This window comes from Kitasatospora sp. NPDC059817, assembly GCF_042731835.1.
In the GTDB taxonomy this organism is placed as follows: domain Bacteria; phylum Actinomycetota; class Actinomycetes; order Streptomycetales; family Streptomycetaceae; genus Kitasatospora.
In genome coordinates, this window is sequence record NZ_JBHWIR010000049.1 from 1 (window position 1) to 46037 (window position 46037).

Sequence of the window (46037 nt, forward strand, 5' to 3'; positions counted from 1 at the left end):
CTTGGGGTCTGGGGGGCTCGTTTTTGTTTATACCCCACCGCTTGGGGTGTGTCTGAGTTCTTTAGACGTCGTCGCCGACGGCGCGGGCCCCTCCCCCCGCGACCTGGTACGCGGAGACGCGGCGCTCGAAGAAGTTGGTCAGCTCCTGGACGTTCTGGAGCTCCATGAAGCCGAACGGGTTGGTGGACCCGTAGCGGATCGGCAGGCCCAGGCGGGCGAGGCGCTGGTCGGCCACAGCCTCCAGGTACTGGCGCATGGAGTCGGTGTTCATGCCGGCGAGGCCGTCGCCGCACAGGTCCTGGGCGAACTGGAGCTCGGCCTCGACGGCCTCTTCCAGCATCTCCGTGACCTGCTTGGCCATCTCGTCGTCGAAGAGGTCGGGCTCCTCCTCGCGGACCGTGTCGACGACCGACATCGCGAAGTCCATGTGCATGGACTCGTCGCGGAACACCCAGTTGGTGCCGGTGGCCAGGCCGTGCAGCAGGCCGCGCGAGCGGAACCAGTACACGTACGCGAACGCGCCGTAGAAGAACAGGCCCTCGACGCACGCCGCGAAGCAGATCAGGTTCAGGAGGAACGCGCGGCGGTCCTCCTTGGTCTGCAGCGAGTCGAGGTGGTCGACGGCGTTCATGTACTTGAAGCAGAACTGCGCCTTCTGGCGGATGGAGGGGATGTTCTCCACCGCGGCGAAGGCCGCGTTGCGGTCCTCGGGGTCGGGCAGGTAGGTGTCGAGCAGCGTCAGGTAGAACTGGACGTGCACGGCCTCCTCGAACAGCTGGCGCGACAGGTACAGCCGCGCCTCCGGGGAGTTGATGTGCTTGTAGAGGCTCAGCACCACGTTGTTGGAGACGATCGAGTCCCCGGTGGCGAAGAAGGCGACCAGGCGGCCGATGAGGTGGCGCTCGCCCTCGCTGAGCTTGGCCAGGTCGGCGACGTCGGAGTGCAGGTCCACCTCCTCGACGGTCCAGGTGTTCTTGATCGCGTCCCGGTACCGGTCGTAGAACGACGGGTAGCGCATCGGGCGCAGGGTCAGCTCGAAGCCGGGGTCGAGCAGCATCTTCTCGCGGTCGGGGGTGCTCACTGGCAGGCCTCGCAGGACTCGGGGTTCTCCAGGGAGCAGGCCAGCGCGGCCTCCTCCTCCGGGGTGAGGGTCGGGGTGTTCACCGGCACGGGCGCGGACGCGGACGCGGGCGCGGCGGCGCGGGCGGCACCGGAGGCGGCCTGGGCGATCCGGGTCGCCGGGCGCGAGCGCAGGTAGTAGGTGGTCTTGAGACCGACCTTCCACGCGTAGGCGTACATCGAGCTGAGCTTGCCGATGGTCGGCGCCGCCATGAACAGGTTCAGCGACTGGCTCTGGTCGAGGTACGGCATGCGGGCCGCGGCCAGGTCGATCAGCGCGCGCTGGGGCAGCTCCCAGGCGGTGCGGTAGAGCGAGCGGACCTCGGCGGGCAGCCAGCCCAGCTCCTGGACGGAGCCGTTGGCCTCGCGCAGGGCGTCGCGGGTCTGCTGGTCCCAGACGCCGAGCTCCTTGAGCTCGCGCACCAGGTACGGGTTGACCTGGAGGAACTCGCCGGACAGCGTCTCGCGCTTGAACAGGTTGGAGACCTGCGGCTCGATGCACTCGTAGACGCCGGCGATGGACGCGATGGTCGCGGTCGGCGCGATGGCCAGCAGCAGCGAGTTGCGCAGGCCGGTCTCGGCGATGCGGGCGCGCAGTGCGGTCCAGCGGTCGGCCCACTGCGGGGCGGCCGTCGGGAAGTGGTCGATGTGCAGTTCGCCGCGGGCGGCGCGGGTCTCGCCGTAGGCCTCGTGGCGGCCCAGCTGCTCGGCCAGGTCGGCGGAGCGCTCGTACGCGGTGAGCATGATGCGCTCGGCGATGAGGGTGGACAGCCGCGCGGCCTCGGCGGAGTCGAAGTCGATCCGCAGCTTGAAGAAGACGTCCTGGAGGCCCATCACGCCGAGGCCGACCGGGCGCCAGCGGGAGTTGGAGGTGCCGGCCTCGGTGGTCGGGTAGAAGTTGATGTCCACCACGCGGTCGAGGAACGTCACGGCGGTGCGGACGGTGGCGTCGAGGCGCTCCCAGTCCATGGCGCCGAGCAGGTCGTCGACGGAGGCCCCGGGGGCGACGTGGGCGCCGAGGTTGACCGAGCCGAGGTTGCAGACGGCGGTCTCGGAGTCGTCCGTGACCTCCAGGATCTCGGTGCACAGGTTCGAGGAGTGCACCGTGCGGCCGGGCAGCGCGGTCTGGTTGGCGGCGCGGTTGGAGGCGTCCTTGAAGGTCATCCAGCCGTTGCCGGTCTGCGCCAGGGTGCGCATCATCCGGGCGTACAGGGTCTGCGCGGGGATGGTGCGCACGGCCTTGCCGGCCAGCTCGGCCTTGCGGTAGGCCTCGTCGAAGTCGGAGCCCCACAGGTCGACGAGCTCGGGCACGTCGGCGGGGGAGAACAACGACCAGTCCTCGTTGGCGTTGACCCGGCGCATGAACTCGTCCGGGATCCAGTGCGCCAGGTTGAGGTTGTGGGTGCGCCGCGCCTCCTCGCCGGTGTTGTCGCGGAGCTCCAGGAACTCCTCGATGTCGGCGTGCCAGGTCTCCAGGTAGACGCAGGCCGCGCCCTTGCGGCGGCCGCCCTGGTTGACGGCGGCGACCGAGGAGTCGAGGGTGCGCAGGAACGGGACGATGCCGTTGGACTTGCCGTTGGTGCCGCGGATCAGGCTGCCGCGCGAGCGGATGCGCGAGTAGGACAGGCCGATGCCGCCGGCGTGCTTGGACAGCCGGGCGATCTGCGCGTAGCGGTTGTAGATCGAGTCCAGGTTGTCCAGCGGGGAGTCGAGCAGGTAGCAGCTCGACATCTGCGGGTGCCGGGTGCCGGAGTTGAACAGGGTCGGCGAGGAGGTCAGGTACTCCAGCCGGCTCATCAGGCCGTACAGCTCGGCGACCTCGCGCACGGACTGCTCGCTGTCGCCGACCGCCAGGCCGCAGGCGACGCGGAGCAGGAAGTGCTGCGGGGTCTCGATGACCTTGCGGGTGATCGGGTGGCGCAGCAGGTAGCGGGACTGCACGGTGCGCAGGCCGAAGTACTCGAAGCGGTCGTCGCCGTGCGCGTCGATCAAGGCGTCCAGGGCGGCGGCGTGCTTGGCGACGAAGGCGGCGGTGGTGTCACCGATCAGGCCCTCGTCGTGGCCGACGGCGATCGAGGCGGCGAAGGAGCGCGAGCCCTGGCTGTTCGCCTCGTCGACGATCTCCAGGGCGAGCAGCCGGGCGGCCAGCTTCGAGTACTGGGGGTCCTCGGCGATCATCGACGCGGCGGCGTCCACGGCCAGCCCGCGCAGCTCGGCGAAGTCCGAGCCGGCGTGGCGGCCGCGCAGCGCGGCGGCGGCGACATGGCCGGGGTCCACCTGGGGGAGATCGACGCTGCGGTCGGTGAGCAGCCGAAGGAGCGCGCCGCCGGGGTCGGAGACCGTCGGGTCGGTGGGGGCGGGGCCGGTGCCCGGGGCGGGCAGGGTGGCTGAGGCAGCGGTGGTCAAGGCGCTCTCTCCTGGCGGCGATCGGCGGCGGTGATCGGGGGGTACCGGGCCGTTCGGGGCAGGGGAGCACGGCACGTACGCAGAAAGCGTCGCGCGACAGTGGCGTCCCCGGCCCGCCCGCGAGGCCCGGAAGGTAGTTCTCGTGCTGGCGCGGCCTCTGCGGGAGGGCCCGTGCGCACACCGTCGGCAGGTACTCGGACTCGCGGTGCGGCTGCTGGAGCCGCCCGCTCACCGCTGCGGGGCAGTCCCGGATTCGCACCGGGTTCCCCTGCATCGACAGCAGGATTGAGCATACATCTTGTGGTGTCTCTCTGATGCGACCCCACATGTAGTATGGCGCGGTGTGTCGGCGCGATAACCGGGGGTGCTGGGAGGGGGCGGGTCGTGGCCTTGGGGCGCCTCGGATCCGGGCTCCCGGGGCCCTGGTTCCGGGCTCCGGCGTCCTGGTTTCGATACGGAACGGTCACCGGGCGGACCGGCTGGCGGGGGCATGCCCTACGATCTGGGCGCATGAGCGAGCGAAGCGCCGAGGGGCGCGTTTCGCGAAGCGATCATCGAGCGAAGCGAGGGGGCGCGTGAGCGACGGAACTGGCGCACCCGGGCAGGGTCAGCAGGGAACGCCTCCCACCGGGCCGGGGGACGCGCACGGTCAGCAGCCGCCGGTGGTGCCCGGTCCGGTGTTGCCGCCGAGCGGGGGCTTCGGGCCGCCGCCGGCCTCGTACGGACCTCCGGTGCCGCCCGCGCAGCCGGTGGCGCAGCCCGGTCCGCCGGGGCAGCCTCCGCTGCCGCAGCCGGGCCAACCGGGGCAGCAGCTGCCGCCGCAGTGGCAGCCGAACCCCCAGCCGAACCCCCAGCCGAACCCCCAGCCGCATCCCCAAGCGCACCCGCAGGCGCACCCGCAGGCGCACCCGCAGCCGTACCCGCAGCCCCAGGCGCCGCAGCGCGCCGAGCCGAACTGGCAGGCGCTGGCGGACCGCAACGCGGCGGACGACAAGCGCCGCCGCCGGTTGCGGGCCCTCGGCGTGGCGGTCGCGGTCGTCCTGGTCGGCGGCCTGGTCGCGGGCGGGACGGTGCTGCTGACGAAGGGCGACGGCGACAAGCCGACCGCCGGGCCGACCGCCTCGGCCTCCAACCGGCCGTCCTCCGCCGCGCCGAGTGCCGCACCGAGTGCCGCCCAGAGTGCCGCGCCAAGTGCCGCCGGCACCCCGGGCGGCGCGCCGGACGACCCGTCGAAGCCGATCTGGGAGGCCGCCACCGACCCGGCACCACAGGACGCGGGGGCGCTGTTCTCCGCACTCCAGGTGACGGTCAACGGCGCCACCTGGAACCGGACCTTCGTCTCGCTGGACTCGCCCTGCTGGGACGGGAACTCGACGACCGGCGGGCTCGGCAAGGTCCTCGGTGACCAGGGCTGCCAGAAGGTGCTCCGGGCGACCTACGTCTCCGGCGACAGCGCGGTGACCGTCGGCGTCGCGGTCTTCGACCACAAGATCCAGGCCGAGACCTCGATGAAGAGTTACACCGGCCACCTCAAGGGCGCCGTCGCGCCGGGCGCGCCGCCCTTCTGCGCCACGCCGGGCTGCACCAACACGCACAACACCCTGGGCCGGTACGCCTACTTCACGGTCGAGGGCTCGGCGAAGGGCGGCGACACCGCTGACGCCGCCGCCACCGCGGCGGCCGCCGGCTTCGGCGAGCACGTGAAGGGCCAGCTGCTCCAGCGCGCCAAGGCCGCGTCCGCGGCCGCGCCGGGTGCGCCGGGAGCCGCCGCGGCCGGCTGATCCGCCGTGACACCCCGGCCCCGGCGGGTTCGCTCGCCGGGGCCGGGGGAGTGTGGCAGGCTCTCGGGGCAGTCATTCGCACGAGTGTTCCGGTTGTGTCCGCCTGGGCCGGTGCCGGCGAGCAACCGGAGGAGCGGTCCGTGGCCCTGCCCAGAGCCCTGCGCGGCAAGCCCGCCGTCCTGGCCGCGGCCGGGGTCGTGGTGGCCGCGGGCGCCGTGGCGCTGTTGCAGCGCGACGGCCGGGCCGACGGCGAACAGCCCGCCCGCGTCCCGGTGGCGGTCGGTTTCTCCGGCCGTACCCTGCCGCCGGAGGTCGGCCGGGACCTGCTCGCCCGGGACCCGCAGGCCTCGCCGAACGCCCGGGCCGTCCAGCAGCTGCTCGCCGACCTGGAGGGGCAGGCCCGCACCGGGCAGAGCGGCGGGACGGTGATCGGCCAGCACGTCGAGGCGCACAACGAGCGCAACAACCCCGAGTACGGCGACTACCGCGGCACCAAGCAGGTCGGCTACTACTACAAGAAGGCCGCCGACCTCACCGGCAAGCTGCCCGGCTTCGTCGAGACCGACCTCGGCCCCGGCTACGGCCAGACCGGTTGGGGTGTCGGCGACCCGCGCTCCTACTCGGCCGGCCGGTGGCCCACCTGCCGGGCCGGCTGGCAGTACACCGACGACGCCGTCGACCTGCTCTCCGCCGTCTGGTCCGGCCACCCGCGCGCCGACGACGGCAGCTACGGCACGGCCGGTGTCCAGCACAACTGCGACGGCACCACCACCGAACTGCCCGACAACGGCGGGGGGCCGGCCGGGATCGTCGGCATGTCCTTCCACCAGCCCTACCCCGGTTCGGACGTCAAGTCCTTCGAGCAGGTGCTCTGTTCGAACTCCCCGGCCGCGAAGGACAAGGGCTGGTTCGGCCGCGTCGTCGACAGCGCGCACGACACCCCCGAGTACCGCGCGCTGATGACCGACCTGTCCTACCTGGCCGACCACCTGGAGTACCTGGCCGCCCACGACGTGCCGGTGCTGCTGCGCCCGTACCACGAGATGAACGTGCAGGACTGCGCCCGCAGGTTCTGGTGGTCGGGCCAGAAGCCGGCCGACTACCAGGCGCTGTGGCGGATCACCTACCGCTACCTGGTGGAGACCAGGGGCCTGCACAACCTGCTGTTCGTCTGGACGCCGGTGTCCTGGGACGGAGCCCCCGGCGCGGACCCGTGGGACTACTACCCGGGCTCCCAGTACGTCGACGTGGTCGGGGTGGACGACTACAGCGGCAGCCCCGCGCACCCGATCGGCACCGGCGAGGTGTGGACCAAGCGGTACTACGACGGGCTCGCGGCCTACGGCAAGCCGCGGATCCTGGCCGAGTCCTTCGCCGTCCCGGTCAACTCCCGCCAGCCGGACACGCTGCGGCGCACGCCCTGGACGATCTGGACGGTCTGGGGGCAGTCGCTCACCTCGGACAACCTGACGCCGGACCAGCCGCGCAACTCCGGCGCGGACGTCAACGCCACCTACCACAGCCCGCTGGCGCTCACCGGCGGCGCCGGCCCGTTCGGCGCGAACGTCGACTGGGGCGGCCTGCACGTCCGTTGAGCCGCCCCGCGCGTTCGTCGAGCCGCCCCGTGCGTCCGCCGAGCCGGTCGCCGCGAGGTGTGCTACACCACTGAATTCCGTTGAACGGCCGGAATACCGTGTCCGTTGTGCCGTGTGGCATCCTGTGGCGGCGAAGCCGAGGGGCTGACGCCGGGACGGGCCCGGCGGGGCGGGGGTGCGGGATGGGACAGGCGCGTGCGATGCGCGCGGCCGGCGGCATCGCCGTCGGCTGGGGCGTGGTGCTGCTCGGCTGGGCGGCGTACAACTGCTTCGGCCAGGTCGGGTTCGCGACCTACGTCAAAGGCATCTTCTACTACGGCGGCACCTCGGTGGACGCCGAGACCGGCAGCCTCAACTACGGCCTGATCTACCTGGTTTCGGGAATCCTGCTGCTCCGCGGGCGCACCTGGGCGCTCGGGGTGGCGGCCGGCGTCGCACTGGTCGAGGGGTACAACCGGGTGCGCAGCCTGACCGGCGCACTCCTGGACAAGCCGCAGCGGGAGTGGTTCACCAGCACCACCGAGGGCGGCCTCAAGCTCGCGACCTTCGCGCTCGGCGTGGTCGTCACCGCGGCGCTGATCCTGCTGCTGGCCCGGCTGAAGTGGCGGGAGCGGGGGGCGCCGGAAGCCGCCGCGGCGTCAGGCGGACAGCTGCACTGGTCGCTGCTGCAGACGATCCCGGCCGAGCCGGCCCCGGGCCCGCAGCCGTTCCAGCAGCAGCCGTTCCAGCACCAGCCCGCCTGGCCGCAGCAACAGCCGCCGCAGCCGCAGCCGCAGCCGCAGGCCGCCTGGCCACCGCAGCCGCCGTTCCAGCAGCAGCCGCAGCCCGCGTGGCCGCAGCAGCCCCCGGCGCCGCAGTCGCAGCCCGCCGCCTGGCCGCAGCCGGCGCCGGCCCAGCCGTCGCAGCCGGTGCCGTACGCGCAGCAGCCCACCCAGCCGGCCCCGCACCCGTCGACGCTCGCCCAGCAGCCGTGGCCCGCCGCGCCGCCGGTGACGCCCGGTCCGGTCGCCCCCGGCCCGGTCGCGCCCCCCGCCGACCGCCCGCCGACGGACCGCCCGCCGACGGACCGCCCGCCGCAGGCCTGAACCTCCGCCGCAGCCCCGAACCTCCGCAGCCCCGAACCTCCGCGGGACTGGACCGCCGCAACCCCGGACCGCCCACGAACGACCCGGCTCCCGCAGGGGATCGGCCCGACAGCAGACGAGGAGCGACTTTCGCCATGCCATCGACAGCCCCCGCACGGACGGTGCTCACCACGTCCCGCGAGGCCGCCCGGCTCGCCGAGCGACAGATGTCGTGGAAGCCCCGGGTCCTCCCGTTCTACTTCTCCTTCACGGTCATCTTCGCCTTCTCGGTCTGGGCCTACGTGCCCAACCCCACCCCGCTCGGCTGGACGATCACCATCCTGTGGGGGATGCCGGTGTTCGGCGTCCTGATCGGCTTCCAGGGTGTGCTGATGGTTCGCCGCCGGTTGCGCCAGGTGAGCCGGATGACGCCGGCCGTGCCGGTCGAGGACGACTTCCTGATCGTGCTGGTGCCGACCATCGGCCGCCACGACACCTATCCGGCGCTGGAGCGCTCGGTGCTCTCGTACGTCGAGCACCTGCCGGCCTACTTCCCGTGGATGCGGGTGGACGTCCTCACCGAGGAGGGCTGCGCGGCCGCCGAGAAGATCGACGGGCTGGCCGCCCGCAATCCGCTGATCCGGGTGGTGACCGTGCCGAAGGCCTACGAGACGGCCAACGGCACCAAGTTCAAGGCCCGTGCCAACCACTACTCGCACGAGCTGCGGATCGAGGAGGGCGAGGCCGAGGACGACGTCTGGGTGCTGCACATGGACGACGACACCGGCGTCGGCCCGGACACCGCCGCCGCCGTCGCGCAGTTCGTCAACCGGCAGCGCCGGGCCGGGGACGACGCCAAGCACATGGCGCAGGGCATCCTGACGTACCCGCGGGAGAACGCCGTCTCCACCTTCACCTGGCTCGCCGACGCGATCCGCCCGGCCGACGACATCGCCCGCTTCCGCGCGATGACCGGCACCGGCACCCCGATCGCCGGCGTGCACGGCGAACTGCTCCTGATGCGCTCCTCGGTGGAGGCCACCATCGGCTGGGACTTCGGCCCGAAGACCATCGTCGAGGACGCCCAGATGGCGCTGAACTTCTGCCAGCGCTACCCGGGCCGCAGCGACTGGTTCAACGGGCGCTGCTACGGCGCCTCGCCGGCCGGGGTCAAGGACTTCCTCAAGCAGCGCGAGCGCTGGGCTTGGGGCCTGGTCGCGCTCTGCTTCAACAGGACGATCCCGTTGCGGTACCGGCTGTTCATCGGGATGGGCATGGTCAGCTGGGTGCTCGGCCCGCTCCAGCACGTCGGCCTGGTGCTGCTGGTCGCCTGGTTCACCGGCACCTGGAACACCTCCCCGGTCACCCAGTCCGTGGTGCTGGTCTGGTCGATCAACTTCGCTTACGTCATCTGGACGTACTGGGAGGGCCTGCGCCTGAACGTCGTCGCCTCGGCGAACCACCGGCGCAAGTGGTGGGAGCCGATCGTCGTGGTGGCGGCCATCCCGCTGTTCTCGTTCCTGGAGGGCTGGGGCGGCCTGCGCGGGCTGATCAAGTTCCTCAAGGGCGAGGAGAACAAGTTCGTCGTCATCGCCAAGCCGGCCTGATCGGAGGTCACCGCTGTGAAGCGCCCCGTCATCTTCATCCTGCCGACCGTGGTGGTCGCCATCACCGTCGGCGTCCCGGTGGTCTGGGGGGACCACCCGCTCAAGTTCGTCCAGCAGCGCCCGACCGCCGTGCACTGGGCCGGCTCCGCGACCGAGCAGGGCCGGGTCTGGGGCTTCGGCAAGGACGCGCCGCCGGCCGAGGACACCGGCCCCAAGGTGGCCCGCCCGTGGGCCGAGGGCAGCCCCGAGTGGGGCGTGCAGGTGTACTGGCTGGACGATCCGGCGGACCCGGACAACTTCGTCCAGGGCAAGGCCGACCGCATCGTCAAGTACGTGGTCGGGCTGAACGCCAACTCCCTGTCGGTGACCTTCCCGTACTACACGACGGGCACCAGGTCGAACGCCGTCGCCGCCCGGCCGACCACCCCCACCCCGGAGCGGCTGGCCCTGCTGCTGGACGCCGCCCACCGGGCGGGCCTGCGCACCACCATCCGTCCGATCATGGACGAGGACGTCTTCGACTACCTCAACACCCTCAAGTGGCGCGGCAACATCGCGCCGACCGACCGGGACGCCTGGTTCGCCAGCTACGCCGCCTTCCTGACGCCCTACCTGAAGACCGCCCAGGAGCACTCCGCGGCCGAGGTCACCATCGGCACCGAGTTCAACTCGCTGGAGGGCGACCCGCGGTGGCCCGGTCTCATCGACCAGGCGCGGAAGACCTTCCACGGCGAGCTGGTGTACGACGCGAACTTCGACAACTGGTCCAAGGGCCCGATAGCGGTCCCGGCGGACGGCACGGGCGTGGACGCCTACCCGCCGGCCAAGTCGTCCGGTGACGACGCCCCGGTCGCCGACCTGAAGGCCAGCTGGAACGCCTGGCTCGACAAGCGCGGCAGCGGGCCGCAGCCGACCACCAAGCTCACCGAGGTGGGTATCCCGGCGCAGAAGGGTGCCTACAAGACGCCCGGCGAGTACTACAAGAAGACCGAGCTGAACGAGGCCGTCCAGGCGACCTGGTTCACCGCGGTCTGCCAGGTGGCGCAGGAGCGCAAGCTGCGCGGGCTGTACTTCTGGTCGCTGTACTTCGGCATCGACCCCAACCTGCCGACCAACAAGGACACCCCGCGGATGGACTACGCCGGGCGCCCGGCCTCCGAGCAGGCGATCCGCGACTGCTTCGCGCAGACCTACGAACTGCCGCCGTCCTAGGCTCCGGCTAGGGCGTGGCCCGGCCGGGCTGGGGCGAACTCGGCCGGCCCGTGGGCTTGGTGGTCGTCGGCGCAGGGGTCGGCGCGGCCGTCGGGGTCGGGGTCGAGGTCGGCGTCGGGGCGGCCGGGGGCGGCCCCGACGGCGGTCCGGTCAGTCCGTCCGCGATCTGCTGCTCCAGCCACGGCGTCACGAACCGCATGCCGGCCGGAGTGAGGTGCACCCCGTCGTTGGCGGGGGTGACCCAGTGGCCGTCGCGGTCCTTCCACGCGCAGGTCTCGTACGGGCAGAAGAAGGTGTTGAGGTCGACCAGCCGGACGGCGCCGGCGGTGGCCTTCACGTAGGCGGCGACCTGCTGGTCGTAGCAGGTGCCCCAGCCCTTGTTGATGGCGCCGTTCTCGACCCGTTCGTTCATCAGCAGCACCCGGGCGCCGGGCGCGCGGCGACGGACCTGGTCCACGGCCTGGGTGAGCTGGGCGGTGTAGCGGCTCCTGTAGTCCTCCTCGCAGGGGCTGAGCCAGCTGCCGTCGAGGTACTGCTCGGCGGCGTCCCAGCCGAGGTGGATCACGACGGCCTGCGGGGCGGCGCCGGCGAGCTGCCGGTCCCACGCGGCGGCCCGGTCGCGGCACTCCCGGCTGGTGTCGAACTCCTCGCCGGAGGTGGTGCGGACCTTGTCCGGGTCGAACACGCCGCAGCCGCTGATCCCGCCGTCGACCACCCGGTAGCGGTCGCCGTGCCGGTAGAGGCCGGTGGCGAGGTCCTGGGCGAAGGAGTCGCCGAGGACGAGGACCGCGGGCTTGCCGCTCGGCCCGGACCGCATGTCGTACTGGACCCAGGCGGGCAGGTACCAGGCGCCGGTGGTGGCCACCGCCGTGGCGACGGCCAGCAGCGGGACGGCCGGGAAGGCCCGCCAACGCAGCACCCGCAGCTTCTCGGTGCCGGTGTGCATCAGCCAGGCCAGCACCCAGGAGAGCGGTGCGCCGATGGCGAGCAGCAGTTGCGGCGAGATGTCGTCGACGTAGTGCTGGAGCAGCCAGTACACCGGCAGGTGGAGCAGGTAGAGGCTGTAGGAGATGGTGCCGGTGAGCCGCAGCGGGGGCAGCGACAGCAGCCGGACCAGCGCGCCCCGGTCGTGGCAGAGCGAGGCGGCCAGGACGGCGGCCAGCGCCGCGACCACGGCCAGCCCGCCCTGGTAGAGCAATGGTTCGTGGTAGCCGCTGACGGACAGGCTGGCCCAGACCAGGCCGCCGAGGGCCGCGGTCCCGAGCAGGGCGGGCGCCAGGACAGGACCTAGGGTGTCAGCCGCCGCGGAGCGGTCGAGCAGGCGCCGCCGGGAGCGGGTGGCGCCGTCGTCGTCGGGGGCCGCCGCGCGGACCTGGTGGCGCAGCCGCAGGTAGACCGCGAAGGCGGCGGTGGCGCCGGCCGCGAAGCCGACCGCGCGGGTCTCGGTGCCGAGGTAGAGGCGGTCGCTGTTGTCGCCGTTCCACATCAGCGGGGCGACGAGCGCGGCGACGACGAACAGCCCGGCGGTGACGACGCCGGTCGCGCGCAGCGAGCGGCGGCAGAGGCCGAAGACCGCGAGCAGCAGCAGCGGCCAGAGCGCGTAGAACTGCTCGGTGATGCTGAGCGACCACATGGCCGCGAGCGGGTCGATGGAGGCGAAGTGCTGCCAGTAGGCGTCGCCGCGGGCCAGTTGGGCCCAGTTGGCGACCTGGCCGAGCGCGGCGAGCGCCTGCGGGCGGAGGTCCTTGACGTCCCGCAGCGGGCTGACCAGTGCGGACAGCGCGACGACGAGGAGGACGGTGGCGAGCAGCCCGGGCAGCAGCCGCTTGGCCCGGCGGCGGTAGAAGACGCCGAGCCGGATGCCGTCGGTGCGGTCCAGTTCGCGGATCAGCACCAGGGTCACCAGGAAGCCGGAGAGGACGAAGAAGACGTCCACGCCGAACAGGCCGTTCTGGAACCAGTTGGTGTGGTAGAGCAGGACGGAGGCGATGGCGAGGCCGCGCAGCCCGTCGACCGCCGGGAAGCGGACGGAGGGCGGCAGCGGCCCGCGCGGCCGGGGCGTCGGTGCGGGGATCGCGTAGCGGCTGGTGGCCGGGGGCTCGATGCCCCGGGACGTGCGCATGTCCTGGAGCGTGGGGCCGCTCGCGGGCGTGCCGAGGCCGGGCCCGTCGTCCATGTGGTGCGTCCCCCCGGGATCGGTCGGCTGCCGCGACGTGGCATCAGACGTGATCTGTGGTTTATATCAAAAGACGTCCGTTGATCGTCTGTCGGTCACCGGGGAGAGGTAGGGCCGACGACGTCCCGGCCTGGCTCAGAACGCCAGGCTGTAGACCATCAGGTCCATGCCCGGGTACGGGGACCAGTCGCGCTCGGGGGTGCGGCGGAAGCCGGTCCGCTCGTAGACGCGGTGGGCGGCGGTCATCTGCGGGCGGGTGGAGAACGCCATGCCGTCCAGGCCGAGTGCGCGGCTGCGGGCGATGGTGGCGCGGACCAGGGCCTCGCCGACGCCCCGGCCGCGGGCGGCCGCGGCGGTGGCGAGCATCCGGATCTCGCCCTCGCGGGGGCCGGCGATGTCGGCCCACTCGGTGCCACCGACGGCGTAGGTCACGCAGCCGAGGACCCGTCCTTCGGCCTGGTCGACCGCGACCAGGAGCTCGGCCTCCCGGGCCCGGCGGGCGGCGTCGCGCAGGAGCTCGACGTAGCTGCTCTCGGGCGAGGTGTGGCCGTCGCCGACGAAGGCCTCGACGGTGATGCGGCCGGCGTCGTCGAGGTCCTCCGGAAGGGCCTGGCGGATGAGGATGTCCATCCCGTCAGTGTGCCGGAGCCGTCCGGGGTGATGATCTCCGGGGTGGCCCGGACCGGGAGGGTGGCCGGGTCGGCGGAGGGGCGCAGCGAGGCGGCGGGCATGGTGCCGTACAGCCGGTCCAGGCGTTCCGGGCCGGCCGGGTAGCCGCCCGGGCGGTGCCAGTTGTCGCGGCCGGTGGCGGCGCCGCGGGCGACCTCCCGGCCGATCAGGGTGCCGAGCAGGCCGAAACCTCCGACGGCCCCGACCAGGGCGATTGCGCTTGCGAGAGTGCCGGTGTCCATGGCTCCACTCTGGTCGGGCGGGGCGACGGCCACGAGTGGCAGGAATGACTGATCTCATCGAAAAACTGCCACCCGGGCCTGCCCCGGCCTTCCGTCGCCGGTGCTGGCCGGGGCATCCTGGGCGGCATGCTGAAGAACGTGGTCGCGGTGGTGCTGGAGGAGATCCACCCCTTCGAGCTCGGTGTCGCCTGCGAGGTCTTCGGCCTCGACCGCACGGCCGACGGCCTGCCCGGGTACGACTTCGCGATCGCCGGCGCCCGCCCCGGACCGCACACGACGCACTCCGGGTTCGCGGTGGACGTCCCGCACGGCCCCGAGCGGCTGGCCGGGGCCGACCTGGTGGTGGTCACCGCGACGACGATCCGCCCGGAGTACCCGGAGCCGCTGCTGGCGGGGCTGCGCTCGGTGGTGGCGGACGGCGGCAGGGTGCTGTCCATCTGCAGCGGCGCCTTCGTGCTCGGCGCCGCCGGGCTGCTGGACGACCGCCGCTCCACCACCCACTGGCGGCACAGCGAGGACCTGGCCCGGCGCTTCCCGCGGACCGCCGTCGAGCCGGACGTGCTGTACGTGGACGACGACCCGGTGATCACCTCGGCCGGGACGGCTGCCGGCATCGACGCCTGCCTGCACCTGGTGCGCAAGGCGCAGGGCGCCGAGGTGGCCCGGGGGATCGCCCGCCGGATGGTGGTGGCGCCGCACCGGGAGGGCGGGCAGGCCCAGTTCGTGAGCCGCCCGCTGCCCGGCGGCGACGGCGACTCGCTGGCGCCGCTGCTCGACTGGATGCGCCACCACCTGGACCGGGACTGCACCGTCGAGCAGTTGGCCGCCAGGGTCCACATGTCCCCGCGCACCTTCGCCCGCCGCTTCCAGCAGGAGACCGGCACCACGCCGCACCGCTGGCTGACCGGGCAGCGGGTGCTGCTCGCCCAGCGGCTGCTGGAGTCCACCGCCGAACCGGTGGACGCGATCGCCGCCCGCTGCGGCTTCGGCAACGCGGCCGCGCTGCGGCACCACTTCGGGCGCCGGCTGGGGACCACGCCGCTGGCCTACCGGCGCTGCTTCGCCGGCCCGGACGACGAGGCGTGACCGGACGAGGAGGTGCGACGGCTCGTCAGTTCTCCAGGGCGAGGTGGTCGACGCTGTTCCAGCGGTCCGGGTGCAGCCGCCCGTCCTGGGCGCGCCACAGGCTGGTGGAACAGTTGCGCACGGGCGCGAGCGCGGTGAGCCGTTCCTCGGTGAGCCGCTCCAGCACGTAGCGCAGCATCAGCACCGTGCAGTCGTGCGCGACCAGCAGGACGGGCCGCCCGGCCTCCTCCTCGCAGAGGTCCCGCAGCAGGCTGCGCACCCGCAGCGCGACGTCGGCCCAGGACTCGCCGCCGGGCGGCCGGTAGTACAGCTCGCCCATCTTGCGCCGCCGGGCGGACTCCTCCGGGTGTTTGGCCTCGATCGCGGCCCGGGTCAGCATCTCCAGGACGCCCAGCTCGCGGTCGCGCAGCCGCTCGTCGTGGCGCACGGCGAGGGTGACCGGGACGGCGCCGAGCCCGGCGGCCTGGGCGAGCGCGATCCGGGCGGTCTCGGTGGTGCGCACGTACGGCGAGCACCAGACGCTGCGCGGGCGGTCGGCGCTGGGCAGGGCGGCCCACCAGCGGCCGAGCGCCTGGGCCTGCTGCTGGCCGTGCAGCGACAGCGGGATGTCGGCGTCCCGGCAGCTGATCGGGACGCTGAGCGCGCCGGCGGCCTCGGCCAGCTGGAACTCGACGTTGGCGGTGGACTCGCCGTGCCGGGTGGCGATCAGCACGGACGGCAGCCGGGTGGCCGACGCCGGGCGGTGGGTGGTGAGGTGGTGCGGGCTCTGGGTGGACTGGTGCTGGCCGTTGAGGGTGGTGCCGAGTTCTGCCATGGCCGCGTGCTCCCCGTGGGTCGATCAGTTGCCGGCCGGTCGCCGGTCCGGTCTGGTGGTGCCCTGCGAAGGCGGCTGTTCATACATATGATCGCGCCGCCTTCTCCAGTGTTCACGGAGAGGGCGGCGCGATCACAGGGCGCGTGCGGCGCGAATCAGTGCGCCGCTACGGGCTCCGGCGCGTTCTTCGGCTCCTCGTCGCCGGCCTCGGCGCTGTAGTCGGCGGGCCTGGTCTCGTCCGGGCCGTCGGGCGCCTTGACGGCGCGCAGCACCAGGGTGAGCGCCACCGCGACGATCAGGTTGAGCGCGAAGGCGGTCAGGCCGATGTAGCCGATCTCGCCGATACCGGGGATAGCGGCCGCGTTGCCGCCGAAGTGCTTGGTGGCGGGGCTCGCGATGCCGTAGGCCTTCCAGGTGCCGTAGGCCATGCCGGCCGCCCAGCCGGCGAACAGCGCCCAGTGGTGGAACCAGCGGGTGAACAGGCCGCCGACGATCGCCACGAAGGTCTGCAGGATCCACAGGCCGCCGAGCAGCTGGAGGTTGATCGCGGCCTGCTTGTCCATGCCGAGTACGAAGACCAGCGCGCCGACCTTCACCAGCAGCGAGACCAGCTTGGCGATCCGGGTCTCGTCCGCCGGGGTGGCGGCGGGCTTCAGCCACTCCTTGTAGACGTTGCGGGTGAACAGGTTGGCCGCCGCGATCGACATGATGGCGGCCGGCACCAGCGCGCCGATCCCGATCGCCGCGAAGGCCACGCCGGTGAACCAGTCCGGGAACATGTCGGCGAACAGCTGCGGCACGGACAGCTGGGCGTTGAACTTCTTGTCGCCCTTGCCGACGCCCGCCGCGATGGCCATGAAGCCGAGCAGCGCCAGCAGGCCCAGCATCAGCGAGTACGCGGGCATGATCGCCATGTTGCGGCGCACCGTGCCGCGGGACTTGGAGGCCAGCACGCCGGTCACCGAGTGCGGGTACATGAACAGCGCCATCGCCGAGCCCAGCGCCAGCGTCGCGTACGTCCACTGCTTGTCGCCCGGGAGGGTCAGCGAGCCGGGGGACTTGGGGGCGCTGAACTTGTGCGCGGCCGCGTCGAAGATGTGCCCGTAGCCGCCGAGCCGGATCGGGATGTAGATCACCGCGACGATGATCACGATGTAGATCAGGGCGTCCTTGACGAAGGCGATCAGCGCCGGGGCGCGCAGCCCGGAGGAGTAGGTGTACGCGGCCAGCACGCCGAAGGCGAGGAACAGCGGCAGGTCCTTGACGAACCAGTTGGCGTTCTCGCCGCCGCCGACGCCCAGCACGTCCAGCACCGCCTGGATGCCGACGAGTTGGAGCGCGATGTACGGCATGGTGGCCAGGATCCCGGTCAGCGCGACGACCAGGGAGAGCGGCCGCGAGCCGTACCGGCCGCGGACGAAGTCGGCCGGGGTGACGTACCCGTGCACCCGGGAGACCGACCAGAGCCGGGGCAGGAAGAGGAAGACCAGCGGGTAGGCGACGATCGTGTACGGCACCGCGAAGAAGCCCGCCGCACCGGTCGCGTAGACCGCCGCCGGGACGGCGACGAAGGTGTACGCGGTGTAGAGGTCGCCGCCGAGCAGGAACCAGGTGACCCAGGTCCCGAAGCTGCGGCCGCCCAGGCCCCACTCGTCCAGGTGCGCCGCGTCGTCCGCGCGGCGCCAGCGGGAGGCGAGGAATCCCATCACGGTGACCAGGGCGAAGAACAGCACGAAGACGGTGAGGGCCGTGACGTTGACGTGGCTCATCGCGCGCCACCGGCCTTCCGCGCCGCCTTGCGGGCCTTCTCGTCCCGGTTGATCAGCAGGTACGCGGCCACGGTGAACACCGCGGACACCGGCACCCAGAGCAGCTGGTACCAGTAGAAGAACGGCACCCCGCCGACGCCCGGGTCGGTCTTGTCGTACGAGGACACCCACAGCATCGCGACGATCGGCACGAGCAGGGCGAGCCCGGCCAGCACCCGTTCGGGGGTCACCGCGGGCACCCGGTCCCCGGGTGGCTCGGGCATGACAGGTTCGACGGTATCGGGATCAGACGGCATCTTCGGCTCCGCTCCGGAGGGTTCTCCCCGTCGGCGCCGCAGCCCGCGGGGCACCGCACGCCCCCGCGAACCCGCCGAGCAGCACCATCGGTGATCGACAGTCAGTACGGCTGCGCAATCTAGGGCATGGAGTGATCCATGTCACCGGGGTCGGCGCAACTTCCCGGCATCCGGACGGCTACCGGTCGTATTCGACCGGTACTGCCCCTCCCGTGACGCGAACGGGGGGGGGGCGCGGGGCGCGGGCGGTGCGGTAGGTGGCTCAGGACCCGGCGCAGGCGCTGGTCACGTCGCCGGCGGCGTCGGTGATCGCCCCGATGTCGGGCATCTTGCCCTTGGAGACGTTGTCCTGGGCGCTGGAGACGGCCTTGTTCAGCTTGTCGGTGGCCTTGTCGAGCTTGTCCCCGCTGTTGTGGTCGCGGAGTTTCTTGATGTCGTCGCCGACCTTCTTCAGGGCGTCGGCGGTGTGCTTTCGGCGCTCCTGGTCGGTGAGTTGGCCGACGTTGATGGCCGATGAGGCGAGGTCCTGGATGTCGCCGGTGATGCTGACGGCCTGTTTGCCGCAGTCGAGTGCCTGGTCGACATCCTTGCATGCGCTGAGTAGTGGAGCGGTGGCGAGCAGCGCGAGTGCGGCGGCGGCCAGTCGGTACGGTTTCCTTGTCATGTCTGTATCCCTCCCGCCGGCAACAACGCCTGATCGCCCACTCGTGGTTCCGCCCGATCGGGTGAATCATGGGTGAACCTTTACTGTCGGCCAGGAACGGGAGTTGATGGAACATCAGATTCCGGGCTCGAATTCGCCGAATTCGCCGATGTCACCGACTTCACGTCAGAGGCCCTGCCTCATGACGTGAAGTCGGCTGCGGGTGCTACCGGTTGGCCGGTTCGGACAGGTCGCGCACCAGTCCGGCGAGGGTCGGGGTGTCGACCCCGTGCGCGGCGGCGGCCCGCAGGACGGCGCCGCCGATGGCGTCCAGTTCGATCGGACGGCCGGCCTCCACGTCGCGCTGCATCGAGGACTTCATCGACCCGGGCACCCGGTCGAAGGCGGTGAGCAGTGCCTGTGCGTCCGCGGGGGCGCCCGCCGCGCCGGAGACGGCCGCGATCTCGTCGAGGACGGTGAGCAGTTCGGACCGGTGCTCGGTGCGCACGACGCCGACCTCGCTGCGGTGGCGGGTGGTGAGCAGCGCGAACGGGGCGAGGAAGGAGAGCTTGCTCCAGAGCATCGCGGTCTCGTCCTCGCGCAGCGTGACATCGAGGCCGGCGCGCCGCAGCCGATCGGCCAAGTCCGCTACCGGTCCGGCCAGTTCGAGCACCGCGAAGGGGCTGGTGTGCTCGATCAGCCCGGGCGCGGTCCGAGTGGCCTCGACCCGGATCGTGCCGGCCGCGACCTGCCCGGCCGGGTAGCGCTCGCGCAGCGCCGCGACGTGGTCGATTGCGGTGAGCAGCGGTACCACGACGGCGGAGCCGAGGGCCTGCGGCGGCATCCGGTCGAGCGCGTCGGCCAGCGCCGTCGCCTTGACGGTCACGAACGCGGCGTCGACCGGCTCGCGCAGTTCGGTGGAGGCTTCGACCCGGGCGGTGAAATCGCCGAACTGCCCACTGCGGACGTGCAGTCCGTCCCGGTTGAGGACGGCGGCGGTCTCCTCGCCGGCCAGGCAGATCACCCGGTGCCCGGCGCGCGCGAGCAGGCCGCCGATCAGGCCGCCGACGCCGCCAGGTCCGAGGACGGCGATGGTCGAGGGAGTGGTCGCGGGGGTGGTGGTCATGTCGACTCCTGGTGAGGGGGTGAGGGGTGGTGGGTTTCCGAGGAACGGCCCGACGAACCGGCCCCGAGGAACCGGCCGGTGGGTGCCACGGCCCGGCGGCCCGGTCATGGCGCCGCCTCGTCCGGGGCGGCGGGGGCCGAGGAGGAGAGGGAGACGAGGCCGAAGGTGAACGGCGGTTCGTGGCGCGGCTTCCGCCCGCCGGCCGGGGTCCAGCGCACGGGGGTGTTTCGGCTGAGGCGCAGCGTGTCGTACCGGACGTTGCCGTGGACGGGGTCGGGGACGGGCAGGCCTTCGGCGCGCAGCGCCTCGACCACCTCGTGGGCCGGCCAGCCGAAGACGTCGATGCCGTGGAGGCCGACCGGGCAGGCGGCCGTACCCTCCACCGGCTCCACCGGGCAGCGCGACAGGAAGACGGCCCGGAGGTGCTCGCCCTGGCCCGAGCAGAGGGTGACGCCGACCCCGGGCAGGGTGAAGTGCAGCGCCCAGTTGGAGCCGCAGACGAAGGTGGGGTGTACACCGCCCGGGAGCGCCTCGCGGTGCGGGGCCAGCAGGCGGCGGACCGTCGCCTCGGTGAGGCCGAAGCGCAGTTCGGGCAGCGGCGCAGGCAGGCGGACGCCGTGGCCGGGCAGCAGGTCGATGGTCACCCGTTCATGATCCCTCGTCGGATGGGCGGCGCGGGGCCCGGGGCGGGTGAGGCTCGGCTCGCGGGCGTACCGCGGCGGTGGCCCGAGCCGCGTCCTGCCGTCGGGCGTCGCGGCCGGTGAGCGGCGGCACCGACTCGCCGGGCGGGAGGCCGGCGGGCCCACCGCCCACCGTTGCCGGGTCAGCGGGCCGTCAGGCCGTTCAGCGCGTCGGTGACCTGACGGGCGAGGGCGGGCGGCAGCGCGGCGTAGCCCGACTGCGTCGCGGCCGGCTGGCCGGCGGCGCTCACCGCGTGGGAGAGCAGGCCTGCCACTGCCCGGGTCGGGTGGTTGCCGAGGTTGTCCGGTGCGTCGGTGCCGCAGAACACCGCGTAGCCGACCTGGACGAGCGGGTACGCGCCGGAGCCGGGGTTCGCGTAGTCGACGTCGACTGTCAGGTCGGCGCCCGTGCCGGTGACCTTGGCGCCGACCAGGGCAGCGGTGGCGGCCTCGGTGGTGGCGGCCACCGGGCCGGAGCCGGCGGACAGTTTGGCGGTCCGCAACCCGTCGGCGTCCTTGAGCGGAAGGAAGGCGATCGTGCCGGACTTGCCGGCCACCGTCGGGTGGACGGCGCCGAGGTCGCCGACCGTCAGGCCGCCCATCGCCTGGGCGGGCCAGGAGTGGGCGACCGTCGGGTACGGCCAGGCGGCGGGCGCGGCCTTGGCGAGGTAGCGGGTGAAGCCGAGCGTGATCGGCGACACGCCCGACGGGTGGACCGCGGTGATGGCCGTGTCGGGCAGCACCCGGCCGGGGTTGAGCGTGGCGATCGCAGGGTCCCGCCAGCTGGTGATCTGGCTGTTGAAGATCCGGGCCACCGTCGGGGCGTCCAGTACCAGCGAGTCGAGCCCGGGGACGTTGTAGACGACGGCGATCGGCAGGGCGGCGAGCGGGAGTTGGGCGGGCCGGGCGGCCGTGCACCGCTTGCCGAGGTCGGCGGCCTCGTCGCCCAGGGGTGCGTCGTCGAGGGTGACGGCGTCGACCTGGCCGGCGACGAACTGCTGGCCGGCGGTGCCGCTCACGTCGGTGGCGGTCACGTTCGCGGTGGGGCACGCCTGGTGGTAGTCGGCCGTCCAACGGCTCATGACGGTCTCCAACGGGCCGTCTCCGCCCACGATAGCGCGGGCCGAGGGGCAGTCGGGCGGGCCGGACTGGCCTGAGTGGCCTGACTGGCCGGGAGTGGACGGCGCCGAGGCGGCCGGGGGCAGGGCACCGGCACCGCCGTTGTCCTTCTCCTTCTGCCGCAGCAGGACGGCCGTGCCGCCGGCCGCGGCCAACGCGACGGCGACCGCGACGACGAGCGCTGCCGTCCGGCGGCGTGGCCGGGGGACGGCGGGGCCGGTCGGTGCCGGTATGACGGGGGGCCCGGCGGGCGGGGGGAAGGCGGGCGCGAGGGGTGCCGAGCGGACGTCCGGCTCGGTCGGAACGGGCGGAACGGGCGGCACGGCGGGCCGCTCCCACACGGTCGCGGGCCGGGTGTCGGGCGCGGCCGGGGGAGGCTCCACGCCCGCGACGGACCACGTCAGCAACGTCTCCAGGGTGGGCCGTCGGGTCGGCTCCTTGGCGAGGCAGGCCGCGACCATCGGGAGCAGCTCCGCCGCCAGCCCGGCGAGGTCCGGCTCCTCGTAGACGACCCGGAAGCCCACCGCGTGCGAGGAGTCCGCGCCGAACGGACCGCGCCCGGTGCCCGCGAAGGCCAGTACCGAACCGAGCGCGAACACGTCGGTGGCCGGGCTGGTGTCGCCGTGCCGGAACTGCTCCGGCGCCATGAACGGCGGTGTGCCGACGGCGACTCCGGTGCTGGTGAGCTGGGTGCCGTCCAGGGCGCGGGCGATGCCGAAGTCGATCACGCGGGGGCCGTCCTCGGCGAGCAGGACGTTGCCGGGCTTGAGGTCCCGGTGCACCAGCCCGGCGCGATGGATGTCCCGCAGCGCCTCCGCGAGGCCCGTCGCCAGCCGCCGTACCTCCGGCGGGCTCAACGGGCCCTGCCGGGCGATCCGTTCGGCCAGCGAAGGGCCCGGGACGTACAGGGTGGCCAGCCAGGGCGACGGGGCGTCGGGGTCCGCGTCGACGACGGGCGCGGTGAACGCCCCGCTCACCCGGCGGGCGGCCTCGACCTCGTGCCGGAACCGGGCCCGGAACTCTTCGTCCCCGGCGAGCTCGGGGCGGATCACCTTGAGTGCCACCTGCCGCCCGGACAGCGACCGCGCGCGGTACACGACGCCCATGCCGCCCGCACCGATCCGGCCCTCCAGCCGGTACCCGCCGATCTCGCGCGGATCGTTCTCCAGCAAGGTCACGTGACCCCCGTCCTCAGACATCCGTCCCCCGGTCAAACGGGGGCCAGCCTAGTACCGCACCGGCGGGCGCCGTGACAGTGGCTCGGGTCGGTCGACCGCGACCTCGACCTCGATGGTACTGAGGTGGGAGGGGACCGGGACGGCCTCGACCCGACGTACGCGTCCTGGGTCCGGAGGTAGGACCACCTGCGGGGTTCGGTTTTCCGAACCCCGAATTGGGGGGCCAGCCCAATCGATTGTGCGGCCGTTCATGTCCAGGATGGAGGGCATGAACGGGATGACGACAGCCGCCGTGGCGGCGAGCGGTGAGGTGGCGGGCGCGGCCCTGACCGGGGACGGGCTGCACCGGGAGTACGGGCGGGGCGCGGCCGCCGTCCGGGCGCTGCGGGGGGTGTCCGTGGCCTTCGCGCCGGGGACGTTCACGGCGGTGATGGGGCCCTCGGGTTCCGGCAAGACGACGCTGCTGCACTGCCTCGCGGGGATGGACCGCCCCACCCGGGGCATCGTCCGCTGGGGTGGGACGGAGGTGTCCCGGCTGCCCGAGCGGCGGCTCGCGCAGCTGCGCCGCACCAGGGTGGGGTTCGTGTTCCAGGCGTTCAACCTGATGCCCGCGATGACCGTCGCGCAGAACGTCGAACTTCCCGGGCGGCTCGCGGGGGCGCGGCCGGACCGGGCGCAGGTGCGGGAGGCGCTCGCCAGGGTCGGCCTGTCCGGGCGGGAGCGGCACCGGCCCGGGCAGCTGTCCGGCGGCCAGCAGCAGCGGGTGGCGATCGCCCGGGCGCTGGTCGCGCGGCCGGCCGTGCTGTTCGCGGACGAGCCGACCGGCGCGCTCGACCGGGCGACCGGGCACGACGTCCTCGACCTGCTGCGTTCCGGTGTGGACCTGGACGGGCGGACGTGTGTGATGGTCACCCACGATCCGGTGGCCGCCGGCTACGCGGACCGGGTGCTGCTGCTGGCCGACGGGCTGCTGGTGGACGAGCTCGACCGGCCGACCGCCGCACAGGTCGGCGAGCGGCTGAGCCGGCTGGGCGGGGGAGCACGATGAGCCCCGTCCTCTCCCTGACGGTCGGCCAGATCCGGCGCCGACCGGCCTCCTTCGCCGGGCTGGCGGTGGCGCTGTTCCTGGCGGTGGCGACGGTGACGCTGTTCGGCTCGCTGGTCGCCGCCCAGGCCACGGCCCCCGTCGCGGTGGCCCTCCGGGCGGTGGCCGGGCCGGGCCTGCTGCTGATCGCGGGGGCGTTCGGTGAGATCGCCGTCCTGGTCGCGCTGTTCGTCGTGGTCAACGCGCTCGGCTTCACCCTCCGCCAGCAGCACCGCGACCTCGCCCTGCTGCGGACGGTCGCCGCGACACCCCGTCAGGTGCGTCGGCTGGTGCGGGCCCAGGTCGCGGCGACCATCCTGCTGATAGCCGTGCCCGGCGGCGCGGCGGGCACCCTCGCCGCCCGGGGCTTCCTCGCCGCGCTCCAACGGCGCGGGCTGGCCGCGCCCGGCCTGCGGATCCCCGGAACGCCGGTGCCGATGCTGGTCGCACTGGCGGTGGCGCTGCTGGTCGGCCTGGCCGCCACCGCCCTCGCCGCCCGACGGATCACCCGGCTCACCCCGGCCGCCGCGCTGACCGCCGACACCTCGGGCCAGCGGCGGACGGGCGTGCTGCGGGTGCTGGCCGGGCTGGCCGTCCTGGCGGGCGGGGTGCTGCTGCTGCGGCTCGCCGCCACCAGAGGGGCCGGTGAACTGGACAAGGCGGGGCAGGCGACGATGCTCGGCTCGCTGGTGCTGCTGATCGCCCTCGCGCTGCTCGGGCCACTCGCCGCACGGGCCGTGGCCGCCGTGCTCGGCGCGCCGGTACGGGTGCTGGCCCCCGGGGCGGGCTGGCTCGCCGACGCCAACCTGCGCGGCTACGCGGCCCGGCTCTCCTCGGCCGTGGTGCCGGTCGCGCTTCTGGTCGGGCTGTCGGGCACCATGTTGATCATGACGAGCACCGCCGAGCACGTGGTCCGGACGACCGGCGCCACGACCAGCGTCACCAAGGCGACGGACGTCTGGCTGCGCGAGGCGGAACTGGGGATGCTGGTCTGCTTCGCAGCCGTCTCCACCGTCAACACGCTGGTCGCCCTGACGGCCGACCGGTGGCGCGAGTTCGCGCTACTGCGCCTGGTCGGCGCGACGAGGCGGCAACTGCTGCGGATGCTGTCCGTCGAGGCGGCCCTCACCACGGCGGTCGGCGTGCTGCTGGGTGCGGCGGTGGCGGCCGTCGCCACGGGGGCGTTCGCCCGGGCGGTGACGGGGTCGGTGCTGCCGGTGGTACCCGGCGCTGCGTGCGGCTGGGTGGTGGCGGGCGCGGCGGCGCTGACGGTACCGGGGATCCTGGGCACCGGCCTGCGGGCGATCCGGGGGCGCGCGGTCGAGGCGGTCGGGGGTGAGCGGGGGTGAGCGGGCCCTTCGCCAGGTGCGGCGGGGTCGGGTCGAAGCCGCCTGGGTGTGTTGTCGAGGCGGTGAGTGCGGTGAGTGGGAGTGGTGAGGTGGACGGTGGCTGAGCGTCGGCGGTATCTGTCGGTGTGCGGTGGCGAATTGGCCTTCGCGCTGCTCGGGCTGCCCATCGGCGTGCTCGGCGGGGTCTACGCCGTGGCCGTGCTCTATGCCGGGGCGTTGCTCTCGCTCACCGTGCTCGGGCTGCCGTTCGTGGTAGCCGCCCTGGCCGGGGCGCGCGGGCTGGGCGGGCTGCACCGGCGACTGGTCGGGCGGCTGCTCGGCGAGCCGGTGCCGGCCCCGGGGGCGCGGCCCCGGCCGTCCGGGGCGATCGCCCGGGGTCGGGCGGTGCTGACCGACCCGGTGGCCTGGCGGGCACTGCTCTACCTGCTGCTGCGGCTGCCATTGGGGGTGCTCGGCTTCCTGGTCGCGGTCGGATTGCCGCTCAGCTGCGTCTGGTTGGTCGGCTTCCCGCTGTGGGTGCGCCTGCTGGAGTCCGGGCCGAGGCCGGTCGGCTGGCCGGACGTGGCCGGGGCCCCGGTCGGGCTCGCCGTACTGGCGGTGGTGCCGGCGGCGCTGCGGGCGGTGAGCGCGGCCAATCGGGGCCTCGCCCGGCTGCTGCTCGGCCCGGTGCGGTCGCAGGAGCGGGTGCGCGAGTTGGAGACCGCCCGGGCCACCCTGCTCGCCGAGAACACCGACCGGTTGCGCCGTCTCGAACGCGATCTGCACGACGGGACGCAGGCGCAACTGGTCGCGCTCGCCATCACGCTCTCGCTGGCCGACGACGCCCTCAGCGAGGTCACCGGCGAGGTCACCGGCGAGGCCGTTGGCGTCGCCCAGCCCGAGCCGACCGGGCCGACCGGCCCGCCCGGCACTCCGGAGGCCGAGCGCCTGCGCACCCTGGTCGACCGGGCTCGCCGGCAGACCGACGACACCATCGCGGAACTGCGCCGGCTCACCCGGGGCATCCACCCGGTGGCGCTGGACGGCGGCCTCGCCCAGGCGCTGCCCGGGCTCACCGCCACCGCGCCGGTGCCGGTCACGGTCCGGCTGGATCTGAGGGAGCGGCCGGACGCGGCGATCGAGCAGGCCGTCTACTTCTGCGCGGCAGAGTTGCTGACCAACGTCGCCAAGCACAGCGGCGCGGCGGCGGCGGAGCTCACGGCCAGCGCAGCCGACGGGCGGGTGCGGTTGACGGTGCGCGACGACGGCCGCGGGGGCGCCGCTCCGGGCGGGGGCTCCGGCAGAGGCTCCGGTTCGGGCTCCGGCTCGGGCCTGGCGGGCCTGGCCGAGCGGCTCGCGGCGGTGGACGGGGTGCTGCGGGTGGACAGCCCGCCGGGCGGGCCGACGACGGTCACCGCCGAACTGCCGAGCAGCCTGTGACGGGTGCCCGCGGCGGGGCCGTCCACGGAACCGCTGCTCCCGGCTCAGCCGCCGTTCTCGGAGAGGTAGGTGAGGACGGCTTTCACCCGCCGGTTGTCGGCTTCGGTCGCCGGCAGGTCGAACTTGGCGAAGACGGCGGCGACGTGCTTCTCCACCGCCCGCTCCGAGACCACGAGCAGCCCGGCGATCGAGCGGTTGGAGTGACCCTGCGCCATCAGCTCCAGCACCTCCCGTTCGCGCGGGGTGAGCGCGTCGACGCGGCTGCGCCGCCCGCCGTGCATCAGGCCGTTGACGATCTCCGGGTCGAGCGCCGTGCCGCCGGCCGCGACCCGCTGCAGCGCGTCCACGAACTCCGAGGTGCGGGCCACGCGTTCCTTGAGCAGATAGCCGACGCCGGCGGCGCCACCTGCGAGCAGCCGGGCCGCCCAGGCGGTCTCGACGTGCTGGGAGAAGACCAGGATGCCGACCCCGGGCGAGGTGGAGCGGAGCTCGACGGCGGCGCGGATGCCCTCGTCGGTGTGGCTGGGCGGCATCCGGATGTCGACCACGGCCACATCGGGCCGGTGCTCGGCGACGGCGGCGACGAGTTCGGGGGCCGTTCCGGCGGTGGCGACCACGGCGCACCCGCGCGCGGTGAGGAGTTCGACCATGCCGTCCCGGAGGATCACCGAGTCCTCGGCGAGGACGACGCGGAGCTGCTTCTCGATCATGTCGCCATTATCGGTGGCGGCCGGGCCACCGCCACCGGACCGGTCATGCTGCCGCTCGCCCTGCCCTGCCCTGCCCGGCCGCTCGCTGCGCCGGGCGTCGGCCCTGTCATCAAAAGGATCCTGACAATCCGTCAGTTGCCGTTCCCCTGCTGCCCACGCCAGGCGTGGATGCCGGGGGCGACCTCGACCACCTCGAACGGGTAGGCGTCCCGGACGAGTTTGAGCAGGGCGCGCTGCTCGTCCAGCCAGCCGGGGGCGGGGGACAGGACGACCCGGAGGGTGACTCCGGAGTCCTCGGCGTCGGAGACGGTCACCCAGAGGCCGCCGGGCCGCCCCGGCTCGATCCGCAGCTCCGGGCCGTGCTCCTCGTCCAGCCAGCGCACTGCCTCGCGCCGCGCCAACCGTTCCAGGGCGGTTTCCCACTGCTGGAGCTGACGCTCCGTCACCAGCGTGACGAACTGCCCGCGGGCCGAGTCGGCGGTGACGGTGATCTCGCAGTCCAGCCAGTCGTGGCCGAGCAGGGAGCCCGGTGCGTGTCGCCCCAGCACCCGCACCCGTACGCTCCGGCCACCGGTGCGCCCCTCGTGCCCGGTGGCGTCGTCGGTGCCGGGGCGGTCCGTCAGTCTGATCAACTCGTTCTGGTGCGAAGCGACTTCACGCACGGTGTACTCCCGGTCACTGCGAATCCAAGGGCTGACATCCTCGCGCAGGTGTTCGTCCGGTGCCAGTCCATGGGAGGGGTTCGTCTCCGACGCGCCGACGGCCCGCCTGACCGTGGAGGTCGGGCGGGCCGGGTGGGACGGTGGGCGGCCGGCGGTCCGTGCTGGTCCGTGCTGGTCAGGGCTGGTCCGCGCTGGTCGGGACTGGTCGGGGTCGGCGCGGGTCGACGGGGCCCGTGAGTGCCGGTCAGCGCCCGGCAGTGCCGGTCACCGCTGGTCGGCGTGGCCGGTCAGGACGGTGGTGAAGATCGGCTCGCCGTTCTGGTGGCCGGTGACGGTGGTGGTGAGGGCGTCCGGGTCGTCACCGGGGGTGTGCCGGGCGGTGATCGTGGTGGCGGCGTCGTGCTCGGCGTACCGGTGGTAGGTGGTCGCGGCGGAGGCGGGGATGACGGTGGCCGGTGAGACGAGCGCGTTGGTGGCCTGGCGGGCGGCCTCCAGCAGGACCATGCCGGGGACGTGGTCGTTGGCGTGGTCGAAGAGGATCGGGTGCCAGGGATCGGGGGTGAGGTGCCAGGTCCCGGGTGCGTCGGCCGGGGTCAGGATGACGTCGCAGGGGCGGATCCGGCCCACTCGGCCCGGGGCCAGCGGCTCGCCGGAGACGGCGGGCGCCGGGTCGGCCTCGCGGCGGGCCCCGCGTAGCCGCCGGTAGGTGGAGTCCGGCACGGTGGTGAACCGGGTGTGTCCGGTGGCGGCGAGGTGGGCGCCGCGTCGGATGACGGCGCTGAGGGTGAAGTCGATGGTGGTGCCGCTCCGGCGCGGCTGCGGGACGAGTCTGGCCTCGATGCTGAGGTCGGTGGGCGCCGCGCCGATGAGCAGTTGGCGGGGGCGGGTGGTGTAGTCGAGGTTCCACATCATGAACTTGTGGTCGAGCGGGACGCCGAACCGGGTGTGCGCGAGGTAGAGCCCGGCTTGGCGGATCGTTTCAGCGGTCTGGATCGGGTCGTGCCGGGTTCCGTCGGGGGTGGTGAAGAAGGTATGGGCGCGCGGCCACTGCGCGGTGACGGCGAAGGTCGTCTCGTTCAGCTGCTCGCTGCCGGTGAGGAAGACCTCGGCGTGGCAGGCCCGGTGGACGTACTCCTTGGCAACGGTGCTGGTCAGGCGCGGTGCCGGTCCGGTCGGCACGGACGGCCCGGCGGTGCGGCCGGGGGTGGTGCCGTGGTCCGCGCCGGCGGCGCGGGAGATGGCGGGGGCGCGGTAGGCAAGCAGGGTCATGGGAGCGCTCCGGAAGGCCGTGGCGGGCGGGGTGGGCTGCTCAGGGCTCGTAAGATACGTACCTTCCGGTTTGGTTTTCAAGGAGCCCGAACGAAGGTTCGTTGGCGGCCGAGCGTGGTCGGGTGGTCGCTCCAGGTGCCGTGTGATGGCCGTCCGGGTGGACCGAGCCTGGGGTGGATGCCGCCTGGCCTGCAAAGGAATCCCCAAAAGCGGGATGACAGGTGCATTATCACAGCGGGCCGTTTTCGGTGGGATGCGGCCAGAAGTGGGGAGCCGGATTCCGGCTCTGTCGGCTGGGGGAGGGGCGGCGGTCGCTTTCCCGCCCTGTGCCGTCCACGCGGTTTTCCTTCGCTCGAAGGCGGGTGCATGCGACCTGGGGAGGAGGGATCGCCGGTTGACCGGCGGGTAAGATACAGGGTGTTTGGTTTTGTTTGCCGAGCGGTTCAGGCGGGGTGGTTGCGGTGGTGCGGCAGGAGCGGGCGATCCGGACGCGTCGGCTGATCCTGGAGGCGGCAGCCTCGGTCTTCGACGAGCACGGGTACGAGGGGGCGACGATCGGCGAGGTGGTCGCCCGCGCGGGTGTGACCCGGGGCGCGGTGTACTTCCACTTCGCGTCGAAGCGGGAGCTCGCGCAGGGCGTCGTGGAGGAGCAGTTCGGTCGGGACGAGATCCCCGAACGGCATTGCAAGCTCCAGGAGTTCGTCGACCTGGGGATGGTCGTCGCGCATCTCATGCCGCGTGACCCGCTGCTGAGCGCGGGCGCGCGGCTCTCGCTCGGCCAGGACGTGTTCGGCGACCTCGGCGGCGGCGCGATCCCCGGCTGGATCGCCCGGCTGGAGGCGGTGCTGACGGCGGCCGGCGAGCGGGGCGAGCTGCTGCCGCACGTGCTGCCGGCCGAGACGGCGTGGCTGGTGACGGGTGCCTGGACGGGCGTGCAGATCCAGTCCCAGAAGATGTCCGGCCGGGCGGATCTGGAGCGCCGGGTGGCCGTGCTGTACCGGCACGTGATGCCGAGCATCACCGTCCCCGGGGTGCTGGCCACGCTGGACCTGGGCTCGGACCGTGGTGAGCGGGTGGTGGCCGAGCTGGCGGCGGCCCGTGCGGGCGGGGCCTGAGAGTGTGCGTCCGGGGTTGACGCGGCGGCGCTCGCGGCGGCGGTCATTCCGGTTGGTCGAAGCAGTCCGGAGCTCGATTGTCCGTTCAAAAACAAACAGCTCGTTCGGTTTTGTATTGACAAACCGTCCGTCCTGTTTTTGGATGAGCACCCGGTGCTCGGCTGTGCGGTAGCCACAGCACCGGCCGGCCGGTGGCCGTCGGGGTCGCCGATCCGTCTGGATTGGGGTGGACGTCATGGAGATCCGGGTGTTAGGGGCCTTGGGGGTCCAGGTGTGCGGGGTGTCGGTGGTGCCCTCGGCGCCGAAACCACGGCAAGTGCTCGCCCTGCTGGCCCTGCGCGCCGACCAGGTCATCTCGGCGGGCGTCCTCGCCGAGGAACTGTGGTCCGGCCATCCGCCGCGCAGCGCGCGCACCACCGTCCAGACCTACGTCCTCCAACTGCGCGACCTCATCGACCGGGCGCTCGCCCACCGCGATGACGCCGGGGGAGCGTGCGGAGCCAAGGACGTCTTGGTGACCTCGCCCGGCGGCTACCGGCTCGACAGCGGCGGCGGACTGGTCGACCTCCAGGAGTTCGACCGCCTCGCGGGCCTCGGCTACCGGGCCATGGACGGCGGCGACTTCCCGCTCGCCGCCCGCCAGTTGGGCGAGGCGCTCGGCCTGTGGCGCGGTCCGGCCTTCGCCGACATCCCGCTCGGCGGTCAACTCGCCGTCGAGGCCAAGCGGTTGGAGGAGACCCGGCTCTGCGCCCTGGACCAGCGGATCGAGGCCGATCTGCGGCTGGGCCGCCACCGCGTCCTGCTCGCCGAACTCACCGTCCTGGTCGACCGCTACCGCACCCACGAGAGCCTGCACGGCCAGTACATGATCGCCCTGCACCGCTCCGGCCGGCGGGGCGAGGCCCTGGAGGCCTACCAGCGCCTGCGCAACACCCTGGTACGGGAGTTGGGCATGGAACCCTCGGCCGGACTGCGACGGCTCCAGCGCTCCATCCTGCTCGCCGACCCCGATCGCCCCGAGCCCGACCGCGCCACCGGCCCCGCCACCACCGCCGGCCCCGCCACCCCCGCCGACCGGACCCCGCCCCGCACCACCCGGCTCACCCGCGTCGGCTGAGCCCACCGCGGCGGCGGCCCGCCGCATCGCTGACGAAGACCCTAGATCTGCTCCGGCCGGGGGCGGCCGGTCAGGCCGAGGTAGTGGCCGAGCCGGGCGGCCGCGTCGAGCATGGCCAGGCCCTGGGCGGTGAGCCTGCGCTGCCAGCCGTCGAGGGCGTCGGCCAGGGAGGCCGTGCCGCCGGCCGTCCGTACCTGTCGGACCACGGTGGCGATGTGGTCCAGCGGGTAGCCGCCGCGCCGGAGCAGGTGGGCGAGTTCGGCGTCGCGGATGTCGTCGGCGCGGAAGACGCGGTGCCCGGTGGCCTGGTCCCGGGCGGGGGTGAGGATGCCCGCGCCCTCCCAGTTGCGCACGGTCGCCGGGGTGACGCCGAGCCGGTGGGCGAGTTCGCCGATGCTCAGGACGGCACCGTCCACCGCGGGCTCCGCCGACGGGCCCGCCGCAAGATCCGCCGCAATGTCCCACGCCGCGTCGGGCCGCGCCGCAAGGTCCCGCGCCGCAAGGTGGTGCACGGCCTTCCGCACCGCGTCCAGGGTGTCCCGGTCGCGGAGCAGTTGGCCGTGCCCGCGGTCGATGGCCGTCAGGGCGTCGTCGAGCCCGCCCCGGTGGAGCGCGGTCATGATCCGGCCGCCGGTCGCGTGGCCGTACGCCGCGACGAGGGAGCGGTAGGCGTCGAGCGCGGCCGCGTGCACCTCGGTGTAGATCCGGTAGCCGCTGGCGGTGCGTTCGGCGGGCGGGAGGAAGCCGTCCCGTTCGTAGTTGCGTACGGCCTGGGCCGAGAGGCCGTGCCCGCGGGCGAGGTCGGAGGGGCGCATGGTGGTCACCGGTTTGAGGCTTCAGCGGAGGATCGGGCGGTCGGAGCAGGAAAAGTCTCAACCGTTCTTTCAAGGATACGCTTGAGGACCATGAGTCAGGACTTGCGAGACCTCGTCCCTTCGTCGTGCGCACTGCTGGCGCTCGGTGAACCCACCCACCGGGAACCGGCCTTCGCGCGGATCCGCAACGAGCTGTTCGCCCAGCTGGTCGACCGGGGATTCCGGTCGATCGCCCTCGAAACCGACCGGGTGGCCGCGCTCGCCGTGAACGACTTCGTCCAGGAGGGGGTGGGCACCCTCGACTCGGTGATGGGCGAGGGCTTCTCCCACGGCTTCGGAGAGCTGGACGGCAACCGGCGGCTGGTCGCCTGGATGCGCGAGTACAACCGGAGCCGGCCGCCGGCGGACCGTCTGGCCTTCCACGGCTTCGACGCGCAGACGGAGAACACCAGCGCACCCAGCCCGCGGCGCTATCTCGAACACGCCCGCGACTACCTCGGGCTCGACCTCGACCTCGCCGGCCTGATCGGCGACGACCAGCGCTGGAGCCGCCCCGAGGCGGTCCTGGACCCGGAGATGTCGCCCGGCGCCTCCGCCGAGGCGGAGAAGCTGCGGACGATCGCCGACGACCTGCTCACCCTGCTGTACGCGCGGGCCCCGGAACTGGTCGCGGCGACCTCGCGCGCCGAGTGGCGCAGGGCCAGGACGCACCTCACCGCCGGCCTCGGCCTGCTCCGCTACCACCGGCAGTCGGCCGAGCACCTGGAGCCGGGCGCCCGGCTGTCCGGCCTCCTCGGCACCCGGGACGTGCTCATGGCCCAGAACCTCCTCGACATCCGCAGCGGCGAGGCCCGCCGAGGGGGAACCCTCGTCTTCGCCCACAACCTCCACCTGCAACGGCAGCCGAGCACCATGCGGTTGGCGGACCTGGACCTGGCCTGGAGCGGCACCGGCGCCATCCTGGACTCCCTGGACGAGCCGTACACCTTCGTCCCCGGCAGCCTGGGGCGCAGCGCGGCCGTCGGGCTCCAGGAGCCCGAGCCGGACACCCACGAGGGCGCGCTCCAGCGCGGGGCCGCCACCTGGGGACTGGTCGAGCCCGGTGCGGCCGCCGGCGGCCGGACGCGCACCGACACCACGCCTGATCAGGGCTACTTCCCGCTCGACCGGGCTGTCCTCGACGGGGCCGACGCGATTCTGCACATCGGCGACGGCACCGCCGCCGCGTCCTGACGGGGCACCGCCGCCGCGCTCTGACGTGACGTCACCACCGCCGTCGCGCTGACACGGCGGCCTGCGGAGGGCGGACCCCCGGCAGCGTCAGGTACGGGCCCCCGGGCCCGGATAGGACGTCCGCAAGTGGCCCAGGAGCGCGGCCGTGGGCGGCGCGATGGGGCGGCCGGTCGGCCAGGCCAGCGCGATCCGCACCAGCGGGACGGGGTCGGTGAGCGGCCGGATCCGCAGCCCGGGGGCGGGCGGCGGATCCGGCAGCACGGCCACGCCCAGCCCGTGCGCGGCGAGTTCGGCCAGCTGCGGCGGGGCGGCCGCCTCGACCGCGACCGTGGGGCGCGCCCCGGCCGCGGCCAGGGCCTGCTCCAGCGCCGTCCGCAGGCCGGTGCCGCGCGGGGTGCTCACCAGGGCGTGCCCGGCCAGCGCGGCGACCGGCAGGGGGCCGTCCGGTCCGCCGGCCAGCGGGTGGTGCCCGGTGAAGGCGGCGACCAGCGGGGCTTCCAACACGGTGTGCAGGGCGAGCCCGGCCAGCGTCCGCCAGCCGTCGTCGTCGTCCCGTCCGCTGGCGGCGGTGGGCAGGCCGATCACGGCGAGGTCCAGCCGCCCCTTGCGCAGCGCGCCGAGCATCCGCGCGGTACCGTCCTCGGCCAGCGAGAGGTCGATGCCCGGGTGGTCGCGGCGGAACGCGGCGAGTGTGGTGGCGAGTCCGGGGAGGTCGTCCGCCCCGGCCGGCGGGACAGGGCCCAGGGCTGCCCCGGAGACCAGCCCGAGCCGGACGTGTCCGCGCCGCAACCCACCGAAGTCCTGCGCCGTCTGCCGCGCCGCCGCGGCGGAGGCGAGCGCCGCCCGCGCGTGCGGGAGCACCGCCTCGCCGACCGGGGTGAGCCGGACGGCGCGCCCGCTGCGGTCCAGCAGTCGGTGGCCCAACTCCTTCTCCAGCTGCCGGATCTGGGCGCTCACCCCGGGCTGGGTGAGGTGCAGCAGCTCGGCGGCGCGGGTGAAGCTGCCCTGCTGGGCCACGGTGACGAAGTACTGGAGCTGCCGGAGTTCCATAACTTCTGATGATAGGTGGAAGAACTCCCCGGTCTTGGACGTACGGAGGGCCCCGGCCGCAGGCTGGAGGCATGGAAACCGTGCAGCACGACCAGGGCGTCGACTGGGTCCGCGAACAGATCGCGGCCGAACGCCGGGAACTCGCCGAGGTGTTCACCACCTTCACCCGGGACCAGTGGAACTCCCCGTCGCTGTGCTCCGGTTGGCGCGTCCGCGAGGTCGCCGCCCATATGAGCACCGGCTTTCGCTACTCCACGGCCCGCAACCTCGCGGACCTCATGCGGGCCGGCGGCTCCCTCCACCGGATGACCGACCGGGTGGCCCGCCGCGACGCCGCCGCCCTCACCGACCGCCAACTCGCCGCCGCCCTCGCCGACCACGCCGAACACCCCTGGCGCCCCCCGGTCGGCGGCCGGATCGCCGCCCTCGGCCACGACGTCGTCCACGGCCTCGACATCACGACCGCGCTCGGCCTGCCCTCGCGCCTCCCGCTGCCTCGGGTCACCGCCCTGCTCGCCACCGTCTCCCGCCGCAGCCTGCGCTTCTTCGGCGCCCGACTCGACGGCGTCCACCTGCGGGCCACGGACACCGGCTGGGCGTACGGCGAGGGCCCGGCCGTGGTGGAGGGCCGGGCCGAACACCTCCTGCTGCTCGCCTACGGGCGCCGCCTGCCGCCCGGCCTGGTCACCGGCCCGGGCGCGGGGCGGTTCACCCTGGACGGGTAGCGGGCGCGGCCGCTCTCGGGTGTCCGGCCGTCGGCGAGAGCGCCGTGCAGGTACCGAAGCAGGTCGCCAGGCTGACCCACGGCCCCCGACCCCGGCTCCCGACCCCGCGAGGCGCCGCCGCGCGCTTCGCTCCCCGCGGCGCAGCCGGGGGCGCGCGGGGGTGAGCAGGGGTGGCTAGGATCGGAATCGCATATTCCGGATAGGCGGTGAGACGGGAAGCAAGGTCTCCGATGGCCCCGAGGTCCGAGCAGTGGCCGCCGTACGTGCGGTTCGCGCCGTGGTTGCTGATCGTCGGCGGGCTCGTCTGGAACTCCCTGGATCCCACCGACTACTGGGGCGACCCGCTCCTGGCGGCCGCCGCCGTCCTGACCGGCGCGCTGCTGACCTTGCGGGACACCCTCGCGGTGGGCGTCGCCAATGTGACCGGCATCCTCGTGCTGGCCGTGCGGGACGGCTCGATCGGCACCCAGGACGGCTACCTGGAGCTGGTGAACACGGCCTTCGCCGCGCTGCTCGGCGTCTGGGTCAACCGCGTCGTCGCCCGGCACGGGGAGCGGCTGGCGCAGGTGCGGTCGGTGGCCGAGGCCGCCCAGCGGGCGGTGCTGCCCGAGCCGCCCGCGCGGGTGGGCCGGCTGTCGGTCGCCGCCTGCTACCGGGCGGCGCAGACCGAGGCACTGATCGGCGGCGACGCGTACGCGCTGCAGGCGACCCCGTACGGCGTACGGGTGCTGATCGCGGACGTACGGGGCAAGGGGCTGCAGGCGGTCGGCGCGGTGTCGGTGCTGCTCGGCGCGTTCCGGGAGGACGCCCACCGCGCGCCGGACCTCGCGGCGCTGGCCGACGGGTTGGAGCGGGCGCTCGCCCGGGAGAGCGCGCTGCTGGCCGAGGAGGTGCGGCTGGAGGGGTTCATCACGGCACTGCTGGTCGAGTTCCCGCCGGGTGAGGACGTCGTGCGCACGCTCGACTGCGGGCACCCGGGGCCGTACCTCCTGGGCGGCCCGGACGCGGTGCGCCGGTTGGACGCCGCCGACCCGGGGCTGCCGCTCGGGATGGGCTCGCTGGGCGTGGCCCGGCCGGTGCCGCAGACCCGGCCGTTCCCGCCGGGGTGCACGCTGCTGCTGGTGACCGACGGGGTGACGGAGGCCCGGGACGCGGCCGGGGAGTTCTACGATCCGCTGCTCGCCCTGGGCCCGCTCGGCCCGTTCGACGGCCCCCAGGAGGCCGTCGACGCGCTGGTGGCGGACGTGGAGCGGTGGACGGGCGGGCCGCGGGACGACGACATGGCGGTGCTGGCGGTGACCTGCCGGGAGGCGGACTGAGCGGCGGGGCCCGGTCCGGCCCGTCCGGCGGCGCGGGTGCTTCTTCCCACGGCCTCCTGCGGCGCGGCCGATATCACGATCAGGTGACGGACAGTCAGTGTTTCGCATGATCCAGCCAAGTTGAGTGACGGCGTCCGGTGGCCGGAATGCGAATGCCCGCATAGCGGACGGCGAATTGGACGTGCGGGGCCCGTGGTGTGCCGGGTGGCCGCGCGAGTGGTCCGCCCCTGGTCGGCGGCCTGCGCGGACGTCCCGGCGGGAGCGTGTTCGGCCGTATGGGGGCCGTAAGGGCGGGTCGCGGGAGTGGCGCGATAGGGCCGACCCGTGGTTCGTCCGGAAACGGACGCGATGCTTGCCCAGTAGCGAAGTGGTGACCGAAAGTCGCACTGATGAACGAGACGCCAAGCCCCCGCCGCGACCGACTGCTCGGCCACCGCGACTTCCGACTCCTGCTCACCGGAGCCGCGACGGCCCAGACGGGCAGTCAGGTGACCCTGGTCGCGCTCCCGTTGGTGGCGGTGGTGGTGCTCGATGCCACACCCTTCGAGGTCGGCCTGCTGACCGCCGCCGAGACCGCCGCGTTCCTGCTGGTCGGCCTGCCGGCCGGCGCCTGGCTGGACCGGATGCGCAAGCTCCCGGTGCTGATCCGCGCCGACGTGGTGCGCTGCCTCGCCGTCGGGTCGATCCCGCCGGCCGCCGCGCTCGGCGTGCTGACCATGGCCCAGCTCTACCTGGTGGCGCTGGTCACCGGGGTGGCGACGGTCTTCTTCGACGTCGCCCACCAGTCCTTCCTGCCGTCCGTCCTGCCGCGCGAGCAACTGGTCGGGGGCAACGGCGCGATCGAGACGGTCCGCTCCTCGGCGCAGATCGTCGGGCCCGGGCTCGGCGGCGGCCTGGTCCAGCTGCTCGGCGCGTCGCTCGCCATCGTGGCCGACGCCGTCGGCTACCTCGCCTCCGCCCTGCTGCTCGCCCGGATCCGGGTCGAGGAGCCCCAACCGGAGCCGGCGACCGGACGGTCGCTGCGCGCCGAGGTCGCCGAGGGCGTGCGCTTCGTGCTCGGGCACCCGCTGCTGCGGGCGATCGCCACCGCGACCGCCGTGTCCAACCTGTTCGCCGCCGTGCTGGCGGCCGTGCAGACGGTGTTCTGGGTGCGGGTGCTCGACCTGGCGCCGGGCGCCATCGGCCTGCTGCTGTCGGCCTCCGCCGTCGGCGGCCTGGCCGGGGCGCTGTGCGCGGGGCGGCTGGCGGCGTGGCTCGGCCAGGCCCGGCTGATCTGGCTCGCCACCGTGGTGACGGCGCCGTTCGCGCTGCTGTGGCCGCTGTCCGGCCGGGGCGCGGGCGTGGTGCTGTTCGGGATCGCCTCGGCGGTGGTGCTGTTCGGCGCGGTGGCCTACAACGTCGCCCAGGTGAGCTTCCGGCAGAGCCTGTGCCCGCCGGAGCTGCTCGGCCGGATGAACGCCACCATGCGTTTCCTGGTCTGGGGCACGCTGCCGATCGGCGCGCTCGTCGGCGGCACCGTCGCCGACGCGGCCGGACCGCGCGCCGCGCTGTGGCTGTGCGCGGCGGGCTTCCTGCTCGTCCCGGTGCCGCTGCTGCTGTCGCCGCTGCGCCGGCTGCGGGACCTCCCGGCCGAAACCGCCGCCACGGCCGGGGAGGAGCCCGTCGCGAGCCCCGCCGCCTGACGCACCCGGCCGCCCGACGAGCCCCGCCGCCTGACGTCCGAACCGAACCGAGACCGGAAACCGGAGACCGTTCCGTGCACGCCAGCATCACCGCCGCCTACCTCGCCCGGTACCGTTCCGCCGCCGCCGACTCCCCGACGGACCTGCTCCCGCTCACCGGCGCCCAGCGGCGCTTCCTGATCACCCGCAGGCTCGCGCCGCAGGGCCGGCCCGAGGTCGTCCCGCTGTTCCACGCCTACCCGGGTGGCACCCTCGACCTGCCCCGGCTGGCCCGCGCCGCCGCCGCCACCGCCGCCCGGCACCCGGCGCTGTGCGGCGGCTTCGGGACGGTGCGCGGCACGCCCGTCCTGCGGGTCGGCGCCCCCTCGGCCGAAGCCGCCCGGATCGCCGTCCCGCCCGGCGGCACCGCCGGGTCCGCCCTGCGCGAAGCCCTGCTGGACTGGCCCGCCGACGGGCCCGCGCTGCGCCTGCTGGTGGCCCGGGAGCCGGACGGCGAGGAGGAACTGCTCGCCCTCGCGGTGGACCACGCGGCCTGCGACGAGCAGTCGCTCGGCATCCTGACCGCCGACCTCACCGACGCCTACGCCCGGGACGACCACGCCCAGGAGGCCGTCGCCGCCCCCGACCAGGACGCCCTGGCGGCCTACCGGGAGGCCGTCGAACGGCAACTGGCCGCCGAGGACGCCGCCGGCGGCCCCGCCGCACAGGCCCACTGGGGCCGCCGGCTCGGCGGCGTCACCGGGACGGGCGGGGGAGCGGCCGGCTCCACCGGCATGCTCAGCCACCGGCTGCCCGCCGCCGAGGGGGCCGCCCGCACCGCCTTCTTCCCCGCACTGCTGGACGCCACCGCGGCCGCCGCCCACCGGCTGCACCGGACCGACGGGCAGCTCGCCCTCGGCTACCCGTGGGGCGGCCGCCCGCCCGGCGCGCCCGCCGCGCTCGGCTGCTTCCTCAACACCCTGGTGCACCCCGCCGCACCCGGCGCGGCCACCGCCCTGGAGGACCTCGCCGACGCCTGGTGGGACGACCTCGACCACGCCGACACCCCGTTCGACGAGGTGGTCCGGGCCGCCCGCACCGCCGGCGCCCCGTGGACGGGCGCCCTGGACGGCATGCTCACCCTGGAGGACCTGCACCGCCGCCCGCCGCTGGTGCTCGGCGGCGTGCCCGGCCGGGAGATCCACCTGGCCGGGCGGCCGCTCGCCGCGCCGTTCGCGGTCGCCGCCTCGCACGGCGACGACCTGCTGGTGCGCCTCGCCTGGGACCGCGAACGGTTCCCCGAGGACGCCGCCACCGCCGCCTTCGACGACCTGCTCGCCACGCTGCGCCGCCACCTGCGGACGGCCTGACCCGCCCGGCCCGACCCCGCGCCGGACACCTGATCCGGACACCTGATCCGGACGCCTGATCCGGACCCGACCCGAAGCCGCCCCGGCCCCGACCCGAAGCCGTACCGGACCCGCACCGGACGTCCGCATCAGGACGCCCGCCCCGGACGCCTGACCCGCCCCGGACCGAAGCCGCCACCGAATCCCCACACCGACCGCCGGGCCGTGCCACCACCCCGGCGCGCCCGGAACCAGGGCCGGGCCATCCACGCCCGCCCCGTCACCGCAGGGCCAACACGCCCACCACACAAGGGAGTCACCGATGTTTGCGCTCTCCTCCTCGCAGGAGATCGTCTGGCTGCACGAGCAGATGCTGCCCGGCAGTCGTGCGTACAACTTCACCGCCGTGCTCGACCTCTGGGGCACCCTCGACGAGGACGCGCTGCACGCCGGACTGGCCGCCGTCCTCGCCCACCACCCGGGCCTGCGCCTGGAACTGGTCCCCCGCCCGGAGGGCCTGCCCGGCCAGCGGGTCGCCGAGCACTGCGAACCGACGCTGCGCCGCAGCGACTTCGCCGCCGAGGCCGACCCGGACGCCGCCTTCCGCGAGCTGCTGGCCGCCGAGGCCGAGGAGCCGGTGGACACCGAGAAGGCGCCGGTGCTGCGCTGGCACCTGGTGCGCCTCGGCACGGACCACCACCGGCTGATCCACGTCGAGCACCACCTCGTCCACGACGGCCACTCCTTCGCGATCCTGCTGCGCGACCTGTTCACCGTCTACCGCGCCCACGTCCTCGGCGAGCCCTACCAGCTGCCCGAGGCGCCCTCGTACGAGCAGCACGCCCGTACGGCCGTCGACCCGGACGCCCGCGAGCGCGCGCTCGCCTTCTGGCTGCGGGAGCTGACCGACGCCCCGCGCGAGGTCACCCTGCCCGGGCTGGCCAACCCCGCCGCGGTGCGCCGCCACCGCGGCGGCCAGATGCGCCAGGCGATCGGCGCCGACCTGGCCGAGCGGCTGCGCACCCGCAGCAAGGAGGACGGGCACACCCCATTCAGCACCCTGCTCACGCTCTTCGCCGAACTGCTGCGCCGGCACTCCGGGCACCGCGAACTCGTCGTCGGCACCGCCGTCGGCAACCGCCCTGAGGGCTTCGAGGGCACCGTCGGCATGTTCGTGAACACCGTGCCGCTGCACCTGCGACTGGACCCGTCCGCCCCCGGCACCGAGGCCGTCGACGAGGTGACCGACGTCCTGCTGCGCGCGCTGCCCTACCAGGACCTGCCGGTCCAGGAGCTGACCCGCCGGCTCGGCCTGCACACCGGCGGCGCCGACAACCCGCTGTTCAACGTGATGTTCAGTGCGCACGACGCCGCGCTGCCGGACGTCCAGGCGCCCGGTCTCGAAGTCTCGCTGTACGAAGGCTTCAACACCGGCACCACCCGCTTCGACCTCGACCTGGTGCTGCTGCCCGACGACCGCCGGGTGGTCGGCGAGAAGCACGGCGGCGCCGGGATGACCCTGGTCTGGGACTACGACGCCGACCTCTTCGGCGAGGCCGAGGCCACCCTGCTGGCCGACCGCCTGCTCCAGCTGCTGCGCTGCTACCTCGACCGGCCCGAGGCCACGCTGGCCGCGCTCGACCCCGCCCCGGCCGCCGAACCCGCCACCGCCGTCGCCCGGGCCGGTCTCGACCCGGCCGCCGCCCACGACCCCACGGCGATCGCGATGATCGCCGGCACCGAGCGCCTCAGCTACGGCGAGCTCGACCGCCGCGTCACCCAGCTGGCCGAACGCCTGCGCGCCGCCGGCGTCACCCCCGGCCAGCCGGTCGCCGCCGTGCTGCCGCGCGGCGTGGACAGCGTCGTCGCCCTGCTCGCCTGCCTGCGGTACGGCGCCGTGTACGCGCCGCTGTCCGCCGAGGACCCGGCCGCCCGGCTCGGCCTGCTGCTGGACCGGCTGGCCCCGGCCCTGGTGCTGGCCACCCGGCAGAGCGCGCTCGCCCTGCCCGCCGACGGCGTCACCCCCGCGCTGCTGGACGGCCCGGCCTTCCCCAAGGCCGAGCCCGCCGCAGTGGTGGAGGGCGCCGCCTACCTGATCCACACCTCCGGCTCCACCGGCGTGCCCAAGCCCGTCCTGGTCGGCCGCGACGCGCTCGCCGGGTACGTCGCCGCGATCGCCGCCCGCTACGAACTGACCCCCGCCGACCGGGTGCTGCTGTTCGCCCGCCCGTCCTTCGACGTGGCGCTGGAGGAGGTGCTGCCCGCGCTCGCCGCCGGCGCCGCCCTGGTCGTGCCGCAGCGCGAGGTTCCCACCGGGCCCGAGCTCGTCGCCGTGCTCGCCGCCCGCGGCGTCACCGTCGCCAACCTGCCGACCAGCTACCTGCTCGCCGTCCGCGAGGACCTGCGCGAGGCGCTGCGCGACGGCCGCTGGGCGCCCCGGCTGCTCGTCCTCGGCGGCGAGCGCCTGCCCGCCCGCGCGCTGACCGGCCTGATCGAGGCCACCACCGTGCTGAACGCCTACGGCGTCACCGAGGCCACCGTCACCTCCACCGTGTACGAGGTCACCGCCGCCGACGTGGCCGAGGACGGCGAGATCCCGCTCGGCGCCGAACTGGACGGCGTGCGCCTGCACGTCCTGGACGAGGCGCTGCGCCCGCTCCCGGCCGGCTGCGTCGGCGAACTCGCCGTCAGTGGAGCCCTGTTGGCCGACGGCTACCTCGGTCTGCCGGAGCCGACCGCGGCCCGCTTCGTCACCGTGCCCGCCCTCGGCGGCGAGCGTGTCTACCGCACCGGCGACCGCGGCTACCGCGACCTGCGCGGCCGGCTGTGCTTCCTCGGCCGAGCCGACAACCAGGTCAAGCTGCGCGGCCACCGGATCGAACTGGAGGAGATCGAGGCCGCCGCCTCCGCCGAACTCGGCGGCCGCTCCTGCGCGGTGGTGCTGCACACCGACCCGCAGGCCGGCCCGCGCCTGATCGGCTTCCTGGAGGGCGCCGACCGCCCCGACCAGGCCGCCCTGCACGCGGCGCTCGCCCAGCGGCTGCCCGGCGGGCTCGTCCCCGCCACCTGGACGGCCGTCGAGACGATGCCCACCCTGCCCGGCGGCAAGCCCGACCGCGCCGCCCTCGCCCGGCTCGCCGACGAGGCCCCCGCCCAGGAGGCCGCCCCGGCCGCCGAGAGCGCCTTCGCCGACCCCGGCCAGGAACTGATCGCCGCCGCCTGGCGCGAGGTGCTCGGCCACGACCGCTTCACCGCCGAGTCCCACTTCTTCGAGGTCGGCGGCCACTCGCTGCTCGCCGCCCAGCTCGCCGCCTGGCTGGAGCCGCACCTCGGCAGCCGCCCGCCGCTGCGCACCCTGTTCCGCCACGCCGTCCTGGCCGACCAGGCCAGCGCCCTCACCGGCCAGCACCCCGGAAAGGCAGACCGCGCATGAGCGCCCCCTCCGCCGTCCTCGAAGACGCCCACCGCGAACTCGTCGACGCCTTCGAGAGCTTCGTCCGCCGCGAGCTCGTCCCGCTGGCCGCCGAACTGCCCGAGACCGCCGACGAGGTGCCCGCCGAACTGCGCGCCTACGTCCGCAAGCGCTCCGCCGCGCTCGGCTTCTACGCCGGCGACTACCCCGAGGAACTCGGCGGCGCCGACATGCCGTTCACCGCCGTCGTCCTGCTGCACCACGCCGCCGGGCGCAGCGGCTGCCCGCTCGCGCCGTACGCCCTGGCCGGCTCCGACGGCCCCAGCCCGCTGCTGCGGCACGGCACCCCCGAGCAGATCGAGCGCCACCTCGTGCCGCTGGTGCGCGGCGAGCAGACCCGCTGCCTCGCCCTCACCGAGCCGCACGCCGGCTCCGACGCGTTCCGCCTCACCACCACCGCCGTGCGCACCGCCGACGGCTGGGTGCTGAACGGCCGCAAGACCTTCGTCAGCAACGCCGACCGGGCCGGCCTGGTGCTCGTCGTCACCGCCACCGACCTCGGCGAGGGGGCCGGGCCCACCGCCGGCGCCACCGCCTTCGTCCTCCCGATCGACCAGCCCGGCCTGCGGATCGGCCAGCGCTACGAGGGCATGTCCGGCGAACCGCTGTTCGAGCTGCTGCTCGACCAGGTCACCGTCTCCACCGACGCCGTGATCGGCGGCGAGGAGGGCGTCGGCGCGGCCACCGCCCTCGCCATGGACAGCCTCTCCCGGGGCCGCCTGGTCGTCGCCGCGATGTGCAACGGCATCGCCGAGTACGCGCTGCGCATGGGCGTCGAGTACGCCCGCGAGCGGCGCGCCTTCGGCAAGGTGATCGGCGAGTACCAGCACATCCAGGAGCACCTGGTGGCCACCCGGGCCGAGGTGGAGTGCTCCAAGCTGCTCACCCTCGCCTGCGCCCGGCTGGTCGACGACGGCACCGAGGCGCCGGAGAACGCGGCGCTCGCCAAGCTCACCGCCTCCGAGACCGCCGTGCGCGCGGTGGACCGCTCGCTCCAGGTGCACGGCGCCACCGGCTGGGTGCGCGGCCACCCGCTGGAGTTCCTGTACCGCTACGTGCGGATGACCACGATCATCGAGGGGACCTCCGAGGTCCAGAAGGTGATCATCGCCCGCTCCATGGGCCTGAACTGACAGTCCGTCAACGATCTGTCAACAGCCTGTCAACGGCCTGAACCACCTGGAGACGATGATGGAAACCCTGAGCATCGAATACGGCCGCCCGCACCAGGACGGCGCGGTCCTCGACCTGTTCGCCACCTGGGTGCACCGGACCCCGGACGCGCCCGCCCTGATCGACGGCGCCCGCACCTACAGCTACGCCGAACTCGACCGCCTCGCCGACACCGTGGCCGCGGCGCTGCGCGACCGGATCCGCCCCGGCGACCTGGTCGGCGTCTGCCTCGGCCACTCCGCCGCCCTGGCCGCCGTCACCCTCGCCACCGCCAAGCTCGGCGCCGTCCACCTGCCGCTCGGCCCGCGCCCCGGCGAGCGCCGGCTCCAGGCCGTCGCCGAGCAGCTGCGGCCCGCCTGCCTGGTCGGCGACCCGGCCCGGCTTCCCCAGGGCGGCGAGCAGCTGGCGCTCGACCTGGACCCGACCACCGACGTGGTCGCCGCGTTCGTCCCCGGCGAGCAGGTCCACGTGCCCGCCGGCACCCACTACGCGGTGCTCACCTCCGGCTCGACCGGCACCCCCAAGGCCGTCGCCGTCGGCGAGCCCGCCCTCGGCGCGCTGCTCCACTGGTACCGCGAGCTGACCGGCCTCGGCCCCGGCGAGCGGCACAGCCTGCTGATCGGCGTGTCCTTCGACCCGCACGTCCTGGAGCTGTGGGCCACCCTCACCTCCGGCGCCGCACTCACCCTCGCCCCCGAGGCCGTCCGCTGGGACCCGGGCGCGCTCACCGACTGGTGGCGCGAGGCCGGCGTCACCGTCAGCATCCTGCCCACCCCGCTCGCCGAACCGATCCTGGCGCGCGCGTGGCCGGACGGGCTGGCGCTGCGCCACCTCACCATCGGCGGCGACCGGCTGCGCCGCGCCCCCGGCCCGGACGTCACCGCGGCCGTCCACAACGCCTACGGCCCCGCCGAGGCCACCGTCACCACCACCGTGCACACCATGGCGCCCGGCCTCGACCACGGCGCCGGCGCACCCCCGATCGGGCTGCCCGTCCCGGGCGCGGTCGTCCTGGTCACCGACGAGGACGGCCGGCCGGTGCCGCGCGGCCAGGCCGGCGAACTGCGCATCGGCGGCCGGGGCCTGGCCGCCGGCTACCTCGACCCCGAGCTGACCGCCCGGCGCTTCGTCGGCGTGCCGCCCGGCGTGGACGGCATCGACCGGGTCTACCGCAGCGGCGACCGGGTCGTGATGGGCGCCGACGGCGTGCTGGAGTTCCACGGCCGGCTCGACGACCAGGTCAAGGTCAGCGGCGTCCGGGTCGAACCCGCCGAGGTCGAGGCCGCGTTCGAGCGCGACCCGCGGGTGCGCCGGGCCGTGGTGGCCGCGGCCCCGGCGCCGACCGGCGGCGTCCGGCTGCTCGCCTTCGTCCAGACCGTCGAGGGGCCCTCGGCGGCCGGCGCCGACGGACTGCTGGCGGCGGTCCGGCCGTGGCTGCCCGAGCAGGCCGTCCCGTCGGCCGTCCGCCTGGTCGACACCTTCCCGCTGGACGCCAACGGCAAGGTCGACCGCGCCGCCCTGCTGCTCGCCCCGGCCGCGGACGAGCCGGTCGCGGCGGAGGAGGGCGCCACGCCCACCGAGCGCACCGTGCTGCGCCTGTGCCGCGACCTGCTCGGCCGCGCCGACCTCGGGCCCGGCGACAACTTCCTCGCCTCGGGCGGCAACTCGCTCGCCGCCGCACGGCTGCTGGAGGCCCTGGAGGAGGAGTGCGGGGTGCGGCTGCGCGCGCCCCTGGTGCTGCGCCAGCCCGACCTGCGGGCCGTCGCCCGGCTGGTGGCGGAGCGGCAGCCGACCGCCGCCGCCGCCGTCTGACCGCCCGCCCGCCCGTACGACCTGCGCAGGGCGGGGCCCCGCCCGGCGCGGGCCGGGGCGCCCCCCGGGGGCCCCACACCCACCCCCCCCCCCCCCCCCCCGGAGCGCCCCCCCCCCCCCC

At 74.2% G+C, this 46037-nt stretch carries 35 protein-coding genes and 1 riboswitch; of the genes, 19 read left to right on the forward strand and 16 right to left on the reverse strand.

Annotated elements, in window-relative coordinates:
• Positions 1-61 precede the first annotated feature (61 nt).
• Positions 62-1057, reverse strand: a complete 996-nt coding sequence (locus ACFV61_RS13215) for a ribonucleotide-diphosphate reductase subunit beta (RefSeq protein WP_380491671.1) — start codon at positions 1055-1057, stop codon at positions 62-64.
• A 20-nt stretch (positions 1058-1077) separates the two neighbouring features.
• Complete coding sequence (locus tag ACFV61_RS13220) at positions 1078-3525, reverse strand: ribonucleoside-diphosphate reductase subunit alpha (protein WP_380491636.1); 2448 nt, start codon at positions 3523-3525, stop codon at positions 1078-1080.
• A gap of 167 nt (positions 3526-3692) precedes the next feature.
• Positions 3693-3835: riboswitch (cobalamin riboswitch) on the reverse strand.
• A gap of 421 nt (positions 3836-4256) precedes the next feature.
• Between ACFV61_RS13220 and ACFV61_RS13225 the strand changes: the two genes are divergently transcribed.
• From ACFV61_RS13225 to ACFV61_RS13245, 5 genes are all read left to right on the forward strand, one after another.
• Complete coding sequence (locus ACFV61_RS13225) at positions 4257-5306, forward strand: hypothetical protein (protein WP_380491638.1); 1050 nt, start codon at positions 4257-4259, stop codon at positions 5304-5306.
• 140 nt (positions 5307-5446) lie between these two features.
• Positions 5447-6901, forward strand: coding sequence for a glycoside hydrolase family 26 protein (locus tag ACFV61_RS13230; protein ID WP_159398436.1), 1455 nt, complete (start codon positions 5447-5449; stop codon positions 6899-6901).
• 182 nt (positions 6902-7083) lie between these two features.
• Entirely contained in the window at positions 7084-7986 is a 903-nt protein-coding gene (locus ACFV61_RS13235) for a hypothetical protein (protein ID WP_380491640.1), read from the forward strand.
• Between the two features lie 134 nt (positions 7987-8120).
• Positions 8121-9572 carry a glycosyltransferase family 2 protein gene (locus ACFV61_RS13240; protein ID WP_063347871.1) on the forward strand — a complete coding sequence of 484 codons (1452 nt, stop codon included), beginning with the start codon at positions 8121-8123 and terminating at the stop codon, positions 9570-9572.
• Positions 9573-9587: 15 nt separating this feature from the next.
• Entirely contained in the window at positions 9588-10784 is a 1197-nt protein-coding gene (locus tag ACFV61_RS13245) for a glycoside hydrolase family 113 (RefSeq protein WP_380491642.1), read from the forward strand.
• A 7-nt stretch (positions 10785-10791) separates the two neighbouring features.
• On the opposite strand, the gene ACFV61_RS13250 is transcribed toward ACFV61_RS13245, so the two are convergent.
• Together ACFV61_RS13250 and ACFV61_RS13255 are read right to left on the reverse strand one after the other, a co-directional pair.
• Complete coding sequence (locus tag ACFV61_RS13250) at positions 10792-12960, reverse strand: acyltransferase family protein (RefSeq protein WP_380491644.1); 2169 nt, start codon at positions 12958-12960, stop codon at positions 10792-10794.
• A gap of 135 nt (positions 12961-13095) precedes the next feature.
• The gene (locus ACFV61_RS13255) at positions 13096-13590 is read right to left on the reverse strand and encodes a GNAT family N-acetyltransferase (protein ID WP_380342789.1); all 495 of its coding nucleotides are present in this window, start codon (positions 13588-13590) and stop codon (positions 13096-13098) included.
• A gap of 407 nt (positions 13591-13997) precedes the next feature.
• Here ACFV61_RS13255 and ACFV61_RS13260 point away from each other — a divergent pair, with 407 nt between their 5' ends.
• Complete coding sequence (locus tag ACFV61_RS13260; RefSeq protein WP_380379452.1) at positions 13998-14957, forward strand: helix-turn-helix domain-containing protein; 960 nt, start codon at positions 13998-14000, stop codon at positions 14955-14957.
• Positions 14958-14982: 25 nt separating this feature from the next.
• Here the strand turns inward: ACFV61_RS13260 and ACFV61_RS13265 are convergent, their stop codons facing one another.
• The 7 genes from ACFV61_RS13265 to ACFV61_RS13295 form a co-directional block, all read right to left on the reverse strand.
• On the reverse strand, positions 14983-15771 hold the full coding sequence (locus ACFV61_RS13265; RefSeq protein ID WP_380342784.1) for a histidine phosphatase family protein: 789 nt from the start codon (positions 15769-15771) through the stop codon (positions 14983-14985).
• Between the two features lie 155 nt (positions 15772-15926).
• Positions 15927-17540: a monocarboxylate uptake permease MctP gene (gene mctP, locus ACFV61_RS13270; protein ID WP_063347866.1), complete on the reverse strand. Its 1614-nt coding sequence runs from the start codon at positions 17538-17540 to the stop codon at positions 15927-15929.
• On the reverse strand, positions 17537-17803 hold the full coding sequence (locus tag ACFV61_RS13275) for a DUF3311 domain-containing protein (protein WP_350879663.1): 267 nt from the start codon (positions 17801-17803) through the stop codon (positions 17537-17539). The genes mctP and ACFV61_RS13275 overlap by 4 nt, the downstream gene beginning before the upstream one ends.
• Positions 17804-18098: 295 nt before the next feature.
• Positions 18099-18500, reverse strand: a complete 402-nt coding sequence (locus ACFV61_RS13280; protein ID WP_063350735.1) for a hypothetical protein — start codon at positions 18498-18500, stop codon at positions 18099-18101.
• A gap of 205 nt (positions 18501-18705) precedes the next feature.
• Positions 18706-19605, reverse strand: a complete 900-nt coding sequence (locus ACFV61_RS13285; protein ID WP_380491646.1) for a ketopantoate reductase family protein — start codon at positions 19603-19605, stop codon at positions 18706-18708.
• A gap of 104 nt (positions 19606-19709) precedes the next feature.
• Entirely contained in the window at positions 19710-20249 is a 540-nt protein-coding gene (locus ACFV61_RS13290) for a hypothetical protein (protein WP_380491648.1), read from the reverse strand.
• A 179-nt stretch (positions 20250-20428) separates the two neighbouring features.
• Positions 20429-22582, reverse strand: coding sequence for a serine/threonine-protein kinase (locus ACFV61_RS13295; protein ID WP_380491649.1), 2154 nt, complete (start codon positions 22580-22582; stop codon positions 20429-20431).
• Positions 22583-22859: 277 nt separating this feature from the next.
• On the opposite strand from ACFV61_RS13295, the gene ACFV61_RS13300 reads away from it, so the two are divergent.
• The 3 genes from ACFV61_RS13300 (at position 22860) to ACFV61_RS13310 (ending at position 26434) form a co-directional block, all read left to right on the forward strand.
• A complete protein-coding gene (locus tag ACFV61_RS13300) occupies positions 22860-23630 on the forward strand; it encodes an ABC transporter ATP-binding protein (RefSeq protein ID WP_063351693.1) in 771 nt (256 codons plus the stop codon).
• Positions 23627-25015: an FtsX-like permease family protein gene (locus ACFV61_RS13305; protein WP_380491651.1), complete on the forward strand. Its 1389-nt coding sequence runs from the start codon at positions 23627-23629 to the stop codon at positions 25013-25015. The genes ACFV61_RS13300 and ACFV61_RS13305 overlap by 4 nt, the downstream gene beginning before the upstream one ends.
• A gap of 96 nt (positions 25016-25111) precedes the next feature.
• Positions 25112-26434 carry a sensor histidine kinase gene (locus ACFV61_RS13310; RefSeq protein WP_380491653.1) on the forward strand — a complete coding sequence of 441 codons (1323 nt, stop codon included), beginning with the start codon at positions 25112-25114 and terminating at the stop codon, positions 26432-26434.
• 44 nt (positions 26435-26478) lie between these two features.
• Here ACFV61_RS13310 and ACFV61_RS13315 read toward each other — a convergent pair whose 3' ends face one another.
• The 3 genes from ACFV61_RS13315 to ACFV61_RS13325 all read right to left on the reverse strand — a co-directional run bounded on the left by ACFV61_RS13315 (position 26479) and on the right by ACFV61_RS13325 (position 29075).
• The gene (locus ACFV61_RS13315) at positions 26479-27144 is read right to left on the reverse strand and encodes a response regulator transcription factor (protein ID WP_063350741.1); all 666 of its coding nucleotides are present in this window, start codon (positions 27142-27144) and stop codon (positions 26479-26481) included.
• A gap of 131 nt (positions 27145-27275) precedes the next feature.
• The gene (locus tag ACFV61_RS13320; protein ID WP_380425748.1) at positions 27276-27806 is read right to left on the reverse strand and encodes a DUF5959 family protein; all 531 of its coding nucleotides are present in this window, start codon (positions 27804-27806) and stop codon (positions 27276-27278) included.
• Positions 27807-28070: 264 nt separating this feature from the next.
• The gene (locus tag ACFV61_RS13325; protein ID WP_380491655.1) at positions 28071-29075 is read right to left on the reverse strand and encodes a ScbA/BarX family gamma-butyrolactone biosynthesis protein; all 1005 of its coding nucleotides are present in this window, start codon (positions 29073-29075) and stop codon (positions 28071-28073) included.
• A 461-nt stretch (positions 29076-29536) separates the two neighbouring features.
• Here ACFV61_RS13325 and ACFV61_RS13330 point away from each other — a divergent pair, with 461 nt between their 5' ends.
• Entirely contained in the window at positions 29537-30190 is a 654-nt protein-coding gene (locus tag ACFV61_RS13330; RefSeq protein WP_380491657.1) for a ScbR family autoregulator-binding transcription factor, read from the forward strand.
• Between the two features lie 235 nt (positions 30191-30425).
• Complete coding sequence (locus ACFV61_RS13335; RefSeq protein ID WP_380491658.1) at positions 30426-31307, forward strand: BTAD domain-containing putative transcriptional regulator; 882 nt, start codon at positions 30426-30428, stop codon at positions 31305-31307.
• Positions 31308-31348: 41 nt separating this feature from the next.
• Here the strand turns inward: ACFV61_RS13335 and ACFV61_RS13340 are convergent, their stop codons facing one another.
• A complete protein-coding gene (locus ACFV61_RS13340) occupies positions 31349-32122 on the reverse strand; it encodes a TioE family transcriptional regulator (RefSeq protein WP_380491672.1) in 774 nt (257 codons plus the stop codon).
• A 90-nt stretch (positions 32123-32212) separates the two neighbouring features.
• Here ACFV61_RS13340 and ACFV61_RS13345 point away from each other — a divergent pair, with 90 nt between their 5' ends.
• Positions 32213-33355, forward strand: a complete 1143-nt coding sequence (locus ACFV61_RS13345) for an erythromycin esterase family protein (protein ID WP_380491660.1) — start codon at positions 32213-32215, stop codon at positions 33353-33355.
• Between the two features lie 87 nt (positions 33356-33442).
• Here ACFV61_RS13345 and ACFV61_RS13350 read toward each other — a convergent pair whose 3' ends face one another.
• Positions 33443-34405, reverse strand: a complete 963-nt coding sequence (locus tag ACFV61_RS13350) for a LysR family transcriptional regulator (RefSeq protein ID WP_380491662.1) — start codon at positions 34403-34405, stop codon at positions 33443-33445.
• A gap of 71 nt (positions 34406-34476) precedes the next feature.
• Between ACFV61_RS13350 and ACFV61_RS13355 the strand changes: the two genes are divergently transcribed.
• The 7 genes from ACFV61_RS13355 to ACFV61_RS13385 all read left to right on the forward strand — a co-directional run bounded on the left by ACFV61_RS13355 (position 34477) and on the right by ACFV61_RS13385 (position 45916).
• The gene (locus ACFV61_RS13355) at positions 34477-35130 is read left to right on the forward strand and encodes a maleylpyruvate isomerase family mycothiol-dependent enzyme (RefSeq protein ID WP_380491664.1); all 654 of its coding nucleotides are present in this window, start codon (positions 34477-34479) and stop codon (positions 35128-35130) included.
• Between the two features lie 230 nt (positions 35131-35360).
• Positions 35361-36449 carry a PP2C family protein-serine/threonine phosphatase gene (locus ACFV61_RS13360; RefSeq protein ID WP_063350747.1) on the forward strand — a complete coding sequence of 363 codons (1089 nt, stop codon included), beginning with the start codon at positions 35361-35363 and terminating at the stop codon, positions 36447-36449.
• 389 nt (positions 36450-36838) lie between these two features.
• Positions 36839-38131, forward strand: a complete 1293-nt coding sequence (locus ACFV61_RS13365; protein WP_380344740.1) for an MFS transporter — start codon at positions 36839-36841, stop codon at positions 38129-38131.
• A gap of 74 nt (positions 38132-38205) precedes the next feature.
• Positions 38206-39480: a non-ribosomal peptide synthetase gene (locus ACFV61_RS13370; RefSeq protein WP_380491666.1), complete on the forward strand. Its 1275-nt coding sequence runs from the start codon at positions 38206-38208 to the stop codon at positions 39478-39480.
• Positions 39481-39781: 301 nt separating this feature from the next.
• Positions 39782-42892: an amino acid adenylation domain-containing protein gene (locus tag ACFV61_RS13375; protein WP_380491668.1), complete on the forward strand. Its 3111-nt coding sequence runs from the start codon at positions 39782-39784 to the stop codon at positions 42890-42892.
• Entirely contained in the window at positions 42889-44064 is a 1176-nt protein-coding gene (locus ACFV61_RS13380; protein WP_063350751.1) for an acyl-CoA dehydrogenase family protein, read from the forward strand. The genes ACFV61_RS13375 and ACFV61_RS13380 overlap by 4 nt, the downstream gene beginning before the upstream one ends.
• 58 nt (positions 44065-44122) lie before the next feature.
• A complete protein-coding gene (locus ACFV61_RS13385; RefSeq protein WP_380491670.1) occupies positions 44123-45916 on the forward strand; it encodes an AMP-binding protein in 1794 nt (597 codons plus the stop codon).
• Positions 45917-46037: the final 121 nt, after the last annotated feature.

Excerpts from the sequence above, each read along its gene's own strand:
- ACFV61_RS13385 (WP_380491670.1), top strand. The coding sequence starts at position 44,123 with ATGGAAACCCTGAGCATCGAATACGGCCGCCCGCACCAGGACGGCGCG.
- ACFV61_RS13235 (WP_380491640.1), top strand. The coding sequence starts at position 7,084 with ATGGGACAGGCGCGTGCGATGCGCGCGGCCGGCGGCATCGCCGTCGGC.
- ACFV61_RS13280 (WP_063350735.1), bottom strand. The coding sequence starts at position 18,500 with ATGACAAGGAAACCGTACCGACTGGCCGCCGCCGCACTCGCGCTGCTC.
- mctP (WP_063347866.1), bottom strand. The coding sequence starts at position 17,540 with ATGAGCCACGTCAACGTCACGGCCCTCACCGTCTTCGTGCTGTTCTTC.
- ACFV61_RS13255 (WP_380342789.1), bottom strand. The coding sequence starts at position 13,590 with ATGGACATCCTCATCCGCCAGGCCCTTCCGGAGGACCTCGACGACGCC.
- ACFV61_RS13345 (WP_380491660.1), top strand. The coding sequence starts at position 32,213 with ATGAGTCAGGACTTGCGAGACCTCGTCCCTTCGTCGTGCGCACTGCTG.
- ACFV61_RS13250 (WP_380491644.1), bottom strand. The coding sequence starts at position 12,960 with ATGGACGACGGGCCCGGCCTCGGCACGCCCGCGAGCGGCCCCACGCTC.
- ACFV61_RS13215 (WP_380491671.1), bottom strand. The coding sequence starts at position 1,057 with ATGCTGCTCGACCCCGGCTTCGAGCTGACCCTGCGCCCGATGCGCTAC.
- ACFV61_RS13360 (WP_063350747.1), top strand. The coding sequence starts at position 35,361 with ATGGCCCCGAGGTCCGAGCAGTGGCCGCCGTACGTGCGGTTCGCGCCG.
- ACFV61_RS13340 (WP_380491672.1), bottom strand. The coding sequence starts at position 32,122 with ATGCGCCCCTCCGACCTCGCCCGCGGGCACGGCCTCTCGGCCCAGGCC.
- ACFV61_RS13315 (WP_063350741.1), bottom strand. The coding sequence starts at position 27,144 with ATGATCGAGAAGCAGCTCCGCGTCGTCCTCGCCGAGGACTCGGTGATC.
- ACFV61_RS13355 (WP_380491664.1), top strand. The coding sequence starts at position 34,477 with ATGGAAACCGTGCAGCACGACCAGGGCGTCGACTGGGTCCGCGAACAG.
- ACFV61_RS13275 (WP_350879663.1), bottom strand. The coding sequence starts at position 17,803 with ATGCCCGAGCCACCCGGGGACCGGGTGCCCGCGGTGACCCCCGAACGG.
- ACFV61_RS13300 (WP_063351693.1), top strand. The coding sequence starts at position 22,860 with ATGACGACAGCCGCCGTGGCGGCGAGCGGTGAGGTGGCGGGCGCGGCC.
- ACFV61_RS13240 (WP_063347871.1), top strand. The coding sequence starts at position 8,121 with ATGCCATCGACAGCCCCCGCACGGACGGTGCTCACCACGTCCCGCGAG.
- ACFV61_RS13285 (WP_380491646.1), bottom strand. The coding sequence starts at position 19,605 with ATGACCACCACCCCCGCGACCACTCCCTCGACCATCGCCGTCCTCGGA.
- ACFV61_RS13365 (WP_380344740.1), top strand. The coding sequence starts at position 36,839 with ATGAACGAGACGCCAAGCCCCCGCCGCGACCGACTGCTCGGCCACCGC.
- ACFV61_RS13380 (WP_063350751.1), top strand. The coding sequence starts at position 42,889 with ATGAGCGCCCCCTCCGCCGTCCTCGAAGACGCCCACCGCGAACTCGTC.
- ACFV61_RS13375 (WP_380491668.1), top strand. The coding sequence starts at position 39,782 with ATGTTTGCGCTCTCCTCCTCGCAGGAGATCGTCTGGCTGCACGAGCAG.
- ACFV61_RS13335 (WP_380491658.1), top strand. The coding sequence starts at position 30,426 with ATGGAGATCCGGGTGTTAGGGGCCTTGGGGGTCCAGGTGTGCGGGGTG.
- ACFV61_RS13350 (WP_380491662.1), bottom strand. The coding sequence starts at position 34,405 with ATGGAACTCCGGCAGCTCCAGTACTTCGTCACCGTGGCCCAGCAGGGC.
- ACFV61_RS13325 (WP_380491655.1), bottom strand. The coding sequence starts at position 29,075 with ATGACCCTGCTTGCCTACCGCGCCCCCGCCATCTCCCGCGCCGCCGGC.
- ACFV61_RS13265 (WP_380342784.1), bottom strand. The coding sequence starts at position 15,771 with ATGGCAGAACTCGGCACCACCCTCAACGGCCAGCACCAGTCCACCCAG.
- ACFV61_RS13305 (WP_380491651.1), top strand. The coding sequence starts at position 23,627 with ATGAGCCCCGTCCTCTCCCTGACGGTCGGCCAGATCCGGCGCCGACCG.
- ACFV61_RS13260 (WP_380379452.1), top strand. The coding sequence starts at position 13,998 with ATGCTGAAGAACGTGGTCGCGGTGGTGCTGGAGGAGATCCACCCCTTC.